53 protein-coding genes and 1 pseudogene (1 of these 54 running past the window's edge) are annotated in these 56,783 nt (G+C 58.9%); 43 read left to right on the top strand and 11 right to left on the bottom strand.

Annotated features, from left to right (window positions below):
• The first annotated feature begins 539 nt into the window (after window positions 1-539).
• The 3 genes from hisI to FYJ85_RS07275 are packed head-to-tail and all read left to right on the top strand — an operon-like array spanning window position 540 to window position 4,191.
• Window positions 540-917 carry a phosphoribosyl-AMP cyclohydrolase gene (gene hisI, locus FYJ85_RS07265; RefSeq protein ID WP_338116696.1) on the top strand — a complete coding sequence of 126 codons (378 nt, stop codon included), beginning with the start codon at window positions 540-542 and terminating at the stop codon, window positions 915-917.
• A 2-nt stretch (window positions 918-919) separates the two neighbouring features.
• Window positions 920-3,040 (top strand): UDP-N-acetylmuramate dehydrogenase, encoded by a 2,121-nt coding sequence (gene murB, locus FYJ85_RS07270; protein WP_154417585.1) that lies wholly within the window; start codon window positions 920-922, stop codon window positions 3,038-3,040.
• The gene (locus FYJ85_RS07275) at window positions 3,037-4,191 is read left to right on the top strand and encodes a redoxin domain-containing protein (RefSeq protein ID WP_206213020.1); all 1,155 of its coding nucleotides are present in this window, start codon (window positions 3,037-3,039) and stop codon (window positions 4,189-4,191) included. Before murB ends, FYJ85_RS07275 begins: the two co-directional genes overlap by 4 nt.
• Window positions 4,192-4,200: 9 nt before the next feature.
• Here FYJ85_RS07275 and FYJ85_RS07280 read toward each other — a convergent pair whose 3' ends face one another.
• Window positions 4,201-5,079, bottom strand: a complete 879-nt coding sequence (locus tag FYJ85_RS07280; protein WP_206213021.1) for a helix-turn-helix domain-containing protein — start codon at window positions 5,077-5,079, stop codon at window positions 4,201-4,203.
• Between the two features lie 120 nt (window positions 5,080-5,199).
• Between FYJ85_RS07280 and FYJ85_RS07285 the strand changes: the two genes are divergently transcribed.
• From FYJ85_RS07285 to FYJ85_RS07430, 33 genes and pseudogenes are all read left to right on the top strand, one after another.
• Complete coding sequence (locus FYJ85_RS07285) at window positions 5,200-6,801, top strand: amylo-alpha-1,6-glucosidase (RefSeq protein ID WP_106052886.1); 1,602 nt, start codon at window positions 5,200-5,202, stop codon at window positions 6,799-6,801.
• A gap of 409 nt (window positions 6,802-7,210) precedes the next feature.
• A complete protein-coding gene (locus FYJ85_RS07290; RefSeq protein ID WP_154417591.1) occupies window positions 7,211-7,543 on the top strand; it encodes a hypothetical protein in 333 nt (110 codons plus the stop codon).
• Between the two features lie 198 nt (window positions 7,544-7,741).
• A complete protein-coding gene (locus FYJ85_RS07295; RefSeq protein ID WP_206213022.1) occupies window positions 7,742-8,311 on the top strand; it encodes a transcription termination/antitermination NusG family protein in 570 nt (189 codons plus the stop codon).
• Between the two features lie 25 nt (window positions 8,312-8,336).
• Window positions 8,337-9,227 carry an NAD-dependent epimerase/dehydratase family protein gene (locus tag FYJ85_RS07300; RefSeq protein ID WP_206213023.1) on the top strand — a complete coding sequence of 297 codons (891 nt, stop codon included), beginning with the start codon at window positions 8,337-8,339 and terminating at the stop codon, window positions 9,225-9,227.
• Window positions 9,228-9,797: 570 nt separating this feature from the next.
• Window positions 9,798-11,081 (top strand): nucleotide sugar dehydrogenase, encoded by a 1,284-nt coding sequence (locus FYJ85_RS07305; protein WP_154417794.1) that lies wholly within the window; start codon window positions 9,798-9,800, stop codon window positions 11,079-11,081.
• A 6-nt stretch (window positions 11,082-11,087) separates the two neighbouring features.
• Window positions 11,088-12,110: a bifunctional heptose 7-phosphate kinase/heptose 1-phosphate adenyltransferase gene (locus FYJ85_RS07310; RefSeq protein WP_154417597.1), complete on the top strand. Its 1,023-nt coding sequence runs from the start codon at window positions 11,088-11,090 to the stop codon at window positions 12,108-12,110.
• Between the two features lie 14 nt (window positions 12,111-12,124).
• Window positions 12,125-13,177, top strand: coding sequence for a GDP-mannose 4,6-dehydratase (gene gmd, locus FYJ85_RS07315; RefSeq protein WP_154417599.1), 1,053 nt, complete (start codon window positions 12,125-12,127; stop codon window positions 13,175-13,177).
• A 5-nt stretch (window positions 13,178-13,182) separates the two neighbouring features.
• A complete protein-coding gene (locus tag FYJ85_RS07320) occupies window positions 13,183-14,115 on the top strand; it encodes a GDP-L-fucose synthase family protein (protein WP_420856462.1) in 933 nt (310 codons plus the stop codon).
• A complete protein-coding gene (locus FYJ85_RS07325; RefSeq protein ID WP_154417603.1) occupies window positions 14,112-15,068 on the top strand; it encodes a Gfo/Idh/MocA family protein in 957 nt (318 codons plus the stop codon). Before FYJ85_RS07320 ends, FYJ85_RS07325 begins: the two co-directional genes overlap by 4 nt.
• A 9-nt stretch (window positions 15,069-15,077) precedes the next feature.
• Window positions 15,078-16,148, top strand: a complete 1,071-nt coding sequence (gene wecB, locus FYJ85_RS07330) for a non-hydrolyzing UDP-N-acetylglucosamine 2-epimerase (RefSeq protein WP_154417605.1) — start codon at window positions 15,078-15,080, stop codon at window positions 16,146-16,148.
• Entirely contained in the window at window positions 16,145-16,798 is a 654-nt protein-coding gene (locus FYJ85_RS07335; RefSeq protein ID WP_154417607.1) for an acyltransferase, read from the top strand. Before wecB ends, FYJ85_RS07335 begins: the two co-directional genes overlap by 4 nt.
• A 3-nt stretch (window positions 16,799-16,801) precedes the next feature.
• Window positions 16,802-17,905, top strand: a complete 1,104-nt coding sequence (locus FYJ85_RS07340; protein ID WP_154417609.1) for a DegT/DnrJ/EryC1/StrS family aminotransferase — start codon at window positions 16,802-16,804, stop codon at window positions 17,903-17,905.
• Window positions 17,886-19,358, top strand: coding sequence for an oligosaccharide flippase family protein (locus FYJ85_RS07345; protein ID WP_154417611.1), 1,473 nt, complete (start codon window positions 17,886-17,888; stop codon window positions 19,356-19,358). The genes FYJ85_RS07340 and FYJ85_RS07345 overlap by 20 nt, the downstream gene beginning before the upstream one ends.
• 362 nt (window positions 19,359-19,720) lie before the next feature.
• Window positions 19,721-19,912 (top strand): annotated as a pseudogene (locus FYJ85_RS24390) (DapH/DapD/GlmU-related protein); the annotation flags it as partial.
• A 79-nt stretch (window positions 19,913-19,991) separates the two neighbouring features.
• Window positions 19,992-21,155, top strand: coding sequence for an N-acetyl sugar amidotransferase (locus tag FYJ85_RS07355; protein WP_154417615.1), 1,164 nt, complete (start codon window positions 19,992-19,994; stop codon window positions 21,153-21,155).
• Window positions 21,156-21,162: 7 nt separating this feature from the next.
• A complete protein-coding gene (locus FYJ85_RS07360) occupies window positions 21,163-22,404 on the top strand; it encodes a glycosyltransferase (RefSeq protein WP_154417617.1) in 1,242 nt (413 codons plus the stop codon).
• Window positions 22,401-23,204, top strand: a complete 804-nt coding sequence (locus tag FYJ85_RS23010; protein WP_177994848.1) for a hypothetical protein — start codon at window positions 22,401-22,403, stop codon at window positions 23,202-23,204. The genes FYJ85_RS07360 and FYJ85_RS23010 overlap by 4 nt, the downstream gene beginning before the upstream one ends.
• A complete protein-coding gene (locus FYJ85_RS24275) occupies window positions 23,201-23,986 on the top strand; it encodes a glycosyltransferase family 39 protein (RefSeq protein WP_177994849.1) in 786 nt (261 codons plus the stop codon). The genes FYJ85_RS23010 and FYJ85_RS24275 overlap by 4 nt, the downstream gene beginning before the upstream one ends.
• A gap of 5 nt (window positions 23,987-23,991) precedes the next feature.
• Entirely contained in the window at window positions 23,992-25,281 is a 1,290-nt protein-coding gene (locus FYJ85_RS23015; RefSeq protein ID WP_206213024.1) for a hypothetical protein, read from the top strand.
• Window positions 25,164-26,300 carry a CgeB family protein gene (locus tag FYJ85_RS07370; RefSeq protein ID WP_206213025.1) on the top strand — a complete coding sequence of 379 codons (1,137 nt, stop codon included), beginning with the start codon at window positions 25,164-25,166 and terminating at the stop codon, window positions 26,298-26,300. The genes FYJ85_RS23015 and FYJ85_RS07370 overlap by 118 nt, the downstream gene beginning before the upstream one ends.
• Complete coding sequence (locus FYJ85_RS07375; RefSeq protein ID WP_154417623.1) at window positions 26,294-27,358, top strand: glycosyltransferase family 9 protein; 1,065 nt, start codon at window positions 26,294-26,296, stop codon at window positions 27,356-27,358. Before FYJ85_RS07370 ends, FYJ85_RS07375 begins: the two co-directional genes overlap by 7 nt.
• A complete protein-coding gene (locus FYJ85_RS07380) occupies window positions 27,355-28,473 on the top strand; it encodes a glycosyltransferase family protein (protein WP_154417625.1) in 1,119 nt (372 codons plus the stop codon). Before FYJ85_RS07375 ends, FYJ85_RS07380 begins: the two co-directional genes overlap by 4 nt.
• Window positions 28,470-29,516, top strand: a complete 1,047-nt coding sequence (locus FYJ85_RS07385) for a glycosyltransferase (RefSeq protein ID WP_154417627.1) — start codon at window positions 28,470-28,472, stop codon at window positions 29,514-29,516. The genes FYJ85_RS07380 and FYJ85_RS07385 overlap by 4 nt, the downstream gene beginning before the upstream one ends.
• Complete coding sequence (locus FYJ85_RS07390) at window positions 29,513-30,865, top strand: hypothetical protein (RefSeq protein WP_206213026.1); 1,353 nt, start codon at window positions 29,513-29,515, stop codon at window positions 30,863-30,865. The genes FYJ85_RS07385 and FYJ85_RS07390 overlap by 4 nt, the downstream gene beginning before the upstream one ends.
• 39 nt (window positions 30,866-30,904) lie before the next feature.
• Window positions 30,905-32,035: a glycosyltransferase gene (locus FYJ85_RS07395; RefSeq protein ID WP_154417631.1), complete on the top strand. Its 1,131-nt coding sequence runs from the start codon at window positions 30,905-30,907 to the stop codon at window positions 32,033-32,035.
• A gap of 17 nt (window positions 32,036-32,052) precedes the next feature.
• Window positions 32,053-32,667 carry an acyltransferase gene (locus FYJ85_RS07400; protein ID WP_154417633.1) on the top strand — a complete coding sequence of 205 codons (615 nt, stop codon included), beginning with the start codon at window positions 32,053-32,055 and terminating at the stop codon, window positions 32,665-32,667.
• The gene (locus FYJ85_RS07405) at window positions 32,667-33,863 is read left to right on the top strand and encodes a glycosyltransferase family 4 protein (protein ID WP_154417635.1); all 1,197 of its coding nucleotides are present in this window, start codon (window positions 32,667-32,669) and stop codon (window positions 33,861-33,863) included. Before FYJ85_RS07400 ends, FYJ85_RS07405 begins: the two co-directional genes overlap by 1 nt.
• 6 nt (window positions 33,864-33,869) lie before the next feature.
• Window positions 33,870-34,082 carry a hypothetical protein gene (locus FYJ85_RS23020; RefSeq protein WP_206213044.1) on the top strand — a complete coding sequence of 71 codons (213 nt, stop codon included), beginning with the start codon at window positions 33,870-33,872 and terminating at the stop codon, window positions 34,080-34,082.
• Window positions 33,983-34,192, top strand: a complete 210-nt coding sequence (locus FYJ85_RS24395; protein ID WP_206213027.1) for an MraY family glycosyltransferase — start codon at window positions 33,983-33,985, stop codon at window positions 34,190-34,192. The genes FYJ85_RS23020 and FYJ85_RS24395 overlap by 100 nt, the downstream gene beginning before the upstream one ends.
• Window positions 34,155-34,370: a hypothetical protein gene (locus FYJ85_RS07415; RefSeq protein ID WP_154417637.1), complete on the top strand. Its 216-nt coding sequence runs from the start codon at window positions 34,155-34,157 to the stop codon at window positions 34,368-34,370. The genes FYJ85_RS24395 and FYJ85_RS07415 overlap by 38 nt, the downstream gene beginning before the upstream one ends.
• A 49-nt stretch (window positions 34,371-34,419) precedes the next feature.
• Window positions 34,420-35,391, top strand: a complete 972-nt coding sequence (locus FYJ85_RS07420; RefSeq protein WP_154417639.1) for a hypothetical protein — start codon at window positions 34,420-34,422, stop codon at window positions 35,389-35,391.
• A complete protein-coding gene (locus FYJ85_RS07425) occupies window positions 35,378-36,064 on the top strand; it encodes a hypothetical protein (protein ID WP_154417641.1) in 687 nt (228 codons plus the stop codon). The genes FYJ85_RS07420 and FYJ85_RS07425 overlap by 14 nt, the downstream gene beginning before the upstream one ends.
• 239 nt (window positions 36,065-36,303) lie before the next feature.
• Window positions 36,304-36,915, top strand: a complete 612-nt coding sequence (locus tag FYJ85_RS07430; RefSeq protein ID WP_106052859.1) for a hypothetical protein — start codon at window positions 36,304-36,306, stop codon at window positions 36,913-36,915.
• A 658-nt stretch (window positions 36,916-37,573) separates the two neighbouring features.
• Here the strand turns inward: FYJ85_RS07430 and FYJ85_RS07435 are convergent.
• From FYJ85_RS07435 to FYJ85_RS07460, 6 genes are all read right to left on the bottom strand, one after another.
• The gene (locus tag FYJ85_RS07435; RefSeq protein WP_206213028.1) at window positions 37,574-39,106 is read right to left on the bottom strand and encodes a glycoside hydrolase family 5 protein; all 1,533 of its coding nucleotides are present in this window, start codon (window positions 39,104-39,106) and stop codon (window positions 37,574-37,576) included.
• An 11-nt stretch (window positions 39,107-39,117) separates the two neighbouring features.
• Entirely contained in the window at window positions 39,118-39,819 is a 702-nt protein-coding gene (locus FYJ85_RS07440) for a type II secretion system protein (RefSeq protein WP_154417645.1), read from the bottom strand.
• Complete coding sequence (locus FYJ85_RS24005) at window positions 39,816-40,859, bottom strand: GntR family transcriptional regulator (RefSeq protein ID WP_154417647.1); 1,044 nt, start codon at window positions 40,857-40,859, stop codon at window positions 39,816-39,818. Before FYJ85_RS24005 ends, FYJ85_RS07440 begins: the two co-directional genes overlap by 4 nt.
• 251 nt (window positions 40,860-41,110) lie before the next feature.
• Window positions 41,111-43,060 carry a hypothetical protein gene (locus tag FYJ85_RS07450; protein WP_154417649.1) on the bottom strand — a complete coding sequence of 650 codons (1,950 nt, stop codon included), beginning with the start codon at window positions 43,058-43,060 and terminating at the stop codon, window positions 41,111-41,113.
• Complete coding sequence (locus FYJ85_RS07455) at window positions 43,057-43,854, bottom strand: hypothetical protein (RefSeq protein ID WP_106052854.1); 798 nt, start codon at window positions 43,852-43,854, stop codon at window positions 43,057-43,059. Before FYJ85_RS07455 ends, FYJ85_RS07450 begins: the two co-directional genes overlap by 4 nt.
• A gap of 4 nt (window positions 43,855-43,858) precedes the next feature.
• Window positions 43,859-44,731: a hypothetical protein gene (locus tag FYJ85_RS07460; protein WP_154417651.1), complete on the bottom strand. Its 873-nt coding sequence runs from the start codon at window positions 44,729-44,731 to the stop codon at window positions 43,859-43,861.
• Between the two features lie 225 nt (window positions 44,732-44,956).
• On the opposite strand from FYJ85_RS07460, the gene FYJ85_RS07465 reads away from it, so the two are divergent.
• From FYJ85_RS07465 to FYJ85_RS07495, 7 genes are all read left to right on the top strand, one after another.
• Window positions 44,957-45,949 (top strand): glutamate--tRNA ligase family protein, encoded by a 993-nt coding sequence (locus FYJ85_RS07465; RefSeq protein ID WP_154417653.1) that lies wholly within the window; start codon window positions 44,957-44,959, stop codon window positions 45,947-45,949.
• 92 nt (window positions 45,950-46,041) lie between these two features.
• A complete protein-coding gene (locus FYJ85_RS07470) occupies window positions 46,042-46,332 on the top strand; it encodes a hypothetical protein (protein WP_154417655.1) in 291 nt (96 codons plus the stop codon).
• Complete coding sequence (locus FYJ85_RS07475) at window positions 46,329-46,769, top strand: hypothetical protein (protein ID WP_154417657.1); 441 nt, start codon at window positions 46,329-46,331, stop codon at window positions 46,767-46,769. The genes FYJ85_RS07470 and FYJ85_RS07475 overlap by 4 nt, the downstream gene beginning before the upstream one ends.
• 104 nt (window positions 46,770-46,873) lie before the next feature.
• Window positions 46,874-47,467: a hypothetical protein gene (locus FYJ85_RS07480; protein WP_154417659.1), complete on the top strand. Its 594-nt coding sequence runs from the start codon at window positions 46,874-46,876 to the stop codon at window positions 47,465-47,467.
• Window positions 47,460-48,836 carry a UDP-N-acetylmuramoyl-tripeptide--D-alanyl-D-alanine ligase gene (locus FYJ85_RS07485; RefSeq protein ID WP_154417660.1) on the top strand — a complete coding sequence of 459 codons (1,377 nt, stop codon included), beginning with the start codon at window positions 47,460-47,462 and terminating at the stop codon, window positions 48,834-48,836. Before FYJ85_RS07480 ends, FYJ85_RS07485 begins: the two co-directional genes overlap by 8 nt.
• A gap of 99 nt (window positions 48,837-48,935) precedes the next feature.
• Window positions 48,936-50,432 (top strand): UDP-N-acetylmuramoyl-L-alanyl-D-glutamate--2,6-diaminopimelate ligase, encoded by a 1,497-nt coding sequence (locus FYJ85_RS07490; protein WP_158703856.1) that lies wholly within the window; start codon window positions 48,936-48,938, stop codon window positions 50,430-50,432.
• Window positions 50,433-50,675: 243 nt separating this feature from the next.
• Window positions 50,676-50,951: an Lrp/AsnC family transcriptional regulator gene (locus FYJ85_RS07495; protein ID WP_106052847.1), complete on the top strand. Its 276-nt coding sequence runs from the start codon at window positions 50,676-50,678 to the stop codon at window positions 50,949-50,951.
• A 68-nt stretch (window positions 50,952-51,019) separates the two neighbouring features.
• Here FYJ85_RS07495 and FYJ85_RS07500 read toward each other — a convergent pair whose 3' ends face one another.
• From FYJ85_RS07500 to FYJ85_RS24280, 4 genes are all read right to left on the bottom strand, one after another.
• Window positions 51,020-51,835, bottom strand: a complete 816-nt coding sequence (locus FYJ85_RS07500; protein ID WP_154417662.1) for an ABC transporter substrate-binding protein — start codon at window positions 51,833-51,835, stop codon at window positions 51,020-51,022.
• Between the two features lie 74 nt (window positions 51,836-51,909).
• Window positions 51,910-53,178, bottom strand: a complete 1,269-nt coding sequence (locus tag FYJ85_RS07505; RefSeq protein WP_154417664.1) for an alpha/beta hydrolase family protein — start codon at window positions 53,176-53,178, stop codon at window positions 51,910-51,912.
• 117 nt (window positions 53,179-53,295) lie between these two features.
• A complete protein-coding gene (recD, locus tag FYJ85_RS07510) occupies window positions 53,296-55,134 on the bottom strand; it encodes an exodeoxyribonuclease V subunit alpha (RefSeq protein ID WP_154417666.1) in 1,839 nt (612 codons plus the stop codon).
• On the bottom strand, window positions 55,131-56,783 hold the 3' end of the coding sequence (locus FYJ85_RS24280; protein ID WP_154417668.1) for a UvrD-helicase domain-containing protein. It continues 1,863 nt past the right edge of the window; 1,653 of the gene's 3,516 nt are visible here — the last part of the coding sequence; its start codon lies off the right edge, out of view — the gene reads right to left on this strand; its stop codon occupies window positions 55,131-55,133. The genes recD and FYJ85_RS24280 overlap by 4 nt, the downstream gene beginning before the upstream one ends.

Raw genomic sequence — 56,783 nt, forward strand, 5'->3', positions numbered from 1 at the left:
TTCGCTTTTTAGGACAGCTGATTTACAACAAAGGGGGGCTACTTTTGAGAATTGGTGTGAAATAGATGAAAATGAGGGGGCGTAATCAGAAAATTACGCCATTTTGAAAATTGTTAGGACAGGTGTGTAGAAAAATATCAATATTTATGCTTTTTTTATATGATTTAAATTTAGTGAATATTTTCAAAACCAGAGAAATTGTTTTTTGGGCGGAAATAACTAAAATAAAATTATGATGTATTGTAATCGTTTTATATAAAGTTTTTCAGGGGTACTGGTATTCCGATTTTTACTCTTGATGATATTACTGAATGCCCAAAAGGCTCAAAAGAAATTTTTAATTGTAATATTATGAAATAAATGAAGGGAAAAGTCAATATCCATTCTGAAAAATTTGCGATTTTCCGCGTGATGATCCGGCTGCGGGGCCGATGAACTGTTTTCATGCTGAAAAGTTCGAAAACTGCTTGCAAAAAACAGATTGCGGGGCAAATTATAAGGATGGATTTTCAACGGCGGAACTGATTTTGAGGTGCAAGGTGATCGAACTTGATTTTGAAAAGTCCGGCGGACTGATTCCGGCAATTGCGCAGGATGCGGACGACGGCGCCATTCTGATGATGGCTTACATCAACCGCGAGGCGTGGGAGGAGACGCTCTCCACCGGCCGGGCGGTCTATTTTTCGCGCAGCCGCAACAGATTGTGGCGCAAGGGGGAGGAGTCCGGCAACGTCCAGCTCGTCCGGGAGATTCTGGTCGACTGTGACGGCGATACGGTCGTCTTCAAGGTCGAACAGATCGGAGGGGCCGCCTGCCATACCGGCCACCGCAGCTGCTTTTTCCGCAAAGTCGATTCCGGCGCGCTCGTCGAGATCGCCCCGGTTCTCTTCGATCCCGCCAAAGTGTATAAGAAGTGATCATGAAAGAGTGGATGGAACAACTCCGGAAGGAGTTTCCGGGCCTGAAAGTCCGGAGTGACGTGCCGTATGCCGAGCTGACCACGCTCGGAGTCGGCTCCCGGCTGCCTTACCTCGCGGAAATCGCGGACGAAAAAGAACTGGCGGCGGTTTTGAAGTTCACCGCCTCCGCCGGGATTCCGGTATTCATCCTCGGCGGCGGCACGAACCTCGCCGGGATGGACGAGCCGTGCCCGAAACTCGGGCTCCGGCTCTCGAAAGCCGGGTTTTCGGGGGCGGAAAAGGAGGACGGGAAACTCCGGGCCGGTGCGTTCATCCGGCTGCCGGAGCTGGCCCGCAAAGCGGCGGAGGCCGGTTTCGCCGGGCTCGCGCCGCTGGCCGGAATTCCCGGTACGCTCGGCGGGGCGCTTCGCATGAATGCCGGAGCTTCGGGCGCCGACATCGGCGGATTCACGGCTGAAGTGACCGGCTTCCGGCTTGACGGCTCCCCGTTCCGGCAGGAGGGGGCGCAGGTCGTCTGGGGGTATCGCAGCAGCTCGATTCCGGAGGATGTTTTCATCACCGGCGCGCTTCTGTCGCTGCCCGCCGGAGAGCCCGCTGCGGAGCTGGCGGCGATTGAGGCCGAAGTGCTCGAACGCCGCCGCCGGGAGCCCTCCGGCCGCAGCGCGGGGTGTGCGTTCCGGAACGTGTCGCCGATGGACCCCGCCGGGCGTCTCATCGACGAGTGCGGGTTGAAAGGCTGCCGGATCGGCGGCGTGAAGGTCGCTGCCGAACATGCGAATTATGTGGTCAATACCGGCAATGCGAGCGAAGCGGAGTATGTCGAACTTCTCTCCGCCGTGCGCCGCGCCGTGGCCGAGCGGCACGGCTTCTATCTGCGGCCGGAGGTGAAATTCCTGAATCCGGAGTCGGAGAAGAAGGTGCTTGCCGCAGCGGAGCCGCCGAAGGTGAACGTCCTTTACGGCGGTTCGTCGAGCGAGCGGGAGATTTCACTCATGAGCGGCCGCGCCGTGGCCGACGCTTTGCGCAATGCCGGATTTTCCGTCGTTCTGACCGATGTGACGGAGTGCCGGCTTTACCCGGAGATGCTGGAGGCGGACGTGGTCTATCCCGTGCTGCATGGCGGCTACGGCGAGGACGGCCGGATTCAGAAGATTTTCGAGGAGAACAACCTGCGTTTTGTCGGTTCCGGCAGCGCCGCGAGCTTGCTCCTGATGGACAAAATCGCGAGCAAGCGGCTGATGGACCGCTTCGGCATCCCGACCGCGAAGTGGGCGGTGGTTTCCGGGCGGGAGCGGCAGTTTCCGGAGGAACTGAAACTGCCGGTGATCCTGAAGGCCCCGATGGAGGGATCGACGATCGGCATTGTGAAGGTCGAGACGGAGGCGGAGTGGGAGAAGGCGCTCGACGACGAACTCAGGCTCGCCCCCGAAATTCTGGTCGAGGAGTACGTCCGCGGGATTGAGATCACCGTGCCGATCGTGAACGGCCGGATTCTGCCGGCGATCGAAATCAAAAGTCCGCACGGCTTCTACAATTACGATGCGAAGTATGTTTACAAAGACGGACACACGGAGTATTTCTGCCCGGTCGTTTCCCTGTCCGGCGAGGTGGTGCGGAAGGCGTCGGAGTATGCGCAGCTGCTCTATCTCGGCGCCGGGAGCCGCGACATCCTGCGGGTCGATTTCATCGTCGGGGCCGACGATATTCCGTATATGCTCGAAGGGAATTCGCTGCCCGGCTGCACGGCGACAAGCCTGGTGCCGAAGGCGTCGAAGGTCTCCGGCATCAGCTTTGAACGGATGACCTCGGGCCTGGTCTACGCTGCGATGAAGCGTCCGCTGGTCCGCTCCGGGGCCGGCCCGGCTGCGGAGCCGGCGGCGTTGCCGGCGCTGCGTCCGTCCCGGCCCGGCGCGGCGCCGAATCCGGCGCTGCTCAGGCTTTGCCGCTGGATGTTCCGGATCGCGCTTGTGCTCTGCGCGATTCCGATTCTGGCCGTCGGTTTTCAGGGGCTGCTCGCCGGGATATCCGGCGCATGGGTCATGATTGTGAACGGACTTTTTCTGCTCTGTGCGGAGTTCATTTTCAAATGGTTCAATTTACTGGAGAGAAAAACGAAATGATGAAGTCGGGTAAATTCGCCGCGGTTTTCGCCGCGTTCGCTTTGGGTCTGGGTTCCGCCGTCCATGCGGCTCCGCCGCAGCAGCAGACGGTTGCGGCCGCGACCGGTTCCGTTGCCCCCGAACTCGACGTGGCGGCCTGGGCGCAGGGCGGGGAGGTCAGGCTTTCGGAGCTGAAAGGGAAGAAATATGCGGTCCTTTTCTTCTGGACGATCAGCAAGCAGGGAACCGAAAATTTCGCCGATGTCGCAAAGCTCGCGAAGGAGTATGAAAAGAAGGACGTCGTCTTTATCGGCATCGGCATCGATTCGGCCGATGCGGTGAAGAACTTCATCCGGCTCAAGGAGCTGCCGTTCTCCGTCGCGGCCGACGACAAGCTCGCCAGCGTGAATCTCTATATGCGCGAGCGCGACCGGGTTCCGATGGCCGCGGTGATCGGCCGGGACGGCCTGCTGTACTGGCGCGGGCAGCCGCAGGTGCTGAAACCGGTGCTCGACGAGGTGCTCTCGGGCAAATTCGATTTGAAGGGGAGGATCGAACGCGAAAACTTCTCGCAGTCGGTCATGGACGCGATGAAGATCAAGGACTACCCGACCGTGCTGAAGCTGCTGGATGCGGAGCTCGGCATCTACCCGGACAACATGGAACTCGTTTCCCTGAAGGTCCGGCTGCTCGCGTCGCTGATGAACAAGCCGGAGGCGGCGACCGCCTTTCTCGACGAGGTCATCGCGCGGCAGCCGAAAAACCTGAAGTTCTACCAGATGGCGGTCGCCGTGCTCAAAGAGGCGGACCGCTTCAACGAGCTCGGCGCCTGGTTCGACCGCATCATCGCGAATTTCGGCGACCAGCCGGTCACGCTGGTCAAGCTCGCGCAGGAGGAGATGAATCAGCCGGTCGGCGAGCTGCGGCTCGAGAACGCCTTCAAGCTCTGCCGCGCCGCTTATCAGGCTCCGAAATTCAAGGACAACCGCGAAAAGGGTTTTATCTTCGGTGAATACGCGCGCAGCCTCTACTACTGCGGCCGCCCCGAAAAGGCGCTGGAAGTGTCGAAGGAGGCGATGGTCCTGCTGAAGGACACGCCGGAATTCGAGAAGGCGAAATCCTACGTCATCTTCTACAACACGGTTCTGTCGCTCGGCAGGCAGATCAAGTAGCGGCGGAATTCAGTAGCATTGCTGTTTCCGGCGGAATTCGCGCGGCGACATGCCGCAGTTCCGCCGGAATTCCGAAGAGAAATAGAGTGCGTTCGCATACCCCACCTGTTCTGCGATCTGCTTGACCGGCAGACGGTTTTCGAGCAGCAGCGTCCGGGCGTGCTTCATGCGCAGACGGATCACGGTGTCGATCGGCGACCGGCCGAGGTGCTCCCGGAACAGCCGGAAGAGCGTGGTCGTGCTGACGCCGCAGTGCGCGGCCAGTCCGGCTGCGGTCAGCGGCTGCGCGTAATGCTGTTCGATATGGCGGAGCGCCCGCGCGAGCAGCGGCGGCAGCCGGCGTTCCCGGCGGTTGGACGAGAGCTCGAGCAGAATCCGGTAGCAGAGAGCCGAGGATTCGAATTCCCACCGTTCGGGCTGTCTGCGGAGCAGTTCGAACAGCCGGTCGAACAGCGGTTCGACCGTTTCACGCTTCACCCGGCGCAGTACGGTGGTGTCGCGCAGCCCGAAGGCGGTCAGGAGCGGAATGAGAGCGGTGCCCGCCATGCAGACCGTGCGTTTCAGCGTCCGCGGCGTCAGGCACTCCATCCGGCTGTCGGCGCCGGGCTGGATCAGGAAGAGGTCTCCCGGTCCGCACTCCTCGCGCCGTCCGAACTGCGTGATCGCAAAGGTTCCGGAGGTGACCAGTTCGAGGGAGAATATCTCGGAGTTCTCGCGTTCGCGCCAGCAGCCCGCGGTATTCTCGTCGTCTCCGCCGAAGACGGCCTGCAGCGCCCACTCTCCGGCCGGCGGATCGAGCGCCGCATACGTGAAGTGGTGGAGCGGATATTTTCCGATATTTTCCCCGAACAGCCTGCTGCCTTCGGCGGCGCTGAAAATTTTGATCATGCCCTGATTCCTGATGTGTCCGGCAGGATTCCTGATGTTTTTGCAGGGTTCCGGAGTTGCCGGAGCCCTTCTGATGAAGTATACTTTACTATGGAATTTCAGTAAAATCAAGGGGGCTTCATGAAAATCGACGGTGCGCTGAATGTATGGGGCAAGGGGCAGCTTATCGCATATTCCGGGATTGACGGTGAAACCGATTATGACGACGGGCTTGTGCTGCGAAGCCGGGAGGAGGGCGGCTTCGACCTTTGTCTGCCGGAGCCGGGGAGGATTCTGCTGCCGGGCGGAGCGCCGCGGCGCTGCTTCCTCGCGTCGGACTGCTTCGAGCTCGACGGTATCCGCGGTGTGCTGCCGGAGTGCCGCCATCTGCTGATCGAGGGAGACGGCTGCTCTGCCGACGTCCCGGCCGGAAAACTGGCCGTCCTGCGGCGCGGGAACCGCCTGCTGGTCGGCGTTGCCGCGCACTTCCGTCCGGAGCTGATCGACGCCGACATCGATGCTCTGCTGGCGGAACGGAAAAGGTATTTCGAAACGCTGCCGGATTTCGGCGTTGCCGACCCGCTCCGGCTTCGGACGCTGGCCAAGGCGTATTCACAGCTGAAGGGGCAGGTCAACTCCGCCTGCGGAGGGATTCCGTGCCGGTGGACGACGCCGGACCGCTGGCCGCATCGCAAGATGTGGCTCTGGGACTCGGTCTTTCACGCGGTCGGACTGCGCCATTTCGATCCGGAGACGGCGCGGGAGAGCCTGCGCGCCGTGCTGTCGCAGCAGCTTCCGGACGGCCTGATTCCGCATATGATGTCGCCGCACGGCCATTCGGAGGTGACCCAGCCGCCGGTGCTGGCCTTCGGCATCGCGGCGGTCGATGAGACGGCGCCGGACCGTGTGTTCCTGGCCGAGGCGTTTCCGAAGCTCGAACGTTACCTCGACTGGATTTTCCGGAATCGCGACAGCGACGGCGCCGGGCTCGTCGAATGGGCGATCGAAGGGGACCCGCACTGCCGGAGCGGCGAGAGCGGCATGGACAATTCGCCGCGCTTCGACTCCGCCGCCGAGCTGGACGCGCCCGACTTCAACAGCTACCTGTCGCTTGAGTGCGAGACGATGGCGGCCTTCGCGCGGAAGCTGGAATTGCCGGAACGCGCCGCATTCTGGCAGGAGCGGCATGAACGGCTCAACGGGCTTATGAACCGCCTGCTCTGGAGTGAAGGAGAGGGAATCTACATGGACCGCGACGTGCGCGGCGGCGGTCTGACCGGCGTCGCCGCGTCGGCCGGATTCCTGCCGCTGATCTGCGGCGCGCCGTCAGAAGAGCAGGCCGCGAAACTGCTGGCGAACCTGAGGGACCCGGAACGCTTCGGCACGCCGTTCCGCATTCCGTCGATCAGCCGCCGCAATGCGGAGGCGTATGCGAAGGATATGTGGCGCGGTCCGGTCTGGATCAACATCAATTACCTGATCGGCCTCGGCCTTGAGCGCTACGGCTTCAAAGATGAGGCGGAGAAGCTGTTTGCGGATACCGTCAGGGAGGAGGAGCGGATGTACGCCCGGTACGGAACCTTCTTCGAGTTTTACGACGACCGCCGCGAATGCGACCCGCCCGAACTGCTGCGCAAAGGGAAATGCGCGCCGGGGGAGAGTCCGTATCATCAGGTGTTTTTCGATTACGGCTGGTCCGCGACGCTTTACATCGAGATGGTCCGTCGCCTCGCGGGCCGGTGACACGGAGTAAGCCGTTGCAGCCTGGTGTAAAAAAGTGCGGCAGGCTCCGCGCGGCGGATGTGAACGGTCGCCGATGTTTCATGGGTGAACCGTTCACTTCTGTTTCTGTTGTTTTCAGATTTATAATCTGTTGCAATGCTTCGCCCGCACTCATCGGAATGTTCCGGCTCTACCCCGCTCCCGTTGCCGGCGGCGTTTGGCCGGCTCCCGGCAGATCGTTTCGGCGCTCTGCTGCCTGGCTGCCTGAATCGTTATCATGTGATTGGCGGCGGAATGATTCAGTGAGAGGAAAAACATTGACAACAGTGAAGAATGCCGTGTTTTTCGGGTCGCACATATTGACTTTACTGGAATTTACGCTATAATATTAATCTCGAAGAAAATTAACAGGGAACAAGGGAACGATCGAGTGATGATTTCTGCAGCGATGCCGTCCATGGTATTTTTGTGTTTCCGTTCCCGGGAAACGATTGCGGATTCATCCGCAATACTTGATGACGCCAGTCATCAAGTCGAATTTTCAAGCAAGCAAGCAAGCAAGCAAGTTGCATGCCAATGCACAGCATCTCATTCTGATTTTCTGATTTCTTTTTCCGCGATCTGGAGCGGGACTTTGTCCTGCCCGGATTTCCGGGACGAATATAAAAATTTCCGGTTTTGCGCCGAAGCAGGTTCTCTTGTGCCCGCTCCGGCGTTTTGCTATGCCAGGCACAGACAGCCGCGAATTTCAGCTTTGATCTGAAGTCCGCGGCTGTCCGTGTTTAGCGAAATAGTTGATAAAGAAGGATCAATAGAGAAAAGTTGATTCCTTATGGGGCGGCTCTTTGGGCACGACCGGGATGGTCGGCACTGGTTCCGTTTCGGCCGAATATTTGAAGCAGGCCACTCTTTGAGAAAAAGGATATTTTTCTCGAGGAGTACCGGAGGTGTATCGATATCTATGAGATTTGAACCCAGAAAGATCGTCATAACCGAGGATGAAAACTCTTTGTGGTATCCGCTGAGAACAGTTCCCCGGCATGAAATAAAGCTGTATCGCCAGCTTGAAGAAAAAGGGATTCCGGTTTATTTGCCGGTTATGCCGGCAGTAAAAGTTCATCACGTCTGCTACAAAACAAATTCTTATCGTTACGAAGATGAAGTTTTGCGTCCTATGCTGCCGTCCTACGTTTTTGCGCGTCTTGATTGCACCCAACGGCAGTCTGTATGGAGAACCAACTCCGTCCGAGCGCTTTTGGATGTTCCCAAAGTTCAGCAGGCATCTTTTGCGGAGGAGCTGCGGGGCTTGCAAGTCATGGAAGAATTATCATTTCATACTAAAGTGGAATACAAAAAAGAGATCGCGGTCAATGACCGGTTTGTGATTGAAGAACCGCGTCAGTTTGAAGGTTCGTACGGTTATTTGGTTGAAAGGCGGAAACGTTTCCTGTGGGTTATCAAACTCGAGATTATTGGCGGCTGCGTCACTGCTGAAATTGATCCGAGACAATATAAGTTTACCAAAGTATAGGCTTCACGGTCGGGAGATGGCAACCATGAAAAAAAACATCTATACGATCATCGGTACGGATACCTATTTCGGCGCTCATATGTTGAAGCATTTGCAAGCCATGAAGCAAATCGTTATTGGCTGCACCCAGGGGGAACCCTTTCGGTATGAGGCGGAATCGATATGTGTTTCCGACCTCGGCAAATATGAAGATATGCCTGCTGTTGACGGAGAATGGATTGTCATCTGCCTTGATCCCGGCATGGGGTTTGAAGCATATGCCGCAAAACTGAAAGGTATTTTGGATCATTTGCGCGCTCGTGAATTTATCGGGGATATTTGTTTCTTCTCTTCTGCGGCGATTTGCATGCCGGATGCGGATCAGCCGATATCCGAAACCTCCGCGATTTACCCCCGTAACGAGCACGATCTTGCACTTGTTACCGGTGAAAATTTATTGAGTGTTTTTGGATGCAGTAACAAAGGCTATGCCGTTCCGCACATCATGCGAATCGGAGTTCCGTATGGCAATGAGGCTGACATGAAGGCGGTTGACGGATTCGTGAATAAAATGATTTCCGAAGCAGAAAACAATGTTTCCCTGAAAATTCCGATGGGGGGAGAGGCCAAACGCTCTTTAATTCATATTTCTGATATTTGCAGAGCCGTAACTCAATTGATGAATAGTGAGAATTGTCCGATGTTAGTCAATATCCCGGGCGAGATCAAGACGATCAGCGAGGTCGGCCATGCAATATCCCGAAAATATCATGTCGATTTTATTGAACGCGGCTTAAACCTGTATGACGAATTGGATTTCTTTGCCGGAGATCAATATTTGTCGGACGAGCTCTTTAATGAGAGTTTGAAGTATGAGCGTCAATATCTGTTTGACAGCTGGCTTAGCGAAAAGCCGATGCTTTATGCCGTAAATTGATTGATATGTATTTTACAATGCGGCAACCGCGGCCGGGTGCGTGTCATCGCAGCGGAAAGCAAGTCCGTACGAGCATGGAACAAAATAGCTTGCCGTTTACCATCAGCAAGAAGAGTACGTTCCAAATATAAGACCATTTACGAACCGGTATATGGCGGCTGTGTCTGTGTTTATGCGGCGCGGCGTAAAGAAGACAACTCCATCATATAGGCATTCCAACGTACTCCGCCTTGTTGATATTCATCCCCGGCTGTGACAGCGAAATCATAGCGCAGATGGAAGTCCGCCGCAAGCTAGAACAGCTTTCTGAAACGTGCGATGTGAATCGGAAAAATATCCTCCGGCTTCCGAGAGAGAAGCTTTGAACGGTCAGAACCGGTCCGTTTTTCGGATTTAGCGGATACCGGAAAAAACTGAACAGTGGAAAGATGTTCGTCGCAACCATGAATGTAAATGTAAAAATAAAATATGGCAGTGATATGTAATATCGAAATTGACGCCTGTACTGTCGGCCGCAGAGATTGAGCATGGATGGTGTTGTGTTGTATAAAACAAGGAAAGAATATTACAATGTTATCAGAAATCAAAAACAAAGAGATCAAAATCGCCATCATTGGTTTGGGTTACGTTGGCTTGCCGCTGGCGGTCGAATTCGGCAGGAAGTATGACACCGTCGGTTTCGATGTGAAACCGGAACGCCTGGAAGCATTGCGCCGGGGGGAAGATACGACGCTCGAAACCTCATCGGAAGACTTGAAAGCCGCGATTCGCCTGAAATACTCCGGCGACCCGGCCGATCTGAAAGACCGGGACATTTTTATCGTGACCGTGCCGACGCCGGTGGATCAGTACAACCGCCCGGATTTGACGCCGTTGTATAAAGCGAGCGAAACCGTCGGCAAGGTGATGAAGCCGGGAGCGATCGTCGTTTATGAGAGTACGGTATATCCGGGCTGCACCGAAGAGGAGTGCGTGCCGGTTCTGGAAAAATTCAGCGGCCTGAAATTCAACACCGACTTCTTTTGCGGATACAGCCCGGAACGGATCAATCCCGGCGACAAGGAACATACTCTGACGAAGATCCTGAAGATCACCTCCGGCTCAACGCCGGAGACTGCCGATATCGTCGATGCGCTTTACGGCAGCATTCTGAAGAACGGGACGCACCGGGCCAGTTCAATGAAGGTCGCGGAAGCCGCGAAAGTGATTGAAAATTCGCAGCGGGATTTGAATATCGCTTTCGTGAACGAGCTGGCGAAGATCTTCCGCCTGATCGGAATCGATACGAATGATGTGCTGGCCGCGGCGGGAACGAAATGGAATTTCCTGAAATTCAAACCGGGTTTGGTCGGGGGACACTGTATCGGCGTCGATCCGTATTATCTGACCCATAAGGCGCAGGCGCTGGGCTACCTGCCCGAAGTGATTCTCGCCGGCCGCCGCATCAACGACGGCATGGGCAAATATATTGCGGCCGAAGTTGTGAAACTTATGATTAAAAAAGAGTTGAAAATTGTGAATGCCAAAGTGTTGCAGCTTGGCATCACATTCAAGGAAAACTGTACTGACATTCGGAATTCTCATGCGGCAGATGTTGTTTACGGATTGCAGGAATTCGGATGCCGGGTGGATATCTATGATCCGTGGGCAGATCCGGCGGCAGTCAGGACGGAATATGGTTTGACAAGTTTTAAGGATCTGAAGGCTCTGGCTTCAAATTATGACGCGATCGTGGCTGCTGTGGCTCACCGGGAATTTTCTGATATGAGCTTACGAAAATATACCTGCGCCGATGGAGTTATCTTTGACCTCAAAGGATTCGTCCCGCGTGACATCGTGGATGGCAGGCTGTAGAAGCGGATGAATATGATGATGGAATGCTTTCCTCAAAAACTGTCTGGCATTCTTGGAAATATGACCGGCAAACGTATTGCGGTCATTGGGGACATCATACTGGATCGTTATATTCGCGGCAGCGTGGAACGAATTTCTCCGGAAGCACCGATCCCTATTGTTCAGGCCCAGGAGACTTTCGTTCGTCTTGGCGGTGCAGCCAATGTTATGCAAAACGTAATTGCATTGGGGGGCGCCGCCTTCGCCTTCGGCATTGTCGGTGACGATGACGCCGGGCATGAAGTAATTTCGCAATTATGCCGGAACAAAATAGAATGTTCAGGGGTGATAACCGCCGTTACCCGGGAAACGACCGTCAAAACCCGGATATTATCCGGCAGCCAGCAGTTGCTGCGAATCGATAAGGAAAACACATCACCTATAAATGATGATCAGAAGGAATTGCTGATTGTACGGCTGACCCGGCTTCTGGCCGACAACCAGATTGATGCGGTTGTTCTGGAAGATTATGCCAAAGGAGTACTGGACCAGGAAATTTCACAGGCGATTGTCGATGCGGCCAACCATTATGGCGTGTTTTCGTTGCTGGACCCGAATCCACGCAATCACATGCGAGTTGAAAAACTTACGGTCCTGAAGCCTAACTGCCGTGAGTTATGGGCTTTAGGCGGCGTACTTCCGAGCAACAATCGGGCAGATTTAGTTAGGGCTGCTTCGACAATCATGCAGGATTGGGAGATTGAGAACCTTGTTCTCACTTTAGCGCAAGACGGCATACTGCTATTTTCCCGGACCGGAGATCCGGCTGGCTCGGCCTTACCGGCCGTCGCGCGAGAGGTATATGATGTTTCCGGCGCTGGAGATACCGTAATTGCGGTTATCGCAATGGCTTTGGCGGCACATGCAGAAATACGTGAGGCGGTGTTGCTGGGAAATCTTGCCGCCGGGATTGCCGTCGGCAAACTTGGAACGTCTACTGTTTCAAGTTTGGAAATACAGCAGGAACTGGCAAAGAATAATTTATCCTGAAAGATGAATTGAATATGAAACGCGCATTGATTACCGGCATAACGGGCCAGGACGGCTCGTATCTGACCGAGCTGCTGCTGGAGAAGGGCTACGAGGTGCACGGCATCATCCGGCGTGCGAGCAGCTTCAACACGGGGCGGATCGACCACCTGTACCGCGATCCGCACCTGGACGGAGTACGGTTGTTCCTGCACTACGGAGACCTGACCGATTCGTCGAACCTGAGCCGCCTGATCGAGAAGATCCAACCCTCCGAAATTTACAACCTCGGCGCGCAGAGTCACGTGCAGGTGAGTTTCGAGGTTCCGGAGTACACGGCGGAGACCGATGCGATCGGGACTTTGCGGTTGCTGGACGCGATCAAGGAGACCGGGGTTCCGGCGCGGTTTTACCAGGCATCGACCTCCGAACTCTACGGCAAGGTGCAGGAGGTTCCGCAGAGCGAGACGACGCCGTTCTATCCGCGCAGTCCGTACGCGGTTGCAAAGCAGTACGGCTTCTGGATCACGAAGAATTACCGGGAAGCGTACAACCTTCACGCCAGCAATGGGATATTGTTCAACCACGAGTCTCCGCGGCGGGGCGAGACCTTCGTGACGCGCAAGATCACGATGGCGGTGGCGCGGATTCACCGCGGATTGCAGGAGTGCTTCTACATGGGTAACATCGATGCGCGGCGCGACTGGGGGTATGCGAAGGACTACGTGAAGATGATGTGGATGATGCTGCAGCAGGAAGTTCCTGACGACTATGTGGTTGCAACCGGAGAAATGCATACGGTTCGTGAGTTCATCGAAAGGAGCTTCGCCCGGGTCGGGCGCGGCATCGAATGGAAGGGGGCCGGCGTTGACGAAACCGGCATCGACACGACGACCGGAAAAACGGTGGTCCGGATCGATCCGCGCTATTTCCGGCCGGCCGAAGTCGAGCAGCTGCTCGGCAACCCGGCCAGGGCGAAGGAGAAGCTCGGCTGGGAGCCGGAAGTGAAGTTCGAAGAACTGGTGAAAATCATGGTTGACGGCGACCTGCGGCTGCTGGACAACCCGAATTACGAGATCGGGTTCTGAACATGATCGACAAAAACGCGAAAATTTTCATCTGCGGCCACCGCGGCATGGTCGGCAGCGCCTGCGTGCGGAAGTTTGAAAAAGAGGGCTACTCGAACATTCTGAAACGCACCCGAGCCGAACTCGATCTGCGCAATCAGCTTGCGGTGAAGGAGTTCTTCGATGCCGAACAGCCGGACTACGTGATTCTGGCCGGAGCGAAGGTCGGCGGAATCATGGCGAATAAGACGCATTGCGCGGAATTCCTGCTTGAGAACCTCGAGATCCAGAACAATGTGATCATGCAGAGTTACCTGCACGGAGTCAGGAAGTTCTGCTTTCTCGGCTCGAGCTGCATCTATCCGTGCCGTGCGCCGCAGCCGATCAGAGAGGAGTATCTGCTGACCGGGCCGCTGGAGCCGACCAACGAAGGTTACGCGCTGGCCAAGATCGCCGGGTACAAACTCTGCCTCTATTTGAGCCGGCAGTACGGCTGGAACACGGTGAGCCTGATGCCGTGCAACCTCTACGGAACCAACGACAACTACGATCCGGAGAACAGCCATGTGTTTCCGGCCTTCGTGCGGCGTTTCGTGACGGCTGCGCGGGAGAACCGGGCCGTGGAAGTGGTCTGGGGAACCGGTGCTCCGCTGCGGGAGTTCCTGCACGTGGACGACGTGGCGAATGCGGTCTATTATTTCATGCAGAACCACAATGACCCGGAGGTCGTCAACATCGGCAGCGGCAGCGACATCACCATCAGGGAGCTGGCCGGAAAGATCGCCGCGGCGGCGGGATTCAGAGGAGAAATCAGGTGGGACGCCTCCAGACCCGACGGCATGTACCGCAAACTTATGGATTCGAGCAAAGCGCGAAAGCTTGGCTGGAAACCGGAAATCACCATCGACGAAGGCATTAGAAGAACCATTCAAGAATATAAGGACGGTATATCGAAATGAAACGAATCGCATTGGTCGGCTGCGGCCGTATTTCCAAACGGCACATGGAAGCCATTACCGCCACTCCGGGCGTCGAAATTGCTTATGTCTGCGACAAGAAGGAAGAGCGGGCGCGGGCGGCCGCTGAACAGCTTAAGATTCCATATGTGACCGATTACCGGGAATTAAAGGGAAAGGGGCTTGATGTTATCAGTGTGCTGACTCCTTCGGGACTTCATCCTCGTCATGTTTCGAATATCGCCGAATTGACGGATGCGCCTTACATTGTCTGCGAAAAGCCGTTATCGCTCACCCTGCGGGAAGCATACGAGGTTTACCGTCGTGTCGAAAAGGCCGGGAAAACGCTGCTGCCGGTTTTCCAGAATCGTTATAATCCGCTGGTAAGGGAAATCAAGAGCCTGATTGACTCCGGCCGCCTTGGAAAGCTGTACCAGTTCGTCTGCAACGTGCTTTGGAACCGCAACGACGATTATTACAGCATTGACTGGCATGGAACGCGCGAGTTTGACGGCGGCGTCATGTATACGCAGGCGAGCCATTACGTGGATATGGTGCATTTCTTTTTCGGTGAGCTGGCTTTCAGTCGCGGTCTGGGCGGTTCGTTGCGGAATCTGGAGACGCAGGATACCGTGTCGGCTGTATTGCAGTTCAGGAATGGGACCGTTGGCACCATCAATGCGACGGTCAGCGTGTACCGGAGCAATTTTATGACGGAGTTTACGCTGATCGCCGAAAAAGGAACCATCCGGCTGTCCGGCACGAATTTGAATCAGATCGACTTCTGGGATGTGGAAGGAGTTGAAAAACCGGATATGGATTTCAAACTCGACCATCAGTACGGGAAGGGACACAACACGTTGTATGAATACATCGCTTCCGGTCGTTGGGAGATGTTTCCCTCCCGGGAGGATGTGCTCTCCGGCATTCGCCTGATGGAAATGATCTCTTACTGATCTGGCGCAATGAGAATCATTACGATTGTCGGTGCCCGCCCGCAGTTTATCAAGGCGGCAATTCTGTCCCGTGCGCTGCGTGGATGCCATGAGGAGATTCTGATTCACACCGGACAGCACTTTGATGCGAATATGTCCACTGTATTTTTTGATGAGCTGGAAATTTCCGCTCCGAAATACAACCTCGGGATCTCCGGAGAGACACATGGCGTCATGACCGGTAAAATGCTGATCGCCATTGAAGAGGTTCTGGTTCGGGAACGGCCCGATGCCGTGCTGCTGTACGGCGACACCAACTCCACCGTGGCCGGGGCGCTGGCAGCTGTGAAGCTGCGCATTCCGCTGATTCATGTTGAGGCCGGGAACAGGCTCGGGACGCTGGACAACCCGGAAGAGGTCAATCGGATTACTACCGATCATCTTTCGACGCTGTTGTTTTGCGCCTCGGATTCCGCAAAGTCGTTTCTGGACCGGGAGGGCCTGGGAGCCCGGGCCTATACCGTCGGCAATGTGATGTATGACGCTTTTCTCTACTTCGGGAAGAGAGCGGCGGAGCAGAAAAGAACGCCGGTTGATTACAACAGCATGCCGATCACAATGCCGGATAGATACTGTTATTTGACCTGTCATCGGGCGGAAAATACCTCCGACGAAGCTTTGACTGAGATTTTCAGAGCGGTATCAAGCCTCGACTATCCGACGATTTATCCTGTGCATCCGCGCAATCGGGAGCGGGCGCTGCGAATCGGAAAGAGTTTCCCGAAGGTGATATTGATTCCGCCAGTCGGTTATCTGGAATCCGTACGGTTGACCGGGCAGGCAGAGCGGATTGTCACTGATTCCGGTGGCCTCCAATGCGAGGCGTTTTATGCCGGTGTGCCGTGTGTGACGGTGTTCCACCATGTGGTCTGGCCGGAAACGCTGGCCGGCAATCGTAACCAGATGGCGCCTCCGGTGGCTGCGGAAATCATGAAGAAATTTACGGTCGTTCCGCATATCGATCCGGAATATCGCCCTTTCGGCGATGGCCATGCCTGTCAGAAAATTGTAAAAATTCTAAATGAAAAATTGAATTTATGAGTGATTTTTTTGTGCATGAATCCGCCTATGTCGATGAGGACGTCACTATCGGCAGCGGAACAAAAATCTGGCATTTCTGCCATGTTCAGAGCGGCGCGAGAATCGGGTGCGGGTGCATTCTCGGCCAGAATGTCAATATCGCCAATGACGTTGCAATCGGCAACAATGTCAAGATTCAGAACAATGTGGCAGTCTACACCGGGACCGTTGTGGAAGATGATGTGTTTCTCGGACCCAGTTGCGTGCTGACTAATGTAACCAATCCCCGCAGTCAGGTGAAACGCCATTCGCTGTATGAAAGAATTCTGATTCGGCGTGGAGCGAGTATCGGCGCCAATGCCACGATTGTTTGCGGAATCAGCATCGGCCGCTACGCTTTCATCGCGGCGGGAGCGGTCGTGACCCGGGATGTTCCTGATTATGCGATGATCGTCGGCGTGCCGGGGCGGCAGACCGCATGGGTCAGCCGTCATGGTCACTGTCTTAAAAATCCGGACGCAGACGGGATCATGATTTGCCCGGAAAGCGGTTTCCGGTACAGGGAAGTTGCTCAAGGGATCGTCCGCTGCCTCGATCTGGATGAGGAGGCTCCGCTCCCGCCTGAGCTGGCGGTCGGGAAATATACCTACGATGAGTTTAAGGAAAAATGACAAATGCAGTTCATCGATTTGCACACGCAGTATAAACGGCATGAGGAGACCATCGACAAAGCCGTGAAAAGAGTCCTGGAGGATGGGCATTATATCGGAGGACGGGAAGTCGGGGAACTGGAAAGTACTTTGGCCGCTTTCGTTGGGCGCCGGCATGCAATCGCCTGTGCCAATGGGACCGATGCATTGAAAATCGTGCTGATGGCAAAGGGAATCGGACCCGGTGATGCGGTGTTTACGACGCCATTCACTTTCTTCGCCACGGCGGAGGTGGTCGGTAATCTCGGAGCAACCCCGGTTTTTGTCGACATTGATGAGAAAACTTATAATATTGATCCGGCAAAGCTGGATGAGGCGATCGGAAAGGTAAAGAAGGCGGGAACGCTGGTCCCCCGGGCAGTCATTCCCGTGGACCTCTTCGGGCAGATCGCTGCTTTTGAGGCGATTGTACCGGTTGCGGAAAAGCATGGTTTATGGCTCCTGGAGGATGCGGCGCAATCTTTCGGAGCGCAACGCGGCGGCAGGCGTTCCTGTTCCTTCGGCCTGGCTTCAACGACGAGCTTTTTCCCCGCGAAGCCGCTCGGCTGTTACGGAGACGGGGGCATGATATTCACGGATGACGATGAACTTGCCGTGCTCTGCCGGTCAGTCGCGGTTCATGGCAAGGGGCGTGACAAATATGACAATGTCCGGCTTGGACTCAATTCACGCCTCGATACGATCCAGGCGGCGATTCTGCTGGAGAAATTCAAAATTTTCCCGGCCGAGCTGGAGGCGCGCGACGAAGCGGCAAGGCGTTACAGCACATGGTTGTCCGGCAAAGTCACAACTCCCTTCATCGAGCCCGGCTGTTGTTCGGCATGGGCGCAGTATTGCGTGCGTTCTCCGCGTCGGGGGGAGATGATGGCAGCCTTGAAGACGGAGAAGATTCCAACTGCGGTCTATTACCCGGTTCCATTGCATAAAGTAACCGCTTTCTCCTATTTGTCTCCGGTGACTTTGCCGGTGTCGGAAGCTGTGGCGCAGGACATTTTCGCATTGCCGATGCACCCGTACCTGGAGGTGTCGGAACAGAAGAAAATCGCCGATGTCATCACGTCTTGCTAAAGTCATAGCCCTGTCGCTGGGACAGGGGTTGTCCAGTGTGGCGCTGATTGCTTCCAGCATTGTCTGCAACCGTTTTTTGAGCATGGCCGATCTTGCCACCTATCGGCAGACGATGCTGGCGTATGAGTTTGCCGTTCCCTTCCTGACGCTGGGAATTCCGAGTTCCCTTTATTATTTTCTATCGGGAGCGAAAGAGCGTCGGCGCGGAATCATCATCGACAATATTGCCATTTCGCTGGTTATGGGCAGTATTTTCAGTGTATTTCTGCTTCTGGGCGGAAACCGGCTGCTGGCACTGCGATTTGACAATCCCGCACTGGAAACGACCCTGCGCTGGTTCATCATTTACCCGCTGCTGACATTCCCTGTGCTCAGCTTGAATTCGGTGTTGATCATCTGCGACCGGATCACTCTCTCCGCGGTTTTTCAGTTGTGCACAAAGTGTCTGCTGGTTGCCGGAGTGATTGTTACTTGTATCGCCACCCGCAGCTATGAGTGGCCGCTGCTGGTGAAAATCATGGTTGCCGGAATATCATTGCCGGCCATGCTGTATATCGTGTTTCGGACTGTCCGGGGGGGAGCGGACTGGCCCCGCCTGAAAAATATCAGACAAATCCTGATTTATTCCGTACCGCTGGGGCTGGCCTCAATTGCCGGATCGGTATCCATTTCCCTCGACAAGGTCATTGTCTCTTCCATGTGTACGCCGGAAAGTTTTGCCGTCTACTCCTCCGGAGCGATCCAACTGCCCTTCATCGGTATCATCACCGGTTCGATCACGACAGTGATTCTGGCGGAAATGACCCTGCTGTGCAAAGAGGGAAAGCTCGGAAACGCATTGGAACTGTTTCGCCGGATTCCTGCTCAGACCGCCTTGTTTCTGTTTCCGCTGATGGTATTTTGCATCCTGTTCAATAAAGATATTATTCTGCTGTTTTACGGGCAGCGCTATGAGGCCAGCCATATTGTTTTTCTGATTTACCTGTGCTCGATTCCGATTTCAATCGTCACTTACGGGTCGGCTTTCACGGCGTTGAACAGGACGGCGAAGTATATGCAGGTTTCCATCGAGGAACTGGCGGTGAACTTTGTGCTGAGCTGTGGACTGGTATACCTTTTCGGCGCTTGGGGGGCTGCCCTCGGCACGATTCTGGCGTGTTATTTCTGGGCGGTTCCTCGGCTTTTGTATATTCTGAGCAGAGAGTTCAAATGCAGTATTTTCCATATGCTGCCGTTTGTCCAACTGGGAAAGACTCTTTTGTGCGCGGCTGCGGCCGGAGCAATCAGCGCCGCAGCACATCTGATACCCGGTCCGTCCGCGGTCAAACTGCTTTGCGGCGGTATTGTTTTCGGTTGCTGCTATTTGGCTGCTGCATGGTTTTTCATGCCGCAGAGTTATGCTGCGCTGTTAGGGATTGTCAAAAGGAATTTTCTGCGGAGAACGGTATCATGAGAGGAAAAAATACACTCCTGCATCCCTGGAGGATTCCCGGCATTCTGCTGAACCGCCTTACCTGGCCGGTTCCGTTCGGGCTCTGGCTGGTCAATATGATCCATCAACGCGTCCTGCGGATTAACGCGGGAGTGCCGTTCATGGTGCATTTTACCTCGCAGGTATGGGGGGACATCATACCGGGAAAAGATGTTTGGCGTTCATTCGCCTTTTCCGGAAATTGCTATATTCAGGGCTATAACAGGATTGTAATCGGGGATGACACGATTTTTGCCCCGGGAGTCAGGATCATTTCCGCCAATCATGAATTGGACCGGGAAATTTCCGGGGATCGGGATGAGCTTGCCTCCGGACCGGGAATCGTGATCGGGAAGCGTGTATGGATCGGAGCCAATGCGGTTATTCTCCCGGGAGTTCGCATCGGAGATCATGCAATCATTGCCGCAGGAGCGGTCGTTACCAGAGACGTCCCGGCTTATGCCGTTGTCGGGGGCGTTCCGGCCGGAATTCTCCGTTACCGGGAGTTCATGCCGGAGAACAGCATCGAAAACTGATTTATTCCGGGTGTCTGCCGCCGGCACGTCTTCCGGTTCGGAATCATTCAATTCTTAAGAAGCAAAAGAGAGGGATATCATGAGTTCTGCCGAAATTTGCAGCCGATGTGTAATGGATACCAGCGAAAAAATCATCGATTTTGACGAGAACGGCCATTGCTGTTACTGTCGGGAGGCAATAAAACGGTTGGAGGCCGGCGAATGGAATCGTCATGGAGAAGCCGAGTTGAAAGCCGTGTTCGATCGAATGAAAGCGGAGTGTTCCGGCAGAAAGTACGACTGCATCATCGGTATCTCCGGGGGCGTGGACAGTTCCTATGTCGCTTATATCGCCCACCGGTACGGGGTTCGAATGCTGGGGGTCCATGTGGATGCCGGGTGGAACACCCCGGTGTCTGAGAACAATATCCGGAAATTGTGCGAAAAGTATGGAGTCGATCTGGTTGTCGAGAAGGTTCCGCTCGACGAAATGATGGATCTGCAACGGGCTTATTTCATAAGCGGGGTTCCGAATCAGGATGTTCCCCAGGATCACGCTTTCTTCGCCGTTCTGTATCGCTATGCCATTGAACATGGAATCACCTGGATTCTGGAGGGGAGAAACTTTTCCTCCGAGTCGATTCTCGGACGTGGATTGCGCTTCGACCCGAAAGACAGCGTGAATCTGCTGGACATTCATGCGAAATTCGGCAGAATCCCTTTGAAGAAATTCCCGATCATGGACGAGAAGACTTTTTATGAGGATATTCCGCGAAAAAAACAGTTTCAGGTGTTTTCACCTCTGGACCTGATTGATTACAATAAATTTGAGGCGATCAAAATCCTGCATGCGGATTGCGGGTTTGAATATTACGGCGGGAAACACCTGGAATCCCGTTTCACCAAGCTTTACCAGAATTACATCCTTCCACAGAAATTCCATTGCGACAAGCGCCGGGCGCATCTCTCCAGCCTGATCGTTGCCGGACAGCTTTCGCGGGAGGACGCACTGGCCGAGCTGGCCCGGCCGCCTTATGGGGACCCTGCCGAGCTGGAAATGGATATCCGGTACTTTATCGACAAGGTTGGCCTGACTCGGGAGGAATTTGACCGGATCATGCAGGAAGAGCCTCGCGAACACACCGATTTCAAAGTGAACAAGTATTATCGTCGAAGCAAGCTGTTGAAAAATCCGTGGGTGCGGTTTGTGTTGTCTGTACCGGGTATCGGCTGGGGAAAACGCATCCTGAAACGCTGGTTCTGAGCAGACAATGCGGAAGAATATCCTCATTGTTTGCGACGCCTTCCCACCCGATTTTGCACCGAGGATGGGATATATGTGCAAATACTTGTCTGCGGCCGGGTGGCATTTTCATGTATTGCTTTCGGAACACGATGAATCCGGCAAACGGGATTATGGACATCTGGCGGGATTTGCCGAAGTTCACCGGATTCCGCGTCGGAAGCACGGTCGGTTTCGTCTTTTTCTGAATCGCATCTGTTCGCGTTTTGTGCCGCCTGCCGTGCCGTTTGCCGATCGGCAGGCCATGCTCGATACCGGCCGCAGAGTGATTCGGGAGCGGGATATCGAATTGGTTGTGGCCTCCTCCTATACCACCTGGCCTCTGCCGCTGGCCGGTCAGCTCGCACGAGAATCGGGTCTGCCCCTGCTGGTCGATCTCCGTGATATTCAGGAACAGTGGCCGGATAAGGGAGTGTGGTATCGACTTCAGCGCGGCATGCACCTCCGACATCTGTTGAAATGTCGGAACCGGGTTTTGCGGGAAGCTGCTGCCGTGACGACCGTCTCTGAATGGCATCAGAAAACGCTGTCGGCATTCAATTCGCGTACGGAATTGATATTCAACGGGTTTGATCCGGAGCTTTTTCGCCCGGAACCTCCCCGCGCCTCGCGTGTTTTTAAAATCGTTTATGCCGGAACGATCGGTGCGCTCTCCTTCCGCGATCCGGAATTGCTGTTTGCTGCCTGCGCCCGTCTGGTAAAAGCGGGAATCATTTCGCCGGATAAATTTAAAATCCAGTTTTACAGCGAAAACGGTGCAGAACGGCTGCTGGAAGAGCTTTTGCTGCGCTATCCGATCCGTGAATATCTGGATTTCCCCGGCTATGTCTCTCCTCAAGAGGTGCCGGGGGTGGTGGGGGACGCCCAGATCCTGCTGCTGCTCGCCAATCGCGGCAAGGGAGGAAATCCGACGGGAATCATGTCGACAAAACTGTTCGAATATCTCGCCGTCAATCGTCCTTTGCTGCTGGTCCGCAGTGACGAAGATTGCCTGGAACTCGAGATTCGCAGGACCCGGGCCGGAGCCGCCTGCCGCACAGTGGAAGAGGTTCAGGAGTTTCTGGAGAAACATTATCGTTATTGGCAGGAAAACGGCTGCACGGTAGGCTCTACCGATCTCGCCGCTTGTGACAAATACTCCCGGCGTACCCAGGCAGATCAGTTTGCGGTGCTGTTTGAAGCATTGATTGCCGGACGGAGTTTGAAATGAACATTCAATTCTTTTCCCGTTCCATGAATTACCCGCTTTATGTCCGCTCTCGCGGCAGCATACGGTTGCCGTGGCCCTGCAATCGTTACTTGTATACGACGGCCGACGGTTATTTTTACCGGATGCTGCGGAGCGATGCGGACATCGCCATCAATATTGATGAGGACGCCTTCGTCTATGACAACAAGCGCCTGCGCGAGCTCCTGGAGTTTTTTCTGGATCATCATTATGTGAACTGCGGGATGCCGGACGGCGGAGTTGTGGAGACTAAACAGGACAACCCGCTTGTAACCAATGCTTTCTTCAATATTCTGGACTTGAGGATCATTCGCCGGAATTTCAGCATGAAGCTTCTTGCCGATTACCGGGTCTGGAAGCCGGAATGGGAAACCCTGATTCCGGCACACATGATGAGGACTCCTTACCGTTTCTGGATGTATGAGCCCTATTACCCATTTTTCTGTTATCTGGCCGTCAATTTCAAGACGCTCTATTTGGATGCCAGGCCTCATCCGGATGGGATCAGCACTTGTCTGCTGGATCATCGCGGCGAGGTTTTTCTGCTTCACTCCTGGTTTTCGCGAGAGTACGGAGTTTCACCGGAGCATACGGCGAGGATCAATGCGCTTTTTGCGGAATGCGGCGGAGAATTACGGATTCCCGAATGGCGGCTGCAGGGAACCCGCCTTCTGGAGAGAATCGGGTTCAAATGTCTGTACCGTCCATATTTCAAGGGACGGTTGATGGCCGGTGCGGTCCGCCGGCGCCTGGACCGTTTCGCGAAGAAGGCGTGCCGGTGAGTGCTTCCGTTGCTTTCGGCCGGGAGCCGGCCCTTTCATTCCGGAACCGTTCGGCCTTCCGCCGGCGGCTGCTGGTGCTGGCGGCGCTCCTGCTGGCGGCGCTGATTCCGCGGCTGGTCTGTTTGCATTTTGCCGGTGTTCCACGGGATACCGTCAAATATCTGGCCTGTGCCGAAACCATCCGCAGCGGGGATAAAGAGAAACTGGACGCTTTCCCGGCGCACATCTGGTCTTACTGCCGGCTTCTGGCATTTTTCGAACCGCAGCATATGATGGCAGCCGGACGGATGCTGAATCTGCTGTGCGGTCTTCTCTTGATCGTGGTCTGCCGGCAGATGGGGGAGGAGATATCAGGCAGTGGAAAGGTCGCTGCCGCCGCTGCTCTGCTGGCAGCAGGAAATCCGTTTCTTGTGGAAAATTCCACGGTCGTTCTCCGCGATACGCCGGGGCTGCTGCTGTTCGCTGCAGCCCTGCTTTGCCTGCTTCGCGGCAGCCGGACGGAATTGCTGCGGTATTACGTGCTGGCCGGCATTGCCGGTGCGGCGGCCGTCGCAATCCGGCTCGAGGAGGCGGAGCTGCTGCTTTGCGGCGCTTTGATAGCCGGTTATCAGAAAATGGAATGCGGCAGGATACAGTGGCGCGGGTGGTTCTGCTTTGCCGCCGTATTGCTGGTGACCTTTTTCGTCATTCTGCTCAGCCTGGTTCCGCTCTCCGCTTCCGGATGGGGACTCATTCTGGATTTCTGGATGAAAATCCGGTTTCATCTTTGGGGGAGTGCCTGAGAGATATGCATTACTGGGACAGCCTGAACAGTATCATCCGCTGTTCGTTCGAACCGGTTTTCGTCATTGGATGTGCGGTGTTCGCTATGGCGTTCTGGCTGCCTGGCCGACAGCCGCGGATAAGGATGTTGCGGCTGCTGGCGTGTCTGGCCGGAGCAATGGTGCTCTGGCGGGTCGTAGTCGGTCTGGCGTCAAGCCGTTACGCGGCAAATCCGGCTCTGCTGTTTTTTCTCGGTTGCGCGGTGCTTGTCGAACCGGAATGGTGGCCGGGACGTCTGGGGAGGTGGAGGAGGCGGTGCGGGATTCTGCTTATCGGTATCGTGGTGCTCGCCGGAATGGGCAGGAGTATGAAGGTTGCTTGCAACATCAAAGATTTTACCGCGATATCTTCGGCCCTCGAACGGCTGACGGCAAAGAGTATTCGGCCGAAGATCATTGTGCTGAATCGGGAAGCTGCGCGGATTGGCTATTTTTTCCGGGGTTGTCCTGTATTCGATGGTACTGTTTCCGAAAAGGCTCGGGTCGAATTGCAGTATTCGGATTGGGAAAACGATATCGTCTTGTTCGTCGGGGATCCGGAAAGAATGAAAGTGTTTTCGGAGGAGTTTCCGGGGGGGCTGCAGGCGGATGAGGTATTTCTTGATTCCGGCACCGGTTTTCGGATCTACCGCCGGATAAATCAGGCGTTTTCGTCGCACCGGGCGCTGGTCGCCGGAGAGGCAGCCGCCCGTCTGGCACCGGATGAATGCGGGGAGGACTTCGAGAATCCGGTTCCGACAGATGCGGTTCGCCGCCCCGAATTCGGGGAATTGCAGAAGCGCGGCTTGGAACTGCCGGCTTCACCGTTTCCGTTTTCGGCGAAACTGATTCCGAATCCGGGACACCGCTTCAATCATATCCGCGACGGCGTGATCCGGCTGATCGGTCCGGAGTCGCCTGAACATATTGCCGGCCGTTATTCTCTGTTGGCGGATCTGAAAACGGATTCCGGCGGTTTCAATCTGGAAGCTGTGCCGCTGACGAAAGGGGAACTGCGCGGAGAACTGCTTTTCCGCGGAGGGGCTGGAGCGCGCATCGAGGTTCTCGGCATTGAAATTCCGGACGGCAGCCAGCCGAGACGCACGGTGTCGATCGCCCGGGCCGGATGTCCGGCTCCCGGCAAAATCTACAAGCTGGAATGGAGTTACCGGGCGGAACCGGAACGGAACATTCGTCAGGTGATTCCCGTACTGCTGCTCAATGGCCGGATTGTCATCGACAATATCCGCGTGGTTTCAGGAAAGAGACAGGAATGAAAATCACTTATATCGCACCATTCAGTCCCGGATGCACCGGCAGAATGAGGGGTGAGTGCCTGCTGCGGAATTTCCCATCGGCTGAGTTCACCGTGATTGATACGGCGGTTCCTCTGCAGGACACGTCGCGTCTGTGGCGAAGCATCGGCTGGCGATTTCAGGTCGGTCCGATGATTTCCGGTCTGAATGAATATATTCGTCGAAGGATTCCGGCAAAGACACAGGAACTGATCTGGGTGGACAAGGCAGTATTTCTTACGCCGGAACTCACCCGGTTGCTGCGGGATCGGGCAAAGTTGCTGGTTCATTACACGCCGGATATGGCATTTTGCGCCAATCGATCCGCTCTGTTCTACAGGAGTGCACATTATTATGATTATCTGATCACGACCAAAACCTGCGAAGCGAACGATTACCGGCGGCTGGTGGACGCCGGTAAAACGCAAATCATCATGACGACCCAGGGGTTTCAGGCTCAGCTTCATCGGCCGGTCGTTCCGTTTGAACGGAAAAAGGGGGTCGTGTTCATCGGACTGCATGAGCCGTCGCGGGAGCTGGTTCTCGATCGCCTGCTTGCCGGCGGTGTGCCGCTTCTTCTGGCGGGAGTCGGCTGGGAGTCGTTCGTCCGCAGGCATCGGCTGCCGCATCTGGATTATCGTGGGAGATCGCTTTTCGGTGATTCGTATGTAGAGGCCGTCTCCGGCGGCATGTTCGCCTGGGGGGCGCTCTCCAAGCGTTTCCCGGAGCGGCACACGACCAGAACCTTTGAAATTCCCGCCTGCGGAACTGCGCTGATCACGGAGCGGAATGAGGAAATTTCCGTTTTTTTTGGGGAGAAAGAAGCAATATTTTACTCTTCTGTCGGGGAAATGATTGAAAAAATTTTTTACTATCAGGCGCATCCGGATGAATTACGGCAGTTGACTGTTCGCGGAAACGCAGCCGTACATGCCCGGGCTCTGGATTATGACAGCATCATTTCCGGGCTTCTCCGTTCCATGGGGGTGGAGAAATGCTGATCTTCTTTTCCGGTTCGATCGGAGACACGCTGATCTGTCTGCCGTTCCTGCGGGAACTGAGGCGGCGGAATCCGGGTGAAACGATCGCCCTCCTTCATGATGATGCCCAGACCGGCTGCCGTGAACTGCTGGAAAACTCCGGTTATATCGACGTGTTTCTGACTTATCACGCCGAATCCGGCCCGGCGGGGAAAATCCGACTCTTTTTCCGGCTTTTCCGGCTTTTGCGCCCGTACCGTTTCCGAAAGCTGGTTTATCTGCTGCGGACCCAACGGGGGCTGTCGTTCCGGCTTCGTCGCGACATGGCGTTTTTTGGGTTGCTGGGTATTCGGGAATTCGTCGGGATACATCGCTTGTTCGAATTGCCGGAACCGTCCGAAAACGGTGCCCTGCCGATGGTTCCTCATCATTATGATTTGCTTGCGGAACGTCTGAAAGCGGATGGAATCATTCCGATGGCGGACAGCGATGCCGTTTTCCCTCTCAGTTTCACTCCGGAGGAACAGGAGAAAGCAGCCGGCTGGAGCCGGAGGCTCCGGAAGGCAGCCGGACATCGGCGTCCCATTGCGGTCGGCATAGGGGGAAACAAGGCGGTCTGCCGCTGGCCGCTGGAATATTATGCGGAAGTGCTTCGGAGCCTGATTGCCGAAGACAATATTTTTCCTGTTTTCTTCGGAGGGAAAGCGGATGGCGAGAGGATCGCTTCCCTGTGTTCGGAATTGCTCTGCGGCGCTTCGGCCTCCAGTTTCGGCAGCCTGAGCTTGCGTGAATGTGTCGGTGCAATGCGCAGCTGTGCCTGGTATCTCGGCAATGACACCGGCACGCTGCATATGGCGGTGGCGGCCGAATTGAAATGTGTCGCCGTCTATTCGGCACATAACTACCGCGGTCTGTGGTACCCGTACGGAGACGGTCACCGGGTGCTCCGCTCGTCGGTTCCCTGTGAAGTATGTTTTCGGCAGGAGTGCGGATTCGGGAATCCGCCGCCGTGCTTGCTGGATATCAAGCCTGCGGCTGTACTGAAGGAGTGTCGTGCATTGAATGGTGAAATCAGATGAGGAAAATCGCTGTCATCAGCGCCAACCCGGTTGAGTTCTATCCGCCGCTTCGGAATCTGCTGCGGGACCCCCGCTGGAAGGGGCACCGGGTAACGCTTTACTCCATGCTTTCCCGGAAACGTTCCGGGCTTCAATTTCAAGCTGACGGTATTCGGTGCGTCCGCACGGTGCAGCGGCGTTCGCGCTTCTCGTGCCTGAATCTTCTGGATCGGTTGTGGTTTTCCTTTCGGGTGTTGGGCGGGCTGATCATTTCCCGGCCGGATCGGATATTGTACATCGAATCCAATTCGGCGCTGCCGGTATACTGGTACCGGCGGTATTTCAACCGGAAAGTCGGAATCTTTATCCACTATTATGAATATGCGGAGCCGGAGCAATATGCCCGCGAGCCGTGGAACGGTTACTGCCACGGGAAGGAGTTATATCTCTATGGTTTGCTGAACTGGTGTTCGCATTGCAACAGCAGGCGGCTGGAATTTTTCTGCCGGGACTGGGGAGTGCCGCCGGAACTGTCTCACGTCGTGCCGAACTATCCGCCGCGGGAGTGGCAGGCACACTTCCGGGAGCGCCGGAGCTTTTCCGCTCCCCTGAAGGCCGTCTACATCGGGAGTCTCTCCAATGATACGATGTATGTTCGTGAATTCGCGGCATTCGTGATGGCGCAGGGGGGCCGGATTCACTGGGATATTTTCGCATTCAATCACGATGGCGAAACCCGCCGTGAACTTGAAGAACTCGGCTGCCCCTGGATCCGCTTTTTTCCGGAAGGTGTCGAATACGACAGAATTCCGGCGCTGCTGGACGGATATGATGTCGGTATTCTGCTGTACCGTGGACATTCCATGAATTACCGTTACAACGAGACCAATAAATTCTACGAATACCTGATCTGCGGCCTGGATGTGTGGTTCCCCTCCTCCATGTTGTTGCTGCACGGTTATCAGAAGAGGGGGACTTTCCCCTGTGTAACCATGGCGGATTTCGGAGAGTTGAAGTCGTTCGACTGGGAATGTGCGGCATCGCACGAGGGTGTGCCGTGCCGGAAGCCGTTGTTTGCGGCGGAGGACGCGAACAGTCAGTTGATTGCCGCACTTACGGCAGGGAGGGGCAGATGAGGAAGCGGCGTCCGATTATCGTGAGCCCGTCCGGAAATCTCTACGGCAGTGAGAAGGTTCTGCTGGATTTTCTCGCCACGGCGGAAGAGGATTATGAAATATATCTGCCGGAAGGACGGCTTCGAAGGAGAATCGCCGGGCAGTTGCCGCAGGTCCGGCTCCGGGTTTTCAGCCGTGTACAGCTATTGTATCCGGAATTGTTCCTCCGGATGATTTTTTCGAGCCGGAGGTTTCTCTACTGTAATGAGGGCGGGCATATCCGCCGTATCGGACTGCTCGCCCGGCTGCTGCCGCACAAGCGCTTCTTCGTGCATCTGCGCATTGCAGAGGACTGCGGCCCGGCCCGGCTGCGGAATCTTCCGGACAATGTCACTTTGATCGTCGTGTCTGATTATCTCATGGGACTCCTGCCTGAAATGGTCCGGGCGAAAAGCGTCCGGCTTCACGATCCGTATCTGGCGTCCGGCCGAAAAGGGGATTCGGGCCGGTTTCGGATGTCGCCGCTGCCGAAAATCGGCGTTGTCGGCAGAGTGACCCGCACAAAAGGACTGCAGGAACTGGCTGGCTTGACGGACTACGCGGAGGCGCACGGAACTGAATTGGAAATCCATCTCTTCGGCAGTTTCGATCCGACGGAAGAGGCGGTTTGTGCTTTTCGGCGGAAGATGGAGTGTTACCGCTTTGTCCGCATCGTCTTTGAAGGTTTCGTCGAACACATGGAGGCGGCTTACGATTCGATGGATGTCATCTGGCATTTCAGTCTGACCGAGCCACTGGGCAGGATTTTCTTTGAGGCGCTGGATTCCGGAACATTTTTTACCGGTTTCGATTCCGGCGGAATCGGCGAGATCGGGCATGAACTCGGATTATCCGGTTTTCTGGTGGAATACGGAGAGGGCTGGGAGAAGCGTTTCCTCGCTTCCCTGAAACGGCTGCACGGGCAGGATGCGCACAAGGCATTCTGCCGTGCCGCGAAAAAAATGCAGGAGGCGTTTTCTCCTTCGGGATATGCCCGTGCATTGGAGACTCTGTTCAAAAAATGAACGAGAAGAAATACACCCTGATTTTGCTCGCCTCGTCCCTGCTTGCGGGAGGAGTGACGGAAAGCTGGGCCGTTCTCGGAATCGGCTGGGCTGTGTGGGCTGCGGTGGTATTCAGCATACGGTGGGGAGAGAGAATTCCAGTGCTGGAGCTGGCGCAAATGCTCGCCGGGCTGCAATGGATCATTGCGCCGATTCTGATCTACCATTTGCCGGATGTGGAAAAATATCCGATGGAGATCCCTCAGGCATATTATCTGTCGATTGTGGTGCCGGCTTACCTCTGTTTCTGCTTCGGGATCACGCTCTTCAATGTACCGGTCCGCTATTTGCCCGCGCTTCAGGAGAAACCGGAGTTTTTGAAGGTGCTGCTGGCGGCGGCTGCAATCGGTTACGGGCTGGGGCTGACACCGCTTGCAGGCAGTACGTTTCCGCATATGCTGAGTGAATTGCTGGGCTGCTCCGTTATTTTCGCCATGTACCGGTGTTCGAAGCGGACGGCGTGGATTCTGTTTGGTATATTCGTTTTCCTGCTTCTGCTGGAAAGCCTTTCCTGGGGTGGCTTTCATGCGCTGCTGATCTGGTTTTTCTGGCTTGGCAGCTTTCTGCTGCACAGGATCGGAGCTTCCCGCAAAACCGTTCTGGCCTCTCTTGTCTTGGCCGTGCTGGCCGTTTCCGTGTTTCAGGGAGTCAAATGGCAGTACCGGGATGCCGAGCGCTCCGGTTCCCTGAGGGACTGGATTTTGTTTGCCGGCATGAGCGAGGACTGGCTGACTGACGGGAAACTCCGATCGACTCTTCAGGATGAAGACTTTCTTCTCCGCTTTAATCAGGGATGGCATATCAGCCAGGTGATCATTTATATGGATGTTACCGGGAATTATCTGCGGGGTTCGAGCATTGCGGATTCAGTTGGTGCAATTCTTTTACCGCGTTATCTGTTTCCGGACAAGCGCCGGGGCGGCGGGGCTGAGAATTTCAGAACGATGACCTTCCACGAGCTGGTCGGTGGAACGAGCATGAATGTCTCCTATGTCGGAGAAGGTTACGGCAACTGGGGGAAATCCGGCTGCAGTTTGTTTCTCCTCGGTGTCGGTTGCCTGTTGGGGCTGGCGCTGAGGCTTGTCAAGTGGATGAATGAAAAAGACGGCTTCTATTTTTACTTCATCCCGGTTTTGTTCTTTTTCGGTGTCAAGGCGGAGGGGGATTTCATGATGACGTTCGGCCAGTTCTTCAAGCTGTTCCTGATTGCATGGGTTCTGATCCGGTTATTTGGACGGCGCTTCGTAAATTGCGGAGACGGCGGGGGGAGGCGGCGACATGTGCCGGAGAGCCTTCGGCTGAAGGGGTGAAGTGAATCGGGAAGACCGGCAGAAGAGGGAGATACATTCATGCGAGTTATTGAATTGGTTGCCAGCATCCGGAGCGAATACGGCGGTCCGGCCTATACGGTACCGGCGCTCGCTTCCGCATTGAGGCGGGCGGGCGTGGAGGTGGAACTGCACACACTGGCTGCCCCGGAAAAGATCGACTGCGGTGTTCCGGTAACGGTACATCCGCTGATACGGGGGATTCCTGCATTTGCGGGATACTCTGCCGGTTTGTACGGGCAGTTGCAGATGCTTAGCCGGGACTCGAATATCATTCACAGTCATCTGCTGTGGACGGCATTGAATATCCTGCCGGAATTTGCCCGCCGTGGCCGGAATTGCCGCCATGTGATTTCTCCGAGGGGAACTTTAAGCCGGACCGCCATGGGGATGAAGTCCTGGCGGAAGGCTGCCAGTCTGCGGCTCGGTCAGTGGAGCGCGCTGGAGCATGCGGATCTGTTCCATGCCACAAGCGATATGGAATACGAGGATATCCGCCGGATGGGACTTCGTCAGCCTGTTGCCGTCCTTCCGAACGGTATCGAATTGCCGCAGTTTTCGGAGGCGAAACGGCGGCCGGCTTGCCGGACTTTGCTCTATTTCGGGCGGTATCATCCGATCAAGGGGATCGAGATGCTGCTTTCCGCCTGGAAGAAGCTTTCTCTGCGTCATCCGGAGTGGCGGCTGCGTTTGGTCGGCCCCTGCAATGCCTATGCGGAGGAACTGAAAAAAGCGGCTGAAAAATGCCGATTGCCGCGGGTCGAATTCTGTGGCGAATTGAAAGGTGCCCGGAAAATCGAGGCTTACCGGGAGGCTTCTCTGTTCGTTCTGCCGAGTTTTTCCGAGAATTTCGGCGTTACAGTGGCGGAGGCGCTTGCCTGCGGCACGCCGGCGGTCACTACGACCGGGACTCCGTGGAAACAACTGGAGGAGCACGGCTGCGGCCGCTGCGTCCCCGCCGGCGAGGAGCCGCTGACCGGGGCATTGGATTGGCTTATGTCGTGCGGGGACGACGAGCTGGCGGCAATGGGCGAACGTGGCCGAAGCTGGATGGAGGAATTTAACTGGACGCATATCGGGGAACGCATGAAAACTATTTACGGCTGGCTCTGCTGCGGCGGAGACAGGCCGGATGAGGTTCGTCCCGATTGACGGCAAGAGATGGATGAATGATGCTTAAACATATCAGCTACAGATTATTCTGGTTCAAGAAAGCATTGGTTACCGTGAGTGGTACCCTTCTGGGCACTTTGCGGCTCTATCTCTGGGGCGCGAAGCTGAAGGGGCTGGTGAAATGCGTCGGCCTGCCGTATGTGGAGTTCTCTCCTGCCGGGTGTGTCCGGATAGGCCGGGCGTGTTGTCTGCGCTCCGCCCGTTGTTCGAATATTGCCGGAATTGACCTGCCGGTTACGCTGGGGGTATTGCAGAAAGGGAAGCTGGAGATTGGCGATCAGTGCGGAATCAGCGCTTCCGTGATCGTGGCAGAGGAGTCCGTCATAATCGGTGACCGGGTTATGATCGGCGTAAACTGCCGTATTGCGGATACGGATTTTCATCCGCTGGATCTGAAATCGCGCGCCGTTCCGCATTCCCGCGGAAAAACGGCTCCGGTTGTGATCGGCAGCGATGTTTTCATCGGTATGAACTGTATCGTCCTGAAGGGAGTTTCCATCGGCTGCGGGAGCGTGATCGCAGCCGGCAGTGTGGTGACGAAATCAATTCCTCCTCATGTCATGGCAGGGGGCAATCCTGCCAGAGTTTTACGGAGTTTGGGGCCGGAATAATGCGTATTCTTCTGATTTATCACTTCTTCCAGCCTGACCCGGTAATTTCGGCGCGGCTGTTTGCGGAGCTGGCGGAGGAGCTGGAGCATGCGGGGCACCGGGTGACGGTGTTCACGGGCAATCGGCTGATCCGGTCGGATGAGAAGCTGCCGCCGCGGGAGGAGTGGAACGGTGTGGAGATCCGGCGCTTCTCCCGGCCGAACTTTTCGCAGGGGAGCAATGTCGGACGGCTGTTCAACTCCGGAATCCTCCAGCTGAAATGGCTGTGCGGATTCTTCCGGCGGAGAAGAGAGTTTGACGCGGTACTCGTCGGGACCGATCCGCAGTTCGCATATCTGATGTTTCCGCTTCTGCGGCTGATGAATCGGCGCATCCGGTTGATCCACTGGGCGTTCGATCTGTATCCGGAGGCGATTCTGGTGAACTCCCCGGCATGGATGAAACGGCTGGCCGCCCTGACGAAACCGTTCGTGCCGTGGGCTTACCGCCGGGTTGACGCGATGGTTGACATCGGGGAATGCATGCGGAAGCGGCTTCAGACGTACGGTCACGGGGCCGAATGTGCGACGTTGACGCCGTGGGCGCTGGCGGAACCGTCGGAGGTTCCGGAATCCGATCCGGACGTGCGGCGCGAGTTGTTCGGTGAGGCGAAGATCGGACTGCTCTATTCCGGCACGGTCGGTTATGCCCACGATCTTGGCCCGTTCATCGGGCTGGCGCGGGAGTGCCGCCGCCGTGGAATCGACGCGGCCTTCTGTTTCGCCGGTTACGGCAATCAGTACAAGGTGCAGCTTGCGCAGCTCACAAAGGAGGATACGAATATCCGCCTGGCCGGATTTGCTTCCGAAGCGGAACTCGAAAGACGGCTGGCCGCGGCGGACATCCATCTGATCAGCCTGCGCCGGGGATGGGAGGGCATCGTGGTTCCGTCGAAGTTTTTCGGCGCCCTGGCCATCGGCCGCCCGGTGTTGTTTTCGGGGCCGGAAGAAAGCTGCATCGCCCGCTGGATCGCCGATGAGAAGCTGGGGTGTGTCCTGGACGATGCTTCGGAGGCGGCGCTGCACTTCATCCGGGAGCTGGGGAACAAGCCGGAAGTGCTGGAACAGGCGCGGAATCACGCCTGGCGCATCTATCGCGAGAAATTCAGCCGAACCGCCGTCTGTTCCCGCTGGCTCCGCTTATTGGCGGAGAGGTGAAGCGCAATGATTGATTTTCTCTCCCCTGGCTGGGGATTCGTGTTGTATCCGCTGTTCGGCTGCTGCCTGTCGGTGCTGCTGACGCGGGTCTGTATTCGTGTGCTGCCGCGCCTGGCTATGTGGACAAGCCGGCCGGCACATGTTTCGGTTTCCTGCGCTGCAACTTCCTGCCTGCGCAGATTTTCTTCGGGGATTCCGTCAGCACGCTCCTCGGGCTGATCTTCGTGATTATCGGGCTTTCGACCGTCGACCGTGCGGTAATCGCCGCTTCGCTGCTGCTGCGGCTTTCCTGTGTTCGGCGGCAGCCGGCAGCTCGGGGAGGTCTATGAGAAGCAGCCGTTCGACAAGCTGCTGGTCACCACCCGCGGCGACGATCCGGAGAAGATGCGGCAGCTTGCGGAATTCTGCCGCCGCCGCCGCGTCATCCTGAGCAAACTGGTCATCGGCGAAGAAACGGTATCGGAGAGCGATCGGCAAATCGCCGGAAAATTTCCCGGAAGGTGTTGACAGTCCGGGAGGCGACAGCTATATTCCTGACGGTTCAGGAGGGAATATCATGAGATGGATCAAACTGATTGTTTTACTGGTCCTTTCTGCGGTCGGCGCGCGTGCGGCGGAGTTGTTCGACTGCATTCCGGAGCAGGCGGCGCTGGCGGTGCGGATGCGCACGGCGCGGTTTTTCGCGGCGGAGCCGCTGCGCGCCCTGACCGAGTCCGGGGATGTGAGCCGCATCCGCGAGGAGCTGGCGCTGATTCCGTGGAATGGCGGCCTGCCTGATGCGGTATTGCTCTATTTCGGCGCGACGCAGAGTTATGCTGTGCTGGTCGAATGCCGGACGGAACCGGAGGAGCTGAAACGGAAAATCCTCCGGAAATATGAGAAAAATCCGAATGTTTCCCTCCGGCAGTTGACGGAGCGCGGTTTCCCTGTCTTGCGCCTGAGTTTCACCCGTCCCGACAAACCGGGCCGGATCAAGAACTACGATCTGGTCCGGCTCGCCGATGACGTCGTGCTGATGGCGGGCAACCGGAATCCGACGCCGTGGGAGACGCTCGACCGCCGTTACTCCTCCGCGATGGGCCGGCAGCTGCGGCAGGCGCCGGAGGCTCTGCTGCTGTTCGGAGTCTGCGACGATCCGGGCAAGCTTGGAATCGACCCGCTGGGTATGACCCGTCGGATGCGCTCGTTCTCATTCTCCGTCTTCGCCGATGCGGGGCGCGGCATTGAGCTGGCGGCCGAAGTTCAAGGCACGGATTCCGCTGCCGCGCAGGGGCTGAACACACAGTTCACGCTCTTTTCGCGGCTGCTGTTCGGCGCTTTTTTCGGCGCATACCCGGATCTGATGCGGCGCTGCAGTTCCGCCGTGAAGCTGACGGTGCAGCAGGAGACGCTGCATCTCTCCGCAAATTTCTCCCCGGAGACGCTCGCCGAAATCCGCACATGTTACGTGAATGATTCCGACCGTTTCAACCGGACGCTCGAAAGCAGCCTGATTTCCGGAGGCAGTGGAAAAAATGGAAAAAAATGAAAGACGCAGCGGCCTCCCTCTTCCGGCCGGAAAACGGCGGAAGGTTCGGGTGTGGCTGATCGTTCCGGCGGCAGTCGCCGGAGTCGTCGCGATAACGGCTTTCCTGATACTGGGGATGCCGCGCGATTACCGGAAAGAGGTGATGAACGAAACTCCCGATCCCGGGCTTTTTCTCTCCATACAGCAAAAGCTGGCGGATGCGATGCTGACGCCGGACGGCGTGGCGGAACAGGCCGAAATCGCTCTCACCGCGGAGGAGTTGAACGCCTGTCTGAATGCCGGTTTGAAAATGGCGCAGCTGAAACCGAAGGCGGGGGACCCCTCTTTCAACGGCAGCTGGCGGGACGGCTTGCTGGAGCTCCGGGTGAGCCAGCCGCTCGGTTTTCTGGCCGTGAACGCCGAACTCCGGGCCACGCCGGGGGTGAGGGACGGGAAGCCGGAGTTGACCGTACACTCCGCACGCGCCGGCTGGCTTCCGCTGCCGGCCTTCGCGCTGGAAGGGGCCGCCGACAGGGTGCTTGCCGAGCTTGCAGAAACAGAGGATTTCAAAATCGTGCTCGCGGCGGTCGAATCCGTCAGCCCGTCGCCTTCCGGCGGCCTGAAGCTCGTCGTCAATCCTCCGCAGATCAGCCGCGCAATCCTCTATTTCCTCTCGCGTTCTTCGAAGCGGTGAATCCGTCTGGGGGGGTATCAAGCATTGTTTACAAAAAAATTCAAGTATTTTTTTTGATATACTGCAACAATGCAGTTATAGTATGGACAAAGATTTATGGCGCGAAAACTTTTTGAAATCATAAAAAGATTCGAACGCCGGAAATGCGCAGTAAGATGCATACGGTTAGCTTAACCGGAAAACAACTGCCGCAGGGGATTGAAATATTGCAACGATAAATGATTGACAGGGAGATATGAATGCGGTTCGTGCAAGTCAGACACTGGAAACCGGAGGAGATTATACAGCACATCATGGCGCGGAATGGGGTGGAACCGCTGAATTCTTACTATTATGCAACAAAATACCCCAGCGTATACGCCGCAGCCACTCGTCTTTTCGGTTCATGGGAAGATACCATCACTGCGTGCGGGCTTGATTACAACCTGATCCGCAAATACAAACGCTGGAGCAAAACGGCTGTGATCAATCAGATTCGCAAGCTGCATCAGGAGAATCAGCCGATTTCATCGCAAGCGGTTCAGCACAATCATAAAAGTCTCTATATGGCGGCGATCAAACGGTTCCGCTGCTGGAGACGTGCCGTCGAAGCCGCCGGGATCGATTATCGGCAGATTAAGCTTCGCCGCAATCTGAACGAAACGGAAATCCGCCGGCTGATTTCTGAACTTCATCAGCGGCAGGTGAATCTTTCCTACACCAGTATGCGCCGTGATTATCAGTATCTGCTTGCGGCAGCAAGCAAAAAAATCGGTGATGGGAGCTGGGCATGCGCTCGTCTCCGGTGCGGAATCATGACCAATTACCGGCTTAAAAAGCCGCACACGGAAGATGGGAAAAAACGTAGTTGAGGATTTTTCCGCAAAAATGGGGTACACCGGCATCCGCCGAAATTTGAGCTTTGGCGTCGCTGCTGTCTACATCTTTTCAATCCCTCAACCGGCAAGTTGACGTCCGGCGGCATCGAAATAGGTTCCCATAAAAGCGATGTCCGGGGTGTTTGGCATGATTGGCAAACGCACTTCGTGATGCATGGAAAGGTTCAAAAATGCCGGAAATAAGCTGAGGGAATGATTTATGTGAGTGGAGGGAAGAAAAACGATGCCGTCGGGCGGTCATGGCTGCCTGACGGCATTTCTCTTTTCGTGCCGGTGCCGGGTGCGGCTCCGCCGCCTTGACGCGCATGCGGACAGGCCTGACCCTCTCCGCACAATTTTGCATCCGGGGAACGCTTTCCGTGTTGGAATGCGCCCCGGCAGCGCCATGGCTTAGGGGAAGCGCGCCCCTTGCGGGGCGCGGTCTTTCTGCGCATTCGCGCAGCAGACCGTGTACGCTGCGCGGCAAAATTTCATTTTGCTGATGCAGCTGTTTCGCTTCGCGTACAGATCGCCTCCGGGGTCCGGGGCGCGTCGCCCCCGGACCCCGGACCGGCAGGGTGCCGGTGCCGGGTGCGGCTCCGCCGCCTTGACGCGCATACAGGCCGGCAGGGCCCGGCGGCTTGCACTGTCTTTATTGGTTCCGCTTCATGTATTTGAGCAGGACCCGGCGGCGCGGGGTGTCGCCGATCCGGCGGGTGTCGGACTTTACCGGGCCGATTTCCGCATCCCAGCCGTCGTATTCCCGGAACGCATGGTAGGTCCAATCCCATCCGTGTTCCTCGAAGATCGAAATGACGTCGTCAAGCCACTGTTCGGCTCCGGGCGCCCAGCGGGCCACTCCGAACTCCCCGACGTAGATTGGAACCCGGTACTTTTTCTGGAACTCGATGACCGGCGCCATCTCCTTCTCCAGCATCGCCTTGTTCCACATTTTTCCGGCGATCATGCCCGGGTAGACAATGCCTGCCGGACGGTTGTGGACTCCCTGGTGCGTGAATTCGCCGGGGCTGTAGATGTGAAAGCTGTAAATGACGTTCGGCACATCGACCGGAATCAGATTTTCAAAACCGGCTGCCCCGCCCCATTGGGCGGGCTCGATGATGATCGGCGTATCGGGATCGACCTCGCGGATCGCTTTGGCGATCTTCTCCGCCAGCCGGTTCCAGTCGAGTCCGCCGTCCGGCGTATAGATGTAATTTTCTTCGCGCGGCTCGTTCAGCAGGTCGTAACCCCAGATGGCGGGTTCATCCTTGTATTTCTCCGCGATTTCGCGCCAGATGTCGGCCAGCAGCTGCTGCATGGCCGGCTCCCAGCTGAGCTTGTTGCTCAACAGCTCGTTGAGACTGGTTCCGGGGCCGACGTGCATGTCGATCAGGATTTTGATCCCGTTCGCCCGGGCGGCGGGCAGGATAGCGTCGAGCTCGCTCAGGCCGCGTGCGATGATCTTGCGGAATCCCTCCTCCGTCGTGTGATCCTCGTTGCGGCGCCGGCTGAGCTGGAAGCGGATCAGATTCGCGTTCCAGACCTCGTTCAGCTCCCTGAAGGCGGCCGGCGAAAGGTCGCCGCCCGACATGACGCCGCGGAATTTCGTCTCCTTCTGGACCGGCAGTTGCTGTTTGAGCCCGTCCTTCGGAATGGCCGGAGCCGGGAGCAGGACGACTTTCAGATTGTCGATGCTGATTTTTCCGGCGCAGCCCTGAAGGCCGATGCAGAGGTCCACGCTTTTGGCGGAGTGCGGAATCCGGGCGAAAACGGTGAATTTCCTCCAGTCGTAACTGCCGATCACCTTCTCCTGGTCGGGATGGTCTTTCCGGCCGTCGTTGTAGGCGATGCCGAGCATGAGCTTCGGCCCGAGATACGAGAGTTTCGGCCTGGTGACGTTCTCGGCCTTCATCCACCCCTCGGCCATGATGGCGCGTCCCCGGAGTTTTTCGACATCGAGCGGAATGCCGGCGAGGCTGCTGTCTTCCTCCTTCGAGTTGGTCACGACGATGCAGCCGGAATTGTCGATGCCCCCCTTCGCGTCGAAACGCATGTTCGGGCCGAAGTTCCACTCTCCGGTCGAGGCCGGGGAGTTGAAATCATTCCGGTAGACCACCTCTTCGGCGGCGGGGAGCAGCATTGCCGCTCCGCAGAAAAGTGCGAGAATCAGTGATTTCATCATGATGCCGTTCCTTACCGTTCGTACAGTTTGCTCCATCTGGTCTGCCAGCGGAGCGGGTGCCAGTATCTGGTTTCGGCGTGTCCGTCGAAGAAGACGCCGTTCGCATACGAGTTGCCGCCGTGGCGGAAGGCGACCGGGGAGCCGTTCGGGTCGGTCTCCGTCTCGCCCTGATAGCAGCCGAATTCGGCGGTCCACTGCGCGACGCGCCAGTCGAGGCCGTCCGTGAAGGCGACCGAATTGGTCGGCTGGGCGATCCGGGCGATCTTCAGCGGCACGGTCTGGCTGGAGCTGAGGGTGGTGTGCGCGTCCGAATTGAGTCCGTAACTGGCTTCGAGGTGCTGCCACTTGTTGCTGTCGCCGATTCTGAGGAAGGCGCGCGACATCGGGCAGAGCATGCCGGGGGCGATCCGCTCATCGCTGTGGTTGGTTGCCGGGTCCTCCCACACCATGCCGCCGAGCAGGGTGCGGAAGGCGAGGTTCTGATACCACGCCTTGGGATTTGCTCCCTCGTACCGCATCGGAACCCAGTAGCCGTCGTAGCCGTCCGCATAGAAGGCGCCGGCCATGCCCATCTGCTTGAGGTTCCCCGTGCATTTGATCTTCTTCGCCTGGTTGCGGGACTGGTTCAGCGCCGGCAGCAGCATGCTGGCCAGAATGGTGATGATCGCAATGACCACCAATAGTTCGATGAGGGTGAAAGGGTGCCTTTTCATGATTCCGTCTCCTGTTGGTTTCCTTGATAAGTGGTGTTTCCGGTGACGATTTCGCGGGTGACCGGCAGTCTGCGTGCTAGGCGCGGCATGGCGTTCGCGCCCGTTTCGAGCAGGTCGATGATCTCCCCGGCGATTTTCTCGTAGTGCGTGCGGAGCCGGAGCCCGTCGTACTGCCATTTCCGGTCCACCCAGAGCGCGTCGCTGGCGATCCGGCAATGTTCCAGCTCCGGATGGCGGCGGATCGTCTCCGGGAAACCGATCGCCCGGCAGTTGAAGATGATGCCGTCCGGCGCGCAGCCGAGGGAGACCATCTTCTCCAGCTCGAGCTCCGATTCGCGTTCGGGAGTGAGCACATATCCGGACGGAAATGCGAGCCCCGCCTCGGCGCAGGCGCGTTCGACGCCGCGGACCGCTTCCGGATGCGGGCCGTCCTTCACCAGGCAGAGCCGGCGGCAGCCGCCGGAGATCAACTGCCGGGCGGTTTCGTAGTTTTCCTGCTCGAAGTCGAAATAGTAGCAGTCGATTCCCGGAATCCGCCTGCTTACCGCAACGACCGGAACGAGTTCGGCGATATGGAGCAGATTCGGGATCAGCTTCTCGTCCGGACACCACCAGCAGATGCCGGAGAGCGTGGAGAGTTCCGGGAACGACTCCTGCCCGGTTTCTCCCATCGTGATCATTTTGAGCAGGTTGTGGCTGTCCCGCTCCAGCAGCTCCCCGCCGATGCAGCCGGCCGTGTGGAAGGCGTCCCGGCTCAGGTATGCCCAGCGCCCGTCCCCGAAGACGAAGCCCCAGATCCGGCTTTCGCGCGTTCCGATCCGGTCCGGGTTGCTGAACAGCCCGACGCCGCGCCGGTTGGTCAGATAGCCCTCCCGGACCAGCTCCTGAAGCGCGCGGACCACGGTCGGCTGGCTGACGCCGAACTTCTCCGCCAGTTCCCGGTTGGACGGCAGCCGCGTGACTGATCCCTCGCGGCTCGCCAGCCAGTCGAACACATAGTGCCGGATCCGCATGTACGATGACTGCGTCTGGTTCCTCATCGCGCCCCCCTCCTTCCGATAGCAGGTGATATGAATTGCGAATAACCAGTTATCACTTATATTATGAGCGAAAATATCTGAAATGTCAAGTGATGACCGGAAAAAATCAGAAAGAATCGCCGTTTTCGGTCCAGTCCCGGAAAATCGGCTCATCAGCTCTGATCCTGTCACGCCGCAGACGCCGCGGGAGCCGGAGGGGCATTTCGTCCTTCTCCGGCTCCCGCGGCGTCTGCGGCGTGACGGTACTGAGGTTAATCGGCTTTTCCGGTACGGAGTCCGTCTTCGACGGAGGCGCCGGTCTGTTTCAGCGCATTCTTCAGCGCTTCCCGCAGCTCCGCCACAAACCGGTAGTAGATCCGGCCGCCGACGACTTCGAGCCGGACGGTGAGCTTCTGCGGCGCGGAGGTGTTCTGGACTGCTTCATCGCAGAGCTCTTCGAGGGCGCGGACGACTTCGGCGGTCAGCCGCTTCTCCGTCGCTTCGGCTTCGGACGGCTTCAGGGAACCGCTGAAGGCGCGCTCCTTCAGGCGGATGGTCAGCACTTCAGCCTCTGCGTCGATGCGGATTCGCCAGACCCGGGTTTTGACCGTTTCCGGCGGCGGGATGGACGGCTCTGACGCTTCGGGCGGGGTGTTCAGCCGCTGCAGGATCGCGCGGGAGCGCAGCTCGATCTCCGCCGCTGCTTTCGGGAACAGCTCCGGATAGCGCCGTTCCGTTCCCGCATGGAAGGCGGCCAGGACGCGCCTGCCGTAACTGCCGCGGATCGTTTCGAGGTCGACCGCGCCGTTTTTCGAGCCGAACCAGCGGGCGAGCCAGGATGAGGAGGCGCTGCTTTGCATCTTCTCCATCTCCGCGACGACGGCGTCGTATTCGGCGTCGACGGCGGCGAGCTGGGCGGAGAGTTCCGCATTTCCGGCGGCGAGAAGTCCGGTCAGCTTCTGCTTCAGCAGCGTCCGGCTTTCGGCCAGCAGACCCGGGGCGGCTTCGCCGGGGAGCTCCGGGAGCTTCGCCGGATCTGCCCGGAACGCTTCGATCGCTTCGGGGGAGGGGCGGTAACTGCCGCCGGCGACGGCGGGAAAGCGTTCCTGCAGCTGCCTGGCCGCGAATTCGTTGCGGTGCTTCTGCAACTCCGGTTTCAGGGTTTCGAACCGCCGGGCGAGCGCGCGTTTGACCTCCGCATCGGTTTCGAGCGTTTTCCGGTATTGTTCCGGCATGGCAAGCTGCTCTGCCGCCGCCGCGAGGGCGGCCCGGCCGGAAAGAGCTTCGTACTGCCGGAAGCTCTCCGCCGGATCGGCGTGGGCGGCCGGGTCACGGGCGAGCAGCGCGGCGTAATCCGCCGCCGCCGCCGGTTTTTGCAGCGCGCGGATCGCGCGCTCCTGCGGCAGACGGCCGGCGCGGCTGCGGATCAGCTGCCGGGTGCGGGGGAAGAGCGCATAGCGTTTCTCCTCCTTCCAGCCGGCGATTTCGGCATTCAGTTTCTGCTCAAGTTCCGCTTCGGCCGCGGCCGGGTCCCAGAGCCGCGTGTCCGGTTCGAGCCGGGCGGCGAGGTCGAGCTGGCGCTTCTGCTGGGCGCGGGCCGACCGGAGGACGGGGGCGACCAGTTCGGTTCCGAGCCGCGGAAGCAGCTCCTCCCAGAGCGGGGTCTTGCGGCGCGCCGTGAAGCGTTCCAGAAGTTTGCGGGTCAGCGCGGCATCGTCGTCGGCTTCGAGCTCGGTTTCGGTCGGATAGATCCTGTCCGTCAGTTCGGCGCGCTGCTCGTCCACGAGGCGTTTGCGTGCCGCCTCGAACGTGGCCGGGAACTCCTTTTTCTGCTTCTCCGCGATGAGTTGTGCGGACTTCTGGCCGAAGGCCGCCGCCTGTTCGGCGGAGAATTTCTCCCGGAAGGGCGCGAGCACATGTTCGGCCATGTCGCGGTAGCTCTCCGCCAGCAGTTCCGCGAAACGCGGCTCCATGCGTTTGAGCGCCGCGGCCCGCGACGCGCATTCGGCCGGTTTCCGCTTCATTTCGGAGTAGAGGGTTTCGGCCGCTTCCGGCATCAGTTCGGCAAGCCAGCGCTTTTCGGCTTCGCCGTAGAGCAGCCGCGCCGAGAGCAGTCCGGTCTGGCGTTCGAGCAGCCTGCGGCTTTCGCCCTCCGGCACGGCGGCGGCGAAAAGCTGCGGCAGGAGCAGGGCGGCGAGAATGGACGGAATCAGGCGTTTCATGGCAGTTCCTCCAGCATCGGCGCTCCGCTGATCCGCTTGAGTTCGCTGCGGACGAAGGCGTTCAGCCGCCCGGCCAGTTCGGTCAGCAGATACCGTCTCGTTTCGCCGTCCGGTTCGGCATTGATGCGGGCGAGCAGTTTTCGCAGTTCCGGGTCGGTGACGGTTTCGGGATGCTGCGCGATATGCTCCTGCAGTGTGGCGGCGGCGAGCGTCTGAACTTCGGAAACTTCATTTCTGAGCTGTCCGATCCGGAGTTTCAGCTGCTCTTTCAGCCAGAGCCGGTCGGCATCCCCGAGATCGGAGGCGGCGATTCCGGCCTGTCCGAGCGTCTGCTTCTCCCATTCGGCCTGGAGGACGTCGGGGGCGGAGTAATCGAGGCAGGCGTTTTGTCCGCCCTGCCGGAACGACAATCTCGGATTTTCCTCGCCGCTCAGCGCTCCGTCGCGGATGATTCCGGCCAGGTCGTAGCTTTTCCGGCCGCTGTCGGGATCGATCCGCAGGAACGGAGTAAGGCCGTAGCGGACCCGGTAGCGTTCGGCCGTGCGGTCGACCGCATTGGCGAGTTTCTCGCGCCGGGCGAGATCGAGCTGCTCGCGGAGTTCGTCGAGCCGGTTGATTTCGCCGCCGGTTTTCTCCATGAAGAGAAAGAAGGTGATCATGAAAATCAGCATGATCGCCAGCGTGATCTGCAGAAAGACCGCGTTCAGTTCGTGCTCTTCGCTGTTCGCGGCGGATTCGCCGTGCAGGAGCTTCAGCAGCTTCGAACGCGTCCGGTAAGAGAGTCGGGAAGCCATGACGTCACCTCAATGCGCTGCGGATTTGTTCGATGGTCTGCCGGAGCTCCCGGATCGTGTCTTCGCTGACGGTCAGCTGGCGGTTCAGCTCGGCGTTCTCGGCGGAGAGCCGGCCGTTTTCCTCCCGGAGCCGCTGCTGGTGGAGGTCGAGCCTGCGGATTGCCTCCGCCAGCGCGTTCAGCGTTTCGGCGGCGCTCTTCTGCCAGGCGGTTTCGGCCTCGCGCCCGGCGGCGGCATTCTGCCGCAGTTCGCGGAGCGCGCCGGCGGTTTCGGCCAGTCCGGCGCGGAAGCGCGCCGATTCCGCCGTGCTGCTGCGCAGCTCCTCCGTCGCGGCGGCGAGCCCGGCGGAGATCCGGCCGATGAGCCGGTCGAGCTCGGGTTCGTCCTCCGGCCCGCTTCCGCGGCAGCTTCGCAGCAGCGGCAGCACCGCCGCCGGCATCAGGACCATGACCCAGGCTACCGCCACCAGTGTCGAGAACATGGCCGTGTGCAGGCAGCGCATCAGCGCCGCGATCGTGATCTGCTCCGCCGGATAGTAACCGACCAGGATGATGCCCCAGATCGTGCCGAGCAGCCCGAGCGCGAGGTTGAACCGGTCGTATCCGGGGAAGAACGGACACCCCGGGTCCTCCGCCGGCCGGAAAATCCGGTACAGGATCAGGACGAAACCGAAGAACGGGATGAAGGTGGTCACGGTCGAAACGTCAACCGTGCTCCAGTCGAGCAGCGGAGCGAAGCCCGGCGGAAAGCGGTCCGTGTATTCTCCCCGGAACAGCAGCGCATAATAGCGCCGGGCACTGATCAGGTTGTTGAGCCAGAGGATTCCGAAGCATACGGTTCCGGACAGCGCCGCGGCGGCGGCGAAGGTTCTTTTCATGAATGGGTCCCTTGTTTTCAAACTGTATGGTCGATGCAGAAAGTATAGCCGCGGAATCCGGCGCTGTCAATGGAAGATTGCAGGATTGTAATGAAACCGCACGGATTTCCGTCCGGCCGGGGAGCGCGGGTCGGTCCGGATTTCAGCCTGAAATCTCAGATCCCCGGCTTGAAAATCCGGGAGTTTATGGTATATGTACCCGGCGGGAGCGATAAATCTGCAATCATGAATAAGGAACGGGAAATACGCGGGCGGTTCGCCCCGAGTCCGACCGGGCCGCTCCATCTCGGCAATGCGATGACCTTTCTCGTCGCGTGGCTGTCGGTGCGGAGCCGGGGCGGCCGGATCGTCATGCGCATCGAGGATATCGAAGGACACGGGCGTGATCCGGCCGTCATCGAAGGCAACTGCCGCGATCTGCTCCGGCTCGGGCTCGAGTGGGACGAAGGCTATCGGGCGGGCGGTCCGCACGGGCCGTACCGGCAGAGCGAACGCGCGGAGCTTTACCGCCGCGCGCTCGACCGGCTGCTCGAACAGGAGCTGGTCTATCCCTGCGTCTGTTCCCGGCGAGATGCGCGGCAGGCCGGGGCGGCGCCGCATGCGGGCGACTGCCGCATGTATGACGGCCGCTGCCGGGGGCGTTTCGCCGATTACGCCGAGGCCGCCCGCGCGCTGGCCAGCAGCGGAAGATTGCCCGCCTGGCGCTTCCGGGTTCCGGACCGGGAGGTTGTGTTTCGCGACCGCCTGTGCGGCGGGCAGCGGGTCAATCCGGCTCTGACCTACGGCGATTTCCCGATTGCGCGCCATCCGGACGGAATCGGCTACCAGCTCGCGGTCGTGACCGACGACATCGATATGCGGATCACCGAGGTGGTCCGCGGCGGCGACCTGCTCGAATGCACGCCGTGGCAGATTCTGCTTTACCGCGCGCTCGCGCCGGAGTTTCCGCTGCCGGAATTCTGCCACCTGCCGGTCGTGACCGGCGCGGACGGAAAACGGCTGGCGAAACGGACCGGAAGCCTGACGCTGGAGTCGCTCTTTGAGCGCGGCGTACGTCCCGGAACCGTGCTCGGATTGCTCGCCTTCTGGGGCGGCTGGGCCGAGTTCGGGGAGGAGCTGACGCTTCCGGAGCTGCTGGAGCGGTTCGATCTCTCCGCGCTGCGCGGCCGCAAACCTTGTCTGGACGGCGCCGCCCTGCGGCTGCTGGGGGCGGAATGAGACGGAAATCCCCGGCCTTTTTCGCCGGGACGCTTGAAAAATGCGCCGGCCGGGTATATGCTTAGACGAGATGACGCAAGGAGATCAGACGAATGTCCACGTTTAAATTCAGGTGTGTGTTCTGCCGGCAGAAGATCGAGGCGGAGGAGTCATGGATCGGCATGTTTGCGGAGTGCCCGAGCTGCGGCCGCCGGATCGAAGTCCGGCGCGAGGATGAATATGCGGTGATCGCCCCGCTTTCGCCGGAGCCGGAGCCGGAGCAATTCTCCGCCCCCCGGACTGCGGAGCCGCCCAGGACCGGGATGCCCGAACCGTTCCCGAAACCGTTCAAAATCGACCTGCCGAAGTGGGAGCTTCCCGGCCGGGAAAAGTCGGGGAAATGAAGCGCCGGCTCATCTGCTGCGCCGCTTTTCTTCTGCTGGGAGCCGGGGCTTTCTGTGCCGGATGGTTTTTTCGGGAGGTTTCCGCTTTTCTTGAAGTGGAGCGTGAAGCCTCTTACGCGGAGGCGCGCCGTCTGCTGCTTCGCTGCCGTTTGGAGATTCCCGGCGATCTTCGTGCTTTGAATGTCTTTTCTTATGATGCCGGTCCGGATACGGCGTGCTGGTTTTCCTGTCGGATTGCACCGGACGAATACGAACAGTTGTCGAAGCTCTGGGAAGTGAAAGCGGCTGCGGGAAAGTTGCCGTCTCCCGGCGAACCGCCCCGACCCCTGGTCTGGTGGAATCCGCCGGAGAAGCTGGAGGAAACCGGGACCGGCCGGCTCTGGATTGGCTACGACCGGGCGTCCGGCGTGCTCTACGGCTATGTTTTTACAATTTAATGCGCCGTTCCGGGCGGCCGGGACTTGCCAAAACGGCCAATCGGGAATAGATTATGCAGGTGTGTGCCTGTTATGGAATTTCAAAACTTTTACGGAGTGATTTCATGCGTCGATTGATGCTTGCCATGTTCGCGGTCTGCGCCGCGCTGTTCTTCGGCGGCTGCGCCGATCCGGTTGTGATGTCCGAGGTGCTTCAGCAGCGGCAGGACCAGAAAATCTACACCCGCTACAACCTCTGGTATCTGAATCCGGCCGAAATCAGCAGCCTGAACATCCAGCAGGGGACCTTCCTGCCGCTCGGCAGCGAGATCGAGCCGGTCGGCACGAGTTACAGCTATATCACGGGCAGGAGCAAGCTGACGTTCCGCGACCTTTCGGGGCGCGAGTACACCATCGACTTCGATCCGGGCTACCGGCTCTGTTCGCTGCGCGACTTCATCGCCCAGACCTTCACGACCGAACTGCCGGAGGAGCTGACAAAAGATATTCCTGCCGCCACGCTTGAACGGATCAGGGCCGGGCAGGTCGTTGCCGGGATGAACCGGCGCGAAGTCATGCTCGCCTACGGGCCGCCGCCTGCCGTGCGCACGCCGAATCTGCGCAACGAAACCTGGATTTACTGGATCAGTCCGACCGCAACGGTTCGGGTCATCTTCCGCGGCGATACCGTCCGCAACGTTCTGAACATCAATGAGTGATTCTGCCGTGACATTTTCCGCGGAGGAGCTGGCGCGGGGCGCCGGCGGCCGCTGGACGGACGGGCGCGGGACTGCTGTCTCCGGCGTATTCACCGATACGCGGCAGGATGGTTCCGGGCGGCTTTTCATCGCGCTTTCGGGCGAAAATTTCGATGCGCACGACTTTCTTCCGGCGGCGGTCTCCGCCGGGGCCGCCGCGCTCTGCGTCGCGGAGTCGAAGCTCGGCCGGCTGCCGGAGCCGTGCCCGGTTCCGGTGCTCGCTGTGGCCGATCCGCTGCGGAGCTATCAGGGAATCGCGCGGCTGCACCGGCGGCGGTTCCCGGAGCTGACGGTTGCGGCGGTCACCGGCAGCGTCGGCAAAACCAGCGTCAAGGAGATGCTGCGCGCGATTTTCACCGCCGCCGCCGGCGCGGAGCGGGTGCTCTACACGGTCGGAAATACGAACAATCAGGTCGGCGTGCCGCAGAATCTGCTGCGGCTGCAGCCGCAGCACCGGTTCGCGGTCATCGAGATGGGGACCAACCATCACGGGGAGATTGAACCCCTGAGCTGCTGCGCGCTGCCGCAGGTGGCGCTGGTCAATTCGATTGCGCCGTGCCACCTTGAGTTTCTCGGCTCCCTAGAGGGGATCGCCCGCGAGAAGAGCCGGATTTTCAGCGGTTTGCCGGCGGACGGAACGGCGGTGATTCCGCGAAGCTGCCCGGCCGTCGAAGTGCTGGCGGAGGCGGCGGCGCCGTTCCGGCTGCTGCGTTTCGGGGAAGGAAGCGGCTGCGCCGTCGAAGCGCACTACTGCGGCGGCCGGCTCGAGGGCAGTTCGTTCGAGCTCCGTTTCGCGGACGGCGAACGGTTCGAAATTTCGTGGAGTTTGACCGGGCGGCACCAGGCCGTGAACGCGGCTGCCGCCGCGGCGGCGGCGCTGGCCGCCGGAATCGCGCCCGCCGTCATTGCGGAGGGGCTGGAACGGACCGTCCTGCCCGGCATGCGCGGCAAACTTGTGCGGAGCGGCGGAGTGACCTATCTGAATGATGCGTACAATGCGAACCCGGGCAGCATGCGCGCCGCATTCGAGCATCTGGCCGAGTTTGCCGACCCCGGGAAGCTGATTCTTCTGCTGGGGGAAATGCGCGAACTCGGGCCTGAATCCGAAGCGGCGCACCGGGAGATTTACGGGCTTGCCGCCAGGCTGTTTCCGGGCGCGCGGATCGTGACGGTCGGCGACGGTTTCCGCAATGCGGGCGGCGGCGAGCATTTCGCCTCCGCCGCCGATGCGCGGCGGGTGACGGCGGAAGCGAAGCCGGGCGACCTCGTTTTTGCCAAGGGGTCGCGCGGGATCGGCGTCGAAGCGGCGCTGCCGGAAGAGGCGCGCTGAACATCGAAGTGACTATGGAGAAAGCGGAAAACGGCGGCCGGTTTCCGGCAATGCGGCCCGAAGGCCGCCCGCCGCTCCGCTGCGAAGGGAGGTATGCCGGTGATTTTATCTTTTGAACGGGTATTGGGCGAGCTTCTGATCGCCCGGCGCGGTTTCCACGGCGATTCCGCGCGCGGGAGAGTGGTCAACGATTCGCGTAAGGTGTTGCCGGGCGATATTTTCGTCGCAATTCCCGGCACGGTCAGCGACGGACACAATTATATCGACGCGGCGATCAAGGCACGGGCCCAGGTGGTGATCCATCAGCATCCGCTTTCGCATTACGCGCCGCATACGACCTATCTGATGGTGACCAGCACGCGGCTGGCCTATGCGCGCTGCTGCCGGGAATTCAACGGCTGCCCGGACCGGGAGCTGCCGCTTTTCGGCGTTACCGGCACCAACGGCAAAACGACGACCGTCTATATGATCGAGCATCTGCTGCGCGCGGGCGGCCGTTCGTGCGGACTTATTTCGACCGTGGAGACGCGGGACGGCAAAATCGTGCGTCCGGCCGACTGCACCACGCCGGAGGCGGGCGTGCTGTTTCCGCTGCTGGCCGAGATGCGTCGGAACCGGCTGGCCGCCGCCGCGATGGAGCTTTCGAGCCATGCGCTCGATCAGGGCAGGGTGGCCGGAACCGTGTTCCGGGTGGCGGTCTTTACGAATCTTTCGGGCGATCATCTCGACTATCACCGCGACATGGAGCACTATTATCATGCGAAGAAGCGTCTGTTCACGGAGCAGCTTTCCCCGAAGGGGGCGGCGGTCATCAACGTCGACGACCGTTACGGCCGGCGGCTGGCCGACGAGCTGGCCGACACGACCCGGGTCATCACCTTCGGCAGTGCCGATGCCGAGGCGAAATGGCGTATCACGAACGTCGAATTGCCGGAAGACGGGGTCCGGTTCCGGCTCGAAGGGCGCGATGAGGCGTTCGACGTCGGTTCGAACCTGATCGGCAGCCACAATATCCACAACCTCACCGGCGCGATACTGGCCGTGCGCGAATTCGGCCTGACGCCGGAGGAGATCAACCGCGCGCTCGCGGTGAAAATCCGCGTTCCGGGCCGTCTTGAACGGATCAACAGCCGGAAGGGATATGCCGTGTACGTCGATTACGCGCACACCGACGACGCATTGAGCAATGTGCTCGAAATCCTGCGTAAGATCACGCCGCGCCGCCTGATTGCGGTGTTCGGGGCCGGCGGGGACCGCGACCACCTGAAGCGCCCCCGCATGGGACTTGCGGCGGCGGAGAAGGCGGATCTTGTGATCCTGACCAGCGACAATCCGCGCAGCGAAGAGCCGGAGGCGATCATCCGGGAGATTGCGGCCGGGATTCCGGAAGGTGCCGCGTATGAGATCGAGCCGGACCGTTTTCTGGCCATCCGGCGGGCGCTGGAGCTGGCGGAACCCGGCGACGCCGTCCTGATCGCCGGCAAGGGGCATGAGACTTATCAGGAGATCAAAGGCGTGCGCCATCCGTTCGACGACCGGAAAGTGGTCAAGACGGTGCTTTCCTCTCTCGGAGAACGCGGGGAGCCGCAGCCGTAAGCCGGCGGGAGCATATGCGAAGCGGCTGTTCCGGAAAGCCCCGGGCGGCCGCTTCCGGCTATCCGGCGGGCGTGAATGTTCCGCGGCTTTCCGGGGAGTCCGGAATCGCGTTTTTTTATTTCGGACTTCTTTTTTGATTTTTTGTGCGAAATGCGTTTGCATTCCGGTCGGAGCCGATTATAGTTAGGAGTGAAGGGGAGCCGCTCCGGGGTCCCCGGGATCAACCAAAAGGAGATTGGGCAAATGGTTACAGGCATCGTTCTGGTCAATGTCGAGCGGGCTATGATTCGCAGCGTCATCGAAGATCTCATGAGGATTGAAGGAGTCTCCGAAGTTTACAGCGTCGCCGGCGAATACGACCTTGTCGTCATGATCCGCGTCAAAAGCAACGCCGAACTGGCGGAAATCATCGCTACCCGTATGACTCACGATATCAACGGCATCATCCATACGAAGACCCTGGTTACCCTCAACGCTTACAGCAAGCACGAACTGGAGAAGATTTTTCTGGCCGAATAGCCATCATGATAGAGGGCGGCTCCGCCGCCCGATGTACCGGGGCCTTCCTGCGGGGAGAGCCCTTTTTTTTACCGGTCGCGGATCAGCCGCCGCAGGTAGCGGACCGCTTCGGCCGGATCGACCCCCTCAAGCACGCGGGTGCGTTCCACCCGGTGAATCCGTCCGTAGCGGACGGCCGGCAGCGCCGCGAAGCCGGGGCGGCCGGCGATGGTTTCAGCCGACTCCGTCTCCGCCAGGAACAGGATCACTTCGGGAGAGCTCTGCACGAGATACTCAGGGCTGACCGGTCCGGTCGGAAGCGCTTCGCCGATGTTTTCGGCCCCGGCGAGCTTGAGCAGGTCGCCGAAATAGGAGTCGCCGCCGGCGCATTTGTAAGGCGAATAAAGCTCGAAATAAACCCGCCTCCGTTCTCCGCCCGCCGGAGGCGTCGCATCGAGCTGCGTCTGGAATTCCGCGATCAGCGCTTCTCCTTCCGCATTTTTCCCCGCCGCGGAAGCCACGGTGCGGACAAGCCCGGGGTAATCGGCGAGCCGGACGGCCGGAAGCACGGTCACCGCGATGCCGTGCTGCTCAAGCAGCTGTTTCAGGTTCGTCTGGTAATACCAGACGAACGCGCGGCTGACGCCGAGTTCCGCCAGCTTTTCGATGGAGACGGCGGAGCCGCTTCCGGCAACCGGAATCCGTTCCGCGCCGGGAACCGCTCTGCCGTATCGATCGACCGCGGCCAGAGCATCGGCCGCCCCGAGCTTCAGCAGCAGGTGCGACGCCGCCGACGAGGCGGAATAGAAGCGCACCGCCGGTTCCGGCCCGGCGGTTTTCTCTTCCCCGCAGCCCGCCGCCCAGAAGAGGAGAAGGCAGACGAAAAAATAAAAGAGTTTTCTCATGATGCGGGATAATGTATCATGGGAAAACTCCGGGTGCAAGCGGATGCCCGCGAAAACGGGCCTCCGGGAAGCTCTTATTTCTTCGGGGGCAGGTTCGCATTCATGAAATCGACGAACGCCGCCCAGTCGAAACTGTGCACACTGTGTTCTCCGGCGCGGATGTGATAGCCGATGCCTTCGCCGACCGGTTCGTGCAGCTTCGGCATGGGAGCCTCCTCCGGAATGCCGGCGCGGCCGAAGAGCCGGTAGACCTTCGACGCTTCGCGCGCGGCGAGGAATTCGCCTTCGGGGTCGGCCCAGACGTCGCTCTCCGCGCTCGCCACATAGACCGGGCGCGGCGCCACCAGCGCCAGCAGCTCATGCTGGTCGACCGGGAGCGCCTCTTCGCGGTCGATGTAGTCCGACAAATTCAGGGCGAACCAGTGCGGGAACACCTCGATGATCTTCCGGAGCGTTTCGCTCTTGCCGTCCCTGACGATGTGGCGGGTCAGCGATGCGCCGCCGCAGCCGGAATCGTTCGAGACGGCCGCCGCGAAGCGCGGATCGGTCGCCGCCGCCCAGAGCGAGGTCTTGCCGAGACGGGAGTGTCCCCAGACGATGACGCGGTCCGGATCGACCTCCGGGATGGTCAGCAGTGCGTCGAGTCCGCGCGAGAGCCCCCACGCCCAGGTCGAGATCGTGCCCGGATCGTCCTTTTTCTGCACGCCGTCGGCAAGGTAGGCGCGGCGGACGCCGGTTTTCCACGAATCGGGCCGGTCCGGTTCGATATCGGCGGTGTGGATCGTCGCCAGGCCGTACCCGGCGTCGAGCAGCAGATCGAGGTCGTACCGGTCGGCCCGGTTGCCGCGCGGGCGCGGTTTCGGGTTCCACTCCGGAATCAGGACGGCCGGATCGAAGGTCGTCGAATGATTTCCCTGAAAATTGAGTCCGAGAAAGACCGGAACCGGCCCTCCGGCGTTCTTCGGAAGATAGAGCAGCAGCCGGAACGGGTTCGGCTGGTCGATCCCCTTGCAGAGAATGTCGCCCTGAATGCGGATCGCCTTGCCTCCGAGGGCGTTGTCGTCGCGCTCGAGCACTCTGAATTCGATACCCTCCGGCACCGGCAGCGGCTTGCCGTAGACAGTGGTCGAAAAGAGGTGCAGGAGTTCGGGGCGGCGAATTTCCATCCATGCGGCGGCGGAGTCGATTTTCCGGCCGTTGCGGCTGACCAGCGCATCGGGCGGTTCCCCTTTCCAGAAAGCCGGTTCGAGATGGGCGGGCGACTGGCTCAGCCCCGCGCACCCGGCCAGCAGCATGGCCGGGACGAGCGGAAGCGCCTGGCGGATGATTTTGTTCTTCTGCATGATGTTGACTGCTCTTTCCATAGGTTTCGGTTGATCGCCTTCATCGAATGAATCCGGAAATAGTATATCCGGCGAAGGTGCAAAACGCAAACCGTTCCGGCCGGATTTTTGCGGAAATCAGGATTCGCACAGCCGGTCGGCCAGCCCGGACTGGCGGACGGTCCTGTTTTGCAGCGCCGCGGTGATGACCTCTTCGCTTCCCCAGAGTTCGACCCGCTCTTCCGCCCGGGTGACGGCGGTGTAGAGCAGTTCGCGGGTCAGGAGCGGTCCCGGCTCGTCCGGCAGCACGAAGAGCACGTTGCGGAAACCGGACCCCTGCGACTTGTGCACGGTCATGGCGTAAACCGCCTCGTGTTCCGGCAGCTCTGCCGGAATGAAGCTCCGCGCCCGGTTCGGGAAACGGACGCGGACCGCTCCCGGCGCGGACGGGTCCGCGACGACGAGCCCGATGTCGCCGTTGTACAGTTCCGTCCTCGGGTCGTTCCGGGTGACCAGCAGCGGAACGCCGGGAGAGTGAAGCCCGTGATGACCCAGCAGCTTCATCATCGCGGCATTCAGCGCCTCGACGCCGCGTTTTCCGCTCCGCATTGCGCCGAGGAGCCGGAAGGAGTTCAGGATTCCGAACGCGTGTTCGATATTGGTTTCTTCCCCGCTCTCCGCGAGACGGCGCAGATCGTTCATGGCGAATTCGTTGTATACGGGGATCCGCAGCAGCTCCTTCAGGCGGGCTTCGATTTCGCCGGTCGGGATATCGCGGGTCAGGAAGTCCGGCGCATCGCACCGGGCGATCCGCCCGGCCAGTTGGGGAGCGTCCTCCGGCCGGAGCTCTTTGATCGCCCGGCTGAATTCTCCGATATGGACCGCCGTGGCGAAACGGTGATTTTCGGTGAGCTCCGCGACGGCCCCCGAGAGCGGCCGCGCATCGGCGGACGCGACGCGCCAGCCGGTCTGGCGCCGGAACGCCTCCGCCGCGTCGGGCCGGAGCGCATTCAGTTCCGCCGCATCGCAGAGGTCCGAGAGGACCGCGCCGGCTTCCACCGACGCGAGCTGGTCTTTGTCGCCGAGCAGGACGAGACGGCACTCCGGCCGCAGCGCATCGAGCAGTTTCCCCATCAGCAGCAGCGGAACCATCGAGCACTCGTCGACGACGACCAGGTCCCACGGCAGCGGGTTCCGGCGGTCGTGCCGGCAGTTGCCGCGCGGATCGATGCCGAGCAGCCGGTGCAGGGTCGAACTCGGCAGCGAAAGCAGCCGCGATTTGACCGTATCGGAGACGTTCAGCCGGCCGACGCCGCTTGCGAGCGACTCCGCAAGACGCGCCTGCGCCTTGCCGGTCGGCGCGGCGAGCGCCACGGCGAGCTCCGGATTGCGTTCGAGTTCAAGCGCGAGCAGCGCCGCCACCACGGTGGTCTTGCCGGTTCCGGGACCGCCCGATATGATCGAGAACGAGTTTGACATGGCGGTGTAGACGGCGAGCTGCTGGTGATCGACCCAGAGCCGGTCCGCCGCGGCTGCGAAGTAGGGGAGGAGCCCGGCCAGCGCGCCGGCGGGCAGTTCCGGCGGCGGGACGCTCCTGTCGAGTTTGCGGAGGATTTCACCGGCGATACGTTTTTCGCAGTCGTAATAACGCCTGAGATAAAGCCTTCCCGCCTCGTCGAGCATGAGCGGCGCGGTCGGTTCCGCGACGAGCGGCCGGAACTCCGGGCGGCGGAGCACGGCGAGCCAGCCGTCAAGCCCGGGGAGCGTGAGCCGGTTCTCCCCTTCGCCGAGCTGCTGCCCGGCCCAGAGTTCGAGGCGGCAGCAGCTGTGTCCTTCGCGCACCGCGCGCGAGACGAGTGCGGCGGCGGCGGCAAGCTCGGCAGCCAGCGGTCTGCCGGAGAGCCGTTCGAGGAAGTCCGCGAATACGGCGTCGATCGCTTCGAAGCCTTCGATTGCGGCGAAATGAATCCTGCTCATCCGATCAGCTCCTCGAGTTGGCGCACAAGTTCGTACGGCGGTTTGTCGTGAAAGACGCCGCGGCCCGGATGGTCCGGCGACACGCCGCGGACGAAGAGATAGAAAACTCCTCCGAACAGCGACTCGTATTCGGCCTCGTCGAAGCGGCCGAGGCGCATGCGCAGATATTTGACCGCGGCGACCGTATAGATCAGGTACTGAAGAAAATAGAAGCTCCCGGCCATTGCGGCGGGCAGCCGCTCCGGCAGGAAGTTCGCACTCCTGCCGCCCAGCCGGTTCGACTTCCAGTCGAGAATGAAATAACGTCCGTGGTGGCGGAAGAAGAGGTCGATGAATCCGTTCAGGCAGCCGCCCGAGACGGTACGGTTCCAGACCGGCCACTCGCAGAGGCCGAACCGCTCGGCCGCATAGCACTCAAGCAGTCTCCGGAGCTGCTTCGTTGTGAAACCGGAGCGGAAGCGGTAGGCGAACTCCAGCTCGGAGAGCCGTTCGCGCCGCGGCACTTCCGCGAGGCGGAACGCGACGCCGTCCGCGCCGCGGAGCGGGGAACGGAACACATCCTGCGCCATTCGGACCGTAAGCTTGAGCTTTTCCTCCGGATCTTCGCCGCCGCGCAGCAGCCCGAAATCGGTCAGCTGCGGCAGCGCGAGCGCGCGGAGCTCCTCCTCCCCGGCGCTGAAGTCGGCGAGTTCGAAGATCCGGTGCCAGGCGTTGCCCGCCGCCGCTCCGCCGCGGACGGCGAAGATGCCGCCGTCGGGCAGTTCTCCGGGTGTGCCGGGTTCCTGTTCCTTTTCGTCATAATCATATGGAGTGTCGGCGCCTCCCTGCGGACTCAGGCTCGAGTAGCTGACGAACTGCCAGCCGGAGTCGATGCCGAGCCGGACCGGCGGCAGCTCAAGCTCAAGCGTCGCGCCCGGGTCCTGCCGGTAAAACGGCGGCGGTTCGGGCGCCGTCTCCGGGTCGAGGAGTTCGGCCGGGATCTGCGGCTCGGGCGGGTCGGCGAGGAGCGCCTGGACCGGGGAAGTTCCCCGGGCCCCCGCTTCGCGCATGCGGAACAGCCAGTCGGGCGCTGTCGCCTTCGGCCCTTTCCCCCAGAAAATGCGGCAGTGGTGTTTCGCCCGGGTCACGGCGACGTAGGCGAGGCGCAGAAGCTCCTGCAGCCGTTCGTCCTGCGCTTTCCGCTTTCCCTCCGGCGAATCGGTGAGATCGTATTCTAGCTTTCCGCCGGCGTTGTGGAACAGCTCCGCGCGCTTCTCCGCATCGCCGAGATGGAGCCCGGGCAGGAGGACGATCGGAAATTCGAGTCCCTTGCTGCCGTGGATCGTCATCAGCGTAACCGCTTCGCGGTCGGTTTCGAGAAGCTGCTGATACTCCTCGCCGTCGCCTTTGTCCGGATCGGCGATCCGTTCAGCCAGAAAGTCGGCGACTCCGGCCGGGGAGAGCCCGCGCCGGGCCGACTCCTGCTCGAGCAGGTCGCCGAGCTGCAGGAGGTTGGTCAGCTTCCGTTCGCCGCGCGGCAGGGCCGGATAACGCTTGCGCACCTGCCGCGCCGTGAGGAGCGCATTGAAAAATTCGATGAAGCTGCCGTTCTCCCAGATCGTCTGCAGTTCGCGCAGCTTCGTCTGTTCCTCCGCGAGCTCCCGCTCGCC

Origin of the sequence: Victivallis lenta (assembly GCF_009695545.1) — a bacterium.
Taxonomy (GTDB): domain Bacteria; phylum Verrucomicrobiota; class Lentisphaeria; order Victivallales; family Victivallaceae; genus Victivallis; species Victivallis lenta.

What these genes read in the sequence shown, in the direction of transcription:
- FYJ85_RS07380 (WP_154417625.1), top strand. Translation starts at nt 27,355, where the DNA reads ATGAGGAAAATCGCTGTCATCAGCGCCAACCCGGTTGAGTTCTATCCG.
- FYJ85_RS07440 (WP_154417645.1), bottom strand. Translation starts at nt 39,819, where the DNA reads ATGAAAAGGCACCCTTTCACCCTCATCGAACTATTGGTGGTCATTGCG.
- wecB (WP_154417605.1), top strand. Translation starts at nt 15,078, where the DNA reads ATGAGAATCATTACGATTGTCGGTGCCCGCCCGCAGTTTATCAAGGCG.
- FYJ85_RS07275 (WP_206213020.1), top strand. Translation starts at nt 3,037, where the DNA reads ATGATGAAGTCGGGTAAATTCGCCGCGGTTTTCGCCGCGTTCGCTTTG.
- FYJ85_RS07310 (WP_154417597.1), top strand. Translation starts at nt 11,088, where the DNA reads ATGAATATGATGATGGAATGCTTTCCTCAAAAACTGTCTGGCATTCTT.
- murB (WP_154417585.1), top strand. Translation starts at nt 920, where the DNA reads ATGAAAGAGTGGATGGAACAACTCCGGAAGGAGTTTCCGGGCCTGAAA.
- FYJ85_RS24005 (WP_154417647.1), bottom strand. Translation starts at nt 40,859, where the DNA reads ATGAGGAACCAGACGCAGTCATCGTACATGCGGATCCGGCACTATGTG.
- FYJ85_RS07395 (WP_154417631.1), top strand. Translation starts at nt 30,905, where the DNA reads ATGCGAGTTATTGAATTGGTTGCCAGCATCCGGAGCGAATACGGCGGT.
- FYJ85_RS07385 (WP_154417627.1), top strand. Translation starts at nt 28,470, where the DNA reads ATGAGGAAGCGGCGTCCGATTATCGTGAGCCCGTCCGGAAATCTCTAC.
- recD (WP_154417666.1), bottom strand. Translation starts at nt 55,134, where the DNA reads ATGAGCAGGATTCATTTCGCCGCAATCGAAGGCTTCGAAGCGATCGAC.
- FYJ85_RS07505 (WP_154417664.1), bottom strand. Translation starts at nt 53,178, where the DNA reads ATGCAGAAGAACAAAATCATCCGCCAGGCGCTTCCGCTCGTCCCGGCC.
- FYJ85_RS07480 (WP_154417659.1), top strand. Translation starts at nt 46,874, where the DNA reads ATGCGTCGATTGATGCTTGCCATGTTCGCGGTCTGCGCCGCGCTGTTC.
- FYJ85_RS07355 (WP_154417615.1), top strand. Translation starts at nt 19,992, where the DNA reads ATGAGTTCTGCCGAAATTTGCAGCCGATGTGTAATGGATACCAGCGAA.
- FYJ85_RS07300 (WP_206213023.1), top strand. Translation starts at nt 8,337, where the DNA reads ATGAAAAAAAACATCTATACGATCATCGGTACGGATACCTATTTCGGC.
- FYJ85_RS07475 (WP_154417657.1), top strand. Translation starts at nt 46,329, where the DNA reads ATGAAGCGCCGGCTCATCTGCTGCGCCGCTTTTCTTCTGCTGGGAGCC.
- FYJ85_RS07280 (WP_206213021.1), bottom strand. Translation starts at nt 5,079, where the DNA reads ATGATCAAAATTTTCAGCGCCGCCGAAGGCAGCAGGCTGTTCGGGGAA.
- FYJ85_RS07360 (WP_154417617.1), top strand. Translation starts at nt 21,163, where the DNA reads ATGCGGAAGAATATCCTCATTGTTTGCGACGCCTTCCCACCCGATTTT.
- FYJ85_RS07325 (WP_154417603.1), top strand. Translation starts at nt 14,112, where the DNA reads ATGAAACGAATCGCATTGGTCGGCTGCGGCCGTATTTCCAAACGGCAC.
- FYJ85_RS07465 (WP_154417653.1), top strand. Translation starts at nt 44,957, where the DNA reads ATGAATAAGGAACGGGAAATACGCGGGCGGTTCGCCCCGAGTCCGACC.
- gmd (WP_154417599.1), top strand. Translation starts at nt 12,125, where the DNA reads ATGAAACGCGCATTGATTACCGGCATAACGGGCCAGGACGGCTCGTAT.
- FYJ85_RS07390 (WP_206213026.1), top strand. Translation starts at nt 29,513, where the DNA reads ATGAACGAGAAGAAATACACCCTGATTTTGCTCGCCTCGTCCCTGCTT.
- FYJ85_RS07460 (WP_154417651.1), bottom strand. Translation starts at nt 44,731, where the DNA reads ATGAAAAGAACCTTCGCCGCCGCCGCGGCGCTGTCCGGAACCGTATGC.
- FYJ85_RS07420 (WP_154417639.1), top strand. Translation starts at nt 34,420, where the DNA reads ATGAGATGGATCAAACTGATTGTTTTACTGGTCCTTTCTGCGGTCGGC.
- FYJ85_RS07430 (WP_106052859.1), top strand. Translation starts at nt 36,304, where the DNA reads ATGCGGTTCGTGCAAGTCAGACACTGGAAACCGGAGGAGATTATACAG.
- FYJ85_RS07375 (WP_154417623.1), top strand. Translation starts at nt 26,294, where the DNA reads ATGCTGATCTTCTTTTCCGGTTCGATCGGAGACACGCTGATCTGTCTG.
- FYJ85_RS07495 (WP_106052847.1), top strand. Translation starts at nt 50,676, where the DNA reads ATGGTTACAGGCATCGTTCTGGTCAATGTCGAGCGGGCTATGATTCGC.
- FYJ85_RS23010 (WP_177994848.1), top strand. Translation starts at nt 22,401, where the DNA reads ATGAACATTCAATTCTTTTCCCGTTCCATGAATTACCCGCTTTATGTC.
- FYJ85_RS07400 (WP_154417633.1), top strand. Translation starts at nt 32,053, where the DNA reads ATGATGCTTAAACATATCAGCTACAGATTATTCTGGTTCAAGAAAGCA.
- FYJ85_RS07425 (WP_154417641.1), top strand. Translation starts at nt 35,378, where the DNA reads ATGGAAAAAAATGAAAGACGCAGCGGCCTCCCTCTTCCGGCCGGAAAA.
- FYJ85_RS07305 (WP_154417794.1), top strand. Translation starts at nt 9,798, where the DNA reads ATGTTATCAGAAATCAAAAACAAAGAGATCAAAATCGCCATCATTGGT.
- FYJ85_RS07455 (WP_106052854.1), bottom strand. Translation starts at nt 43,854, where the DNA reads ATGGCTTCCCGACTCTCTTACCGGACGCGTTCGAAGCTGCTGAAGCTC.
- FYJ85_RS07340 (WP_154417609.1), top strand. Translation starts at nt 16,802, where the DNA reads ATGCAGTTCATCGATTTGCACACGCAGTATAAACGGCATGAGGAGACC.
- FYJ85_RS07500 (WP_154417662.1), bottom strand. Translation starts at nt 51,835, where the DNA reads ATGAGAAAACTCTTTTATTTTTTCGTCTGCCTTCTCCTCTTCTGGGCG.
- FYJ85_RS07345 (WP_154417611.1), top strand. Translation starts at nt 17,886, where the DNA reads ATGTCATCACGTCTTGCTAAAGTCATAGCCCTGTCGCTGGGACAGGGG.
- FYJ85_RS07450 (WP_154417649.1), bottom strand. Translation starts at nt 43,060, where the DNA reads ATGAAACGCCTGATTCCGTCCATTCTCGCCGCCCTGCTCCTGCCGCAG.
- FYJ85_RS07405 (WP_154417635.1), top strand. Translation starts at nt 32,667, where the DNA reads ATGCGTATTCTTCTGATTTATCACTTCTTCCAGCCTGACCCGGTAATT.
- FYJ85_RS07470 (WP_154417655.1), top strand. Translation starts at nt 46,042, where the DNA reads ATGTCCACGTTTAAATTCAGGTGTGTGTTCTGCCGGCAGAAGATCGAG.
- FYJ85_RS23015 (WP_206213024.1), top strand. Translation starts at nt 23,992, where the DNA reads ATGCATTACTGGGACAGCCTGAACAGTATCATCCGCTGTTCGTTCGAA.
- FYJ85_RS07370 (WP_206213025.1), top strand. Translation starts at nt 25,164, where the DNA reads ATGGAGTTACCGGGCGGAACCGGAACGGAACATTCGTCAGGTGATTCC.
- FYJ85_RS07285 (WP_106052886.1), top strand. Translation starts at nt 5,200, where the DNA reads ATGAAAATCGACGGTGCGCTGAATGTATGGGGCAAGGGGCAGCTTATC.
- FYJ85_RS07335 (WP_154417607.1), top strand. Translation starts at nt 16,145, where the DNA reads ATGAGTGATTTTTTTGTGCATGAATCCGCCTATGTCGATGAGGACGTC.
- FYJ85_RS23020 (WP_206213044.1), top strand. Translation starts at nt 33,870, where the DNA reads ATGATTGATTTTCTCTCCCCTGGCTGGGGATTCGTGTTGTATCCGCTG.
- FYJ85_RS07485 (WP_154417660.1), top strand. Translation starts at nt 47,460, where the DNA reads ATGAGTGATTCTGCCGTGACATTTTCCGCGGAGGAGCTGGCGCGGGGC.
- FYJ85_RS07295 (WP_206213022.1), top strand. Translation starts at nt 7,742, where the DNA reads ATGAGATTTGAACCCAGAAAGATCGTCATAACCGAGGATGAAAACTCT.
- FYJ85_RS07435 (WP_206213028.1), bottom strand. Translation starts at nt 39,106, where the DNA reads ATGATGAAATCACTGATTCTCGCACTTTTCTGCGGAGCGGCAATGCTG.